A 57671-nucleotide genomic window follows, 5' to 3' on the forward strand; every position below is an offset into this window, starting at 1 on the left:
GCGGCCCGTGGTGGCACGGGCCGAGGCCCGCCGCATACCCGGTCTCAGGGGCGCGGTCGGCGGCCCGCTGGACGTGGCCGAGGTACTCGCCCACCGCGACCGGCTCTCCGCCCACTGGAAGGACGACGACCAGGTCGACTGGCTGGACTCCGTCGCGGTCGACCTGGTGCGCGGCCACGGCCGGCTGGACGGCCCCCGGCAGGTGGTGGTGGACACGCCGGACGGCGGGACGGTCCGCCTGTCCGCGCGGCACGCCGTCGTCGTCGCCACCGGGACGACGACCCGGCTCCCGGATCTGCCGGGGCTCGCCGAGGTCCGGCCGTGGACCAACCGCGAGGCCACCAGTGCCCGCGAGGCCCCCGGCCGCCTGGTGGTGGTCGGGGGCGGGGTCGTCGGCGTCGAGATGGCCACCGCATGGCGGGCGCTCGGTTCCGAGGTCACCCTGCTGGTCCGGGGGAGCGGCGGACTCCTCCCGCGCATGGAGCCGTTCGCCGGGGAGATGGTGGCCGACTCCCTACGCGAGGCCGGTGTGGACGTACGGCTCGGCGCCTCCGTGACGGCCGTCGCCCGCGAGGGCGGCCCGGACGGCCCGGTACGCGTCACGCTGGCGGACGGCGGGTCGGTCGTCGCCGACGAGGTGCTGTTCGCGACCGGACGCGCCCCCCGTACCGCGGACCTCGGCCTGGAGACGGTCGGCCTGACCCCCGGCGGCTGGCTGACCGTGGACGACACCTTCCGGGTGACGGCCGTCGCCGAGGGCTGGCTGTACGCGGCGGGCGACGTCAACCACCGCGCCCTGATGACGCACCAGGGGAAGTACCAGGCCCGCATCGCGGGAGCGGTGATCGGAGCACGGGCCAAGGGCGAGCCCGTGGACGACCGCAAGTGGGGTGCGCACGTCGCCACGGCCGACACCGAGGCCGTGCCGCAGGTCGTCTTCACCGACCCCGAGGTCGCCTCCGTGGGCCTGACGACCCGTGAGGCGCAGGCCGCGGGGCGCCGCGTGGACGTCGTCGACTACGACATCGGGCGCCTCGCCGGTGCCGTGCAGTACGTCGAGGACTACCGGGGCAAGGCCCGCGTCCTGATCGACCCGGACCGCGGCACGGTCGTCGGCGTCACCTTCGCCGGCCCCGGGGTGCAGGAACTGCTCTACTCGGCGACCGTCGCCGTCACCGGTGAGATCCCGGTGGACCGGCTCTGGCACGCCGTCCCCGCCTTCCCGACGATCAGCGAGGTCTGGCTGCGCGTCCTGGAGACCTACCGGGACATGCGGAAGGCCTGACACCGCGGCACACGGCGAGGACCCGCCTCCCCTCGGGGGAGGCGGGTCCTCGTGACCGGGGGTCAGCGGTGGTGGCGGGCGACGGTGCGGAGCACCGCGCCGGCCATGGCCTGCTCACCGAGGGCGTTGGGGTGCGCCGGCGCCGCGGGGGTCGCGGGGGCGAGGGACTCGATCCAGCGCGTGCCCGTCGGCGCGCACATGTCGTGCCCGACCGTCGGGGTGTAGGTGTCGACGTAGGTCGCGCCCCCCTTGCGGGCCTGGGCGGCCAGCATGGCGTTGAGCGTCTTCTCCGTGTCGCGCAGGTAGGAGAAGTCACCGGCCGCGAAGGGCACCGAGGCGCTGGTGCAGGCCGATCCGTCGTCCGGGAACAGGTCCGGGTAGCCGACCACCACGACGCGCGCGTGGGGCGAGCGCCGGTGGATGTCGCGGATGACGGTGGCGACCTTGGGGGCGGTCTGCGCGACGCGCTCCGCGAGCTGGTCGTGGCCGCCGCCGGTGAAGTGGGCGCGGCAGGGGGCCCCGGCGGGGTCGGAGGCCGTCACACCGGCGCAGGTCGCGATGACGGCGCTGAAGCCGATGTCGTTGCCGCCGATGCTGAGCGTGACCAGGTCCGTGCCGCGGCCGAGGGCGTCGAGCTGCGCCGGGGCGCTGCCCTGCGGCGCGGTCATCTCCGCGGTCGTCGCCCCCGAGCAGCTGACGTCGGTGAGGCGGGCGTGCGTGCGCGCCGCCACGAGCGAGGGGTAGTTGTGGCTCGACCGCAGGCAGGCCGCGTCCACCTGGTCGGGGATCAGCGGGCCGGACGCGTAGGAGTCGCCGAGCGCGACGTGGTCCCGGCCCGGGTGACCGGCCTGCGAGGCGCCGGCGGTTCCGGCTCCGAGGCCCAGCAGCGTCACCATGCCCGTCAGGGCGGCAGCACCGAGTGCGGCCCGGCGACGGGTGCCGGGCCGGTTCAGTGTTCTCTTCATCTGTGTCCGTTCGTCGTGTTTCCGAGCCGTCCCGGGCCGCCGGGCGAGGCGGCCCCCGGCTGCGCGGAGGTCCCCGCGGCGGCGTACGCACCCCGGTCGCAAGGTAATTGCTGCGCCAAGCAAGTAGATCATCGTCCCGCGCCGGGGCGCAAATGCCGGGGCCCGGCGTGGCGCCCGGCGAGAGGGCCGGGAGCGGCGGGTCACCCCCGGCCGGGCGCCTCCGCGTTCTGCCACACCGTCAGGTCGACCGTGGCGTAGTAACTGCCGCCGTCCTCGGGGGAGTAGCCCCGGTCCGTGACGAGCGCGATGTGCCCGGAGGCGGTGACCACGCAGATCCGGCTGCCCCTGACCGCGTTCTCCCGTGAGATCTCGTGGGAGTACCGGGTCGCCGAGCGGCAGGTGGCGAGCGACCCCGCCTCGCCGCTGGTGAGCAGGACCAGGGTGTTGGCCTCGGGGGTGGCGAAGCCCCAGCTTCGCGTGATCGCGTCGGTGAAGTACCCGAAGTCCCCTTCGTAGTGGGCGCCGGACTTCACCCGGTACGGCTTCGGCGGCAGTTCGGAGAGGGGGATGGCGTAGCCGTCCGCCAGGGCGACGGCCTCGTACGAGCGCGAGGGCGGTTCGGCCGCCGGTGCGGCCTTCCCGTCCCCGCCCGGCACGGTGTGCGGCGAGGAGCCGCGGTCCGGTGATCCGGCCCCGCCCGGCTGGCCCGACCGGTCCGTGGTTCCGCCGTACAGGAGGAGCGCGGTGCACACCGCCGCCAGACCCGCGAGGACGGCCACGGTCACGGTCACGGTCACGGCCACGGCCACGGTCACGGCCACGGCAGGCCCGCGCGTCCGGGCCGGGGCGGGGGAGCGCGGTGGGGCGGGCAGGGTGGTGCGGCGGCCGATGCCCGCGACGACGGGCGGCGGGAGCCATCCCCCGGGGCCGCGCGCGTCCGTCACGTCCTTGGCCGACGGAGAGCGGCGAACGGCGAGGGCGGTCGCGGGCACGGGACGCCGCCCGGGTGAGGACCGTTCGACGTGCGGGGGACCCGGACCGCGCGCACCCTGGACGATGGGCGCAGGGGGACGTCGCCCCGGCCCGTTCCCGCGGCGCGGCATCCCGGAGCGACGGACCCGAGGAGCGCTGATGGCACGCACGGTCGACGCGGTCGTCGTCGGTTCCGGTGTGAACGGCCTGGTCGCCGCCACCGAGCTGGCCAAGGCCGGCTGGTCGGTGGCCCTGCTGGAACAGGGCGACCGGCTGGGCGGCTTCATCGCCACAGAGGAACGGACCCTCCCCGGCTACCTGCACGACACCTACGCCTCGTGGCACCCGCTGTTCGTGTCGGGAGGGGCCTACGCCGCCCTCGGCGAGGACCTGCACCGGCACGGCCTGGAGTACCGCAACGGCGACGGATTCGTCTTTGGCACCGTCACCGACGACGGGCGCGTGCTCCTCGCCCACCGCGACCCGGCCGTCACGGCGGAGGCCTTCGCGCACGCCGAGGACAGGGCCGCCTACCTGGCCATGCTCGGGCGGTTCCTCGACAACGCCGACGCCATCGGCGGCCTGCTGAGCGGCGAGCCCCGCTCGCCGCGGACACTGCGGCACATCGCGAGACTGCTGCGCCGCGAGCGGTTCACCGGCACCGAGGCCTGGCTGCGCTCCGCGCTCACCAGCGGACGCTCCTACTGCCGAGAGACGTTCCGTGGTGACGAGGCGGACGTGCTGTGGGTGCCCTGGCTGCTCCACACGGGCCTGTCCCCGGACCACGCGGGGGGCGGACTGCTGCTGCCGGTGATCGCCGCCTCCCTGCACGGCTTCGGCCTGCCCGTCGTGGCCGGTGGCGCCCGCAACTTCGTCCGCGCCTTCGAGACCCTCCTCGGCGAACTCCACGTGGACGTCCGCACCGGGCACCCGGTGGAGCGGCTGCTCGTCACCGACGGCAGGGTCACCGGAGTGGTCAGCGGCGGTGAGCCCCTCCACGCCCGCCACGCGGTCCTCGCCTCGGTCACACCGACCGCCCTGTACGGGGAACTCCTGCCGCCGGACGCCCCGGTGCCCGCCGCGGTCCGCGACCAGGCCAGGCGCTACCGCTACGGCCGCGCCGCGATGCAGCTCCACGTCGCCCTCTCCGCCCCGCCCGGCTGGAGCGACGACCGGCTGGCCGGCCTCCCGCTGTTCCACCTCAGCGACGGCTCGCCGAGCACCGGGATCGCCTGCGCGGAGGCCGAGGCGGGTCTGCTGCCGCGCCGGCCCACGGTGGTCGTCGGCCAGCAGCACGTCCTCGACCCCTCACGCGTGCCGGAGGGAGCCGCCTCCCTGTGGATCCAGCTCCAGGAACTGCCCTTCGCGCCGGCCGGCGACGCCGCCGGCGAACTCGGCACCGCGGGGGGCTGGACGAGGGAACTGACGGAGGGCTACGTCGAACGGGTCCTGGCCCGGGTGGCCCGCCACGCCCCCGACCTGCCCGGCAAGGTGCTCGACTGGGACGCCGTCACCCCGGCCGACCTGCTCGCCCACAACCCCAACGCGGTGGCCGGCGACCCCTACGGAGGCTCCGCCGAACTCGACCAGAGCCTGCTGTGGCGCCCGCTGCCCGGTGCCCCCCGGCACGCCACACCCCTCCCGGGGCTGTGGCACATCGGCGCCTCCACCCACCCCGGGCCCGGCCTCGGCGGCGGCTCGGGACACCTCGCCGCGCAGCAGCTCATCCGGCGTACCCGGCGCCGCGGCCGCCGCTGACCGGACCCGCACCGGGCACGCACAGCGGCACGCACCGTGCACCGCGCCGGGGGATTGTGCGCCGGGCGGCCACGTGGTCCCCTGGCTGCCGCAGGGGGACACGTACGTCAGGAGGGGGCGCGAGATGCGGGCCTGCGATCCCGTACCGCTCGGATGCACACCGCTGCGGGTCAGCAGGCTCGGGCTGGGACTGGCCTCACTGGGCGGGCTCTTCTCACCCGTGCCGGCCGCGCAGGCCGCGGCCGTCCTGGACCGGGCCTGGGAACTCGGCATCCGGCTCTACGACACCGCACCCGTCTACGGCTACGGGCGCTCCGAGACCCGCACCGGTGCGGCGCTCTCCGCCCGTTCCCGCGACGCCTTCGTGCTGTGCACCAAGGTCGGCCGGCTCATCGAACCGGGAGGCCCCGACACCCAGCCGATCTGGGCCGATCCACCACCGGGCGTCGGGCCGCGCCTGGACTACTCGTACGCCGGGGTGCTGCGCAGCGTCGAGGAGAGCCTGGCCCGGCTCGGCCTCGACCGGATCGACGTGCTCCATGTCCACGACCCCGACGAGGACTTCACGGCCGCCGTGGGCGACGCCTACCGGGCGCTGGCCGACCTGCGCGCGGCGGGCGCCGTCGGGGCGGTGTCCATCGGGGTCAACCACGCCCCCGTAGCCGTGGACTTCCTGCGCCGCGCGGCCGACCCCGGACCGGACTGCGTACTGCTCGCCGGCCGCTACAACCTGCTGGACCAGTCGGGCCTGGACGAGTTGCTGCCGCTGTGCGCCGAACGCGGGACCGCCGTCATGGCCGCCGGGGTGTACCAGTCGGGGCTGCTCGCGGACCCGAGGCCCGGCGCCCCCCACGGGTACACCACGGTGCCCGCGGGACTCGCCGGGCGGGTGGCGGCGTGGCGGGAGGTGTGCCGGGATTTCGGCGTGCCGCTGCTTGCCGCGGCCGTGCGCTTCCCGCTGGGGCACCCGTCGGTCGCGAGCGTGGTGGTCGGCGCGCGTTCGCCGGAGGAAGTCGCGCAGAACGTCGCGTACTTCGACCACCCGGTGCCGGGGGAGTTCTGGCACGCCGTCAAGGCCGCCGGGCTGCTTCCGGAGCACGTGCCCACCCCCTGACCGCCCCGCCGGCCGCCGCCCGTCCGGCTCTTCCGAGCCGGACGGGCGGCGAAGCGGCCGGTCAGGAGGCGGAGTCGTCGCCCTCGGCCGGCTCCTCGGGGACGAGCAGCACCGCGATGCGGCTGGCGTGGGCGACGGCGTCGCTGACGCGGGGGTTGAAGAAGGCCGCGACCGAGCCGCGGTGGTGCGGGCTGAGGACGAGGAGGTCCGCCGTGAACTGCTCCGCCGCGCCGGAGATGGCGGCGGCGACCTCCTGCGTGGTCACGTCACGGACGACCTCGCCGTCGGCCTCCTCCACTCCCATGCCGCGGAGCGTGGCGACGGCCTCGTCGACGACGGCGCCGGCGTCGGAGTCCTCCTCCAGGTTCATGACGGTGTCGAAGGCGACCGTCGAGGCGAGCACGTGGACGACGTGCACGGCGGCGCCGGTCAGCCGGGCCATGTCCCCGGCCGTGCGCAGGGCGGCCCGGCTGGAGGGGTTGGAGTCGACGGCGACCAGGATGCGCTGGTACATGGAAACCTTTTCTCTTCTTCCGGGGGCTGAACAGGGTTGGCGGACCCAGTAGAGGCCCGCTCCGGTGGGACTTCCCTGACCAGCGGTGTTGTACGGCGTGAATATTCCGTTCACAGTCTGCGCCGACCACGAGGGCCGTCCGAGGCCGGGGGGGGTGCCGCACCGGCCCGGGCGCTGCCGTACCCTGCGCCCCGTCAGCCCGGCAGCTTCGCGGCGAGCACACCGACCGGCGTGATGACGGGCGGCACGGCGAACAGTTCGTCGCCGAGCGCCTCGATGCGCTGCCGGACCTTGCCGCGCAGGTGCGTCTCGCGGTCCTCCTCGGTCTCGAACGCGTCGAAGATACGGAAGGCGGACGGCCCCAGGCGGAAGGCGAACCACGCCAGCGTCCCCGGTTCCGCGTCGACCAGCGCATTGGCGTCGACGAGGAAGTGGGCGACGTCGTCCTCCCTTCCCGGCCGGGCCTCGAACTCCACGAAGAATCCGTACGCGGGCATGACGGTGCTCCAGATCGCAGGAGGGGACGGCCGCGCGGGCGGCCTGGTGGGGGCGACGCTACCCGGCCCCGCCGGCGTGTTCCGCGAAGCCCGCACGGCATTTCGCGGCCTGTTCCGGGTGTCCCGGGCCTGCCGGACCGGGCTGTGGTCCGGCTACGCTCGAGCGGTGAAGAGCGAGCGTCACGACGCGTCCGGCCCCGGCCGGCGCCGGCCGGGTCAGGCGGCCGCCCTCACCGCGTTGCTGGTGGTGGCGGCGCTGGTGGTGATGGGCGTGCTCACGCTGCTGCTCCGGCCCTTCGGCCTGCTGCCCGACGTGAGCCTGCTGACAGTCGGGACGGCCCTGATCGCCGGCGGCGGTGTCGTCGGTTCCGGCAACGAGCGCCCCCGCCGCTGGGGGCCGGCCGCCGCGGCCTGCACCGGCGTCCTGGTGGCGACGGGAGCGCTCGGTCTCACGGTGGCCTTGCTGCTGGCCCCCTCCGCCGAGGACCTCGGTCTGCACCTCGGCATCGTCGTGGGATTCCCGCCCGCCGCAGCGGTGTTCACGTGGGTGGGCAACCGGAGCAACCCGCCCGCCCCTCCCGCCGCGACCGGGGCCGACGCCTGACGGAACCCGTTGCCGGACCGGCACGTCACATCGGCGGGTCCGAGGGGACCCGTCGCACGGGGAGGCGTCATGAGACCGTTCGTGCTGATGGGCGTCGTCTGCCTGTTCCTGGGCACCGTCGGATGCGGTGGCCGGACGGTGGCGGGGAGGGACGACGGCGGTGCGGCCGCCGCGCGCATGCGCGAGGTCGCCGAGGCGTGGAAGGGCTCGGCGGCGGCCCGGTCGTGGCGGGAGGGCTTCTTCCCGCTGGAGGACGTGGTCCGGCTGCCGGACGGCGCGTTCCGTACCGACGCCGACAAGCAGGCGTACCTGACGCGGAACTTCGAGCATCGCGGGCCGCTGCCGCGCGGCGCGCGGGAGGGGCGCATCCGCTGGGCGGACGGGACGTCGACTCCCGTCACGGCGATGACCGCACGGGAGGCCTACGACCGGTTCGACGAGGGGCCGGCGGGCCGCGAGGACCCGCTGACCGTCACCAAGGCCACCTTCGGGGAGATGACCCTGCTCACCAGCCGCGGTGCGGCGCGCGTCCCCGCCTGGCACTTCACGCTCGACGGCTACGACAGCCCGCTGGTGCGCGCCGCGATCGGTCCCGCGACGCTGCCGCGGGCGCCGATCGCCACCCTCTCCGAGGCCACCGATCCCGGGATGCCCCTGCACGGGCTGCGCGAGGTCGCGGGGGACGGCCGGAGCGTCACCGTCGAGGTGGGGCACGGCGCCTGCGACGACGGTCCCGCCGTGGAGGTGCTGGAGACCCGTGACAGCGTGGTGCTGCACGGCGCGATCCGCGGCGCCGAGGACGGCCTGTGCACCAAGCAACTGGTCATCGAGCCGGTCACGGTCCGCCTCGACCGGCCGCTCGGCGGGCGGATCCTGCTCGACGCCTTCACCGGAGCGCCCGTGGCGCTCGTCGGCGCCGGGCGGTAGGCGCCCCGCTCCGGGCCCGCGCACCCCGTACGACGACGGCCGCCGCGCCCCGAAGGGCGCGGCGGCCGTGGCGTGTACTCCGGTGCCGTCAGGCGGCGCTCCTGCGCCGTACGACGACGATGACCACGGCGCCCAGACCGAGGGCCAGCAGGCCGGCGCTGCCGAGGAGCAGTGCGCCGCCGGCGCCGGTGAAGGCGAGGCCGCCGTCGGAGTCACCGCCGGTGGACGAGCCGCCGCCGTCGGAGGTGCCGCCGGAGCCCGGCGCGTCGTCGTCCGACGCGCTGGGGCTCGGCGTGGCCGACGGGCCGCCGGAGGAGCCCTGCGAACCGTCGCCACCGCCGGTGGCGTTCAGGACGATCCACGCCGTGTTGTTGGAGTCCTCGGTCTCGGCCGGGTCGTTCCACCTGGGGAGGGAGACCTTGCCCTTGGCGTTCTTGACGACCTTGTCGATGCGCAGCTCGAACGGGAAGCTCAGCTTCGCGTCCTCCAGCAGCGGGGTCCCCACCCAGCACAGGTAACCCTTGACGCCCTCTTCGATGGTGGTCAGGTTGCAGCTCTCGGGAGCCTTGGTCACCTTCGCGCCCTCGGGGACGGCGACGGTGAAGCCGATCGGCTCACCACCGCTGCGCAGCGCGCTGATCCAGCCCGGTCCGTCGTTGCGGAAGCCGATCTCGGCCTTCACCGTGTCGCCGGCCCTGCCCTGGGCGGAGGCGCCGGTCAGCACCAGGTCGTAGGTGTTGCCGCTGGGCAGGTCGAGATCGGCGTACCGCGTGTAGTCACCCGCGGAGGCGCCGGGGAGTTCCTCGAGGGTCAGCGGCGCGCCGGTACCCGGCGTGTAGCCGTCGTTCTTCAGCAGTGCCTCGGCCTTCTTCGCGCCGACCGCGGAGAACCCGTAGCTGAAGCCGTCCCTGAGGGCGAACGCAGCCGTCTTCACCTTCAGCGGTTCGGTCAGGGTGTAGGCGGTGCCCGTCTTGTACGTGCCGGGGAAGGTGCAGATGGCGTCGGTGCCCTGGTACAGCAGCGACCCCTCGGTGGTGTGCTTGTAGGCGCAGTTGCCGTAGCTGTCGGGGAAGCTCAGCCCGCGCGAGCCGTGGAAGTGCAGCACGGTGCCGTCGGCCGCCATGCCTCCGACGTTGCGGAAGCCGACCGGCGCCTCGTAGGTGTCGCCCGCGGCGAAGCCCTTGGGCTCGGAGAGTTTGCGACCCAGCAGCTCGGGGCCGCCGACCAGCACGTCGATGGTGAGGGGCGCGAAGTCGACGCCCTCGCCCTCGCCGGTGACCTTGATCGTGCCGAAGTCCCCGGCCGCGCTGTCGGCGTCGATGTCGAGGCGGATGCCGCCGATGCGGTTGTAGGCCTCCCCGGCGTTGATTTCGTTGCGTTCGCAGACGGCGGTCAGGCCGGTCGGGTCGCACGGCAGCTTCACGGCGGCGACGCCCTCGAGGCCGGTGGCGTCGATCTTGATGGTGTACGGGCCCTGGTGGACGACGGGGACCACCCCGTCGTCGTCCGGCTCGTCGCTGCCGGGCGCGGCGAGGCGCAGGACGACCTGCGGCTGGCTCGGATCGTCGTCGTCGCCCTGGAGCGACAGGTCCACGTGGCTCTCGCCGGTGATCGTGACCGGCAGTGGGGCGCCGTCGTCGGCGAGGGCGGGTGCGGCGGAGCCGAACCCCGCGGCCAGGGCGACGGCCGCCACGAGACCGATCGCTGTCCGTGAGACGGATCTGCGGACGGGACGTCTCATCAATGTTTCCTTGTCGGGTGTCGAAGGCCGGATGTCGAAGTCTGAGGGGTGCGCCGCTTCGGGCTCACGCCCTTCAGACCTCCCGGGCACGCGCACCGTTGTGCACAGGAAGATCACAGAGCGATCACAGATGGGGCTGCCGTGACGTGAGGGATCCGGGTACATCGGCACCTGGGCCAAATAAGCCGGTCAAATGCATGTTTTACGGTTTCCGGGCGGCGGAATAGTTGCCTCGGCATACGGGGTTGCACTGCGCGTACACCGCACACGTGACCACCACCACGGTCCCGACCGCTGCCCGGAGGCCCCACCCCATGACATCCACGACGACCGACCTGCCCGCCCGGAGAGCCAGTGGGGCGGTCGTCCCGGTACTCGCCTTCGCGGGCATCGTTGTCGCGGTCATGCAGACCCTGCTCGTCCCGGTCATCAAGGACCTGCCGCAGCTGCTGGACACCGCCCCGAGCAACGCGACCTGGGTGCTGACCTCCACCCTGCTCTCGGGGGCCGTCGCCACGCCGATCATGGGCCGCCTCGGCGACCTCTACGGCAAGCGCCGGATGCTGATCGGCAGCCTCTCGGTCATGGTCGTCGGCGCTCTGATCAGCGCCGTCACCAGCCAGCTGCTCACCATGATCGTGGGCCGTACGCTGCAGGGCTTCGCCATGGGCGCCATCCCGCTCGGCATCGGGCTGATGCGCGACATGCTGCCGCGCGAGCGGCTCGGCTCGGCCATGGCCCTGATGAGCTCCTCCATCGGCGTCGGCGGCGGCCTCGCGCTGCCCGGCGCGGCGCTGATCGCGCAGCACGCGAACTGGCACGCGCTCTTCTACGCCGCGGCCGCCCTCGGCGTGCTCGCCATCGTCCTCGCGCTGACCGTCGTGCCGGAGTCCCCGATGCGCGCCAAGGGCTCGTTCGACCTGCCCGGCGCGCTCGGCCTGTCGACCGGCCTGGTCCTGTTCCTGCTGCCGATCACCAAGGGCAGCGACTGGGGCTGGACGTCCGGCACCACCCTCGGTCTCTTCGGCGCCTCCGCCGTCGTCCTGCTGCTGTGGGGCCTGATGGAACTGCGGGTGAAGGCCCCGCTGGTCGACCTGCGCACCACCGCCCGCCGCGAGGTGCTGCTCACCAACCTGGCCTCGATCATGGTCGGCGTCAGCTTCTACGTCGTCTCGCTCGTCCTGCCGCAGCTGCTCCAGCTGCCCGCGGCCACCGGCTACGGCCTCGGTCAGTCCATGCTGGTCGCCGGTCTGGCCGTGGCCCCCCTGGGCCTGACGATGATGTTCACCGCGCCGGTCTACGCCCGGCTGTCCGCCCGCTACGGCCCGAAGACCACGCTGATCATCGGCCTGCTGGTGATCGGCGCCGGCTACGGCGGCGGCCTCGGCCTGATGGACGCCGTCTGGCAGACGGTCCTCACCTCGGTGATCCTCGGCGCCGGCATCGGCCTTGCCTACTCCTCGCTGCCCGCGCTCATCATCGGCGCGGTGCCGGCCTCCGAGACGGGCGCGGCCAACGGCCTGAACACCCTCATGCGGTCCGTGGGCACCTCGGTGTCCAGCGCCGTGATCGGCATGGTGCTGGCCAACAGCGCCCAGCACGTGAACGGCGTCGCCCTGCCGACCATGCACGGCTTCCGCCTCTCGTTCCTCATCGCCACCGGCGCCGTCCTCGTCGGCCTGCTCCTCGCCCTCGGCCTGCCCGGCCGGCGGACCGGTCTGCAGCTGCGGGCCGCCGGCGGCGAGGCGGCTGCGGGCCCGGCGCCCGCCGAGCAGGTCCTGCGCGGCTTCCGCGGCCGGGTGGTGGGCGCCGAGGGCGCTCCCGTCGCCCGCGCGAAGGTCACCCTGATCGACCGCCGCGGCCGGCAGGCCGGCGCGACGCTCACCGCCGAGGACGGCAGCTACGCGCTCGCCGTGCCGGCCGGGGGCCCGTACGTGGTGGCCGCCCTCGCGGCCGGGCACGGCCCCCTCGCCTCGGCCGCCACGCACACGGGCGACGAGCGTCTGGTCGACCTCGACCTCGCGCTGCCCGTGGAGACCGTCACGGCCTGACCGGCCCACCGGCCCACCGGCCGGGCCCCGGACCGCCGGCGCGCGGGCCGGGGCCCGGGGCCACCGGGGCCCTCGCGGTGCCGGCCCTCCCCGTCAGCCCGCCGTCAGCTCCTCCCGGTCAGCCGCGACCCGGCCGGCGTACGCCGGTACAGCACCGTCCGTCCCGCGCGGGAACGGGTCACGAGACCGGCCCGGTGCAGCACGCCCAGGTGGTACGAGACCGTGGCGGCGCTCAGGAAGTGGCGCGCCGCGAGCTGCGTGGTGGACGCCGGCCGTGCCAGCGCCCCGAGCAGCCCTGCACGGGTGGGGCCGAGCAGCCGGGCCAGCTCGGCGGACGGCGGCACCGGCGCGGCCGGACGGTCCCGTACCGGGTAGGCAACCATCGGCGGCCGCCGTCCGCCGGGCACCGGGTCGACGATCACCCCTGGCCCGGCCGCCACCAGCGACGGCACCACGATCACCAGCGGAACGGCGACCTCCACCGTGAAGCGGCTGTCGACGCGCAGCGTGCCGCCGGCCCAGCCGATGCCGGGGTGCAAGGAGTTGAACAGCCCCGCGGCGCCGTGCCGGGCCAGCAGCCCCGCGCACCGGTCGACCTCCGCGTCGAGGGCGGCCTTCGCGTCGGGCCAGTGCGGGGCGAAGGCCAGCTCCCAGTACCGGCCCAGCTCCTGCGCGACCTGCCGGGCGACGTGCCCGCCGCCGCGCGCCATGGCGCGCCGCACCCCGGGCGGCAGCTCCGCCCCGGCCAGCCCGTTGCGGGGACGGCCGTGGCGCAACGCCGCCAGCTCGCCGAGGACACGGTCGGGCGGCGTGGCCCGCACCCGGTCCAGCTCCTCCTCGACCGTGGGCGAGGGGCCGGACGGATGCGGGCTGAGGAAGTCCGGTACGTAGCCGCCCCCGTCGAGGGCCAGCTCCGACAGCAGCGGCAGCCGGGCCCGGCGCAGCACCCGGCGTGCGCGGGCCACCCACGGATCGGCCTCCGGGGCCGGGCGCACGCCCCACGGCAGCAGCGTCGCCGCGACCTCGTGCAGCGGCGAGACCGCGAAGTGGGACCGGGCCAACCCGGCGGCGTCCACGGTCAGTTCGATCATCCTGTACCCCGCCGCCCCTCACCCCTGGTGCTTTCGAACGTGCTCGAATCGTGGCACGGACCCTCGCCGTCGCGAGTCCCCTTGGCGCAGTCTGATGCCCGACGGACGGCAGGGGACACCGAGATCACCGGAAGGCGGGGGTGCGTGCGATGCGGGCGATGCGCGGGGCCGGAACGGCACGGGGGGCGCGGAGGTCCGGAGCACGGGCCGCGGTGGCACTGGCCGCCGCCGGCCTGCTGATGGTGTTGGGGACCTGCACGTCGTCGGCCCAGGGCCGGGGCGACGCGGGGCCGCCCGGGGGGAGCGGGGGGCTCTCCGGCGCCGCGGCCTGCCCCGGCCTGGAGGGCTTCAGCTGCGCCACGCTGACGGTGCCGCTGGACCACAGCGGCGAAGCGCGGGGCCGGCTGGGACTGAAGGTCGCCATGGCGGACAACGCGGACGCCCCCAAGGGCGTCCTGCTGTTCCTCACGGGTGGTCCCGGGCAGCCGGGCGTCCCCTTCGTGGAGCGGATGGCCGACGCCCTCGGACCGGTGCTCGAGGACTACCGGCTCGTCATGATCGACCAGCGCGGCACCGGCGGCAACGCCCTGCAATGCCCGGGACTGCAGGAGCAGATGGGGGCGTCCGACCTCACACCGCCCACCGCGGACGCGGTACGGGACTGCGCCGCGGCCGTGGGCTCCGACCGCCGCTTCTACAGCACCGGCGACACGGTCGCCGACCTCGAACTGCTCCGCCGCGCGCTGGGCGTGCGGAAGATGACCCTCGACGGGGTCTCGTACGGCACCTACACCGCCGAGCGGTACGCCCTCGCGCACCCGGGGCGCGTGGCCCGCATGGTGCTGGACTCCGTGGTGCCGCAGACCGGTTACGACCCGATGGACCTCGCCGCCATGCGGGCCGTGCCGCGGGTGCTGACGGCGGCGTGCGAGAGCATCGGCTGCACCACCGACCCCGCGGCCGACCTCGCCGAGGTCGTGGACACCTACGGCAACGGCGTCGACGTGCTGGACGCCCTGACCACCTGGGAGTTCGTCGACCCGGACTACGCGGAGATGATCGACGCCCTCCACCAGGCCGCCGAGGGGGACCCCGGGCTGCTGAACGGCCTCATCCAGGGCGTACGGCAGGGGAGCGCGGCGAGCGCGGAGGAACTCAGCCAGGGACTCCACGCCTCGACGCTGTGCCTGGACGGCCGCTATCCCTGGGGCCGTTCGGACGCCCCGGTCGCCGGCCGCCGGGCCGCGCTGGAGAAGGCGGGCGCGGAACTCGCCCCGGCCGACCACGGCCCGTTCGACGCCGCCACGGCGACCGGCCTCGGGTCGATGCTCAGCTGCCTCGACTGGCCCCGCACCCCGGCCCCGTCCCTGCCTGCCGCCCACCGCCGCCTCCCCGGCGTCCCGGTGCTGCTGCTCGGTGGCGACCGGGACCTGTCGACGCCCCTGGAATGGCTCCACGACCAGAAGGAGCTGACCCCGCGGGCCCAGGTGGTCGTGGTCCGCGGCGCCGCGCACTCCGTCCAGAGCCGCGCCGCGAGCGACGAGGGCCGCCGCGCCGTGCACCGCTTCCTCCTCGGGCGCTGACACCCGCCCGGGCCGCCCCGGCGCCGCATCCGGCAATCCGGATGCGGCGCCGGGGCGGTCGCGTTGCCCTGCGGCCCTTGGGCCGGTTGCCGCGGAGGGCGGTCAGCTGTGGGGGTGGTCCGGGGCGCCGGCGACCTGGCGGGGGCCGCGGGCGTCGTCCATCCAGCTCGGGCGGGTCCGGAGGAAGGAGAGGTCCTCGGCGGCCGGGTCGGCCGTGTCCCGGAGGCGTTCGCCCTCTTCGGGGGTCAGCCGGGAGTACCACGTCGTCAGGTCGTCCCCGCCACCGGACCAGTCGATGAACTCGTGGAAGCGGTGGAACCAGAAGGCGCGGCAGCCTGTGCAGTTCAGCAGCGACTCCTGGTCGTGGTGGGACTCGTACAGCGTCCGCACCCAGGCGAGTTCGGCCTCGGCGCAGCAGTCGATGAAGCTCGGGGTCGCCACGGCGCGTGATCCTATCCCCCCGGCGCGGGACACGTCCGGGCTGCCCGGTAGCCTCTCGGCGTTCGGGCGGCGGGCCCGTCATCCTCCACGACGGCGGTTTCCCGGTCATGGATGTGAGTGCGACGTTCCAGATGACGGGGCGGGAGTACCGCAGGGCGATCCGCAACTCCCCCGCCGTCCGCGGGGTCGCGGTCATCGGGGTTCTCATGGTCCTGGTGGGCGCGCTGACCCTGCTCTCGGACGAGCCGAAGACGTGGCTGATCTACTACGGGATCGGCTTGCCGCTCTTCCTTGAGGTCGTCGCCGTCCGGCTCGCGGTCCGCAGGATCGCCCGCCAGTTCTCCGAACCGTGGTCCGTCCGGCTGACGGAGGAGACCTACACGCTGCGCACCGCCGTCGCCCGGGCGGAGGTCGGCTGGGACGCCTACCGCGACGCGCGGGAGCATGCGGGTTTCTGGTACCTGCGCCAGGTGAACGGCGCCTCGGGGTTCTTCCCCAGGAGGGTCTTCGACGAGGACCAGCAGGCCGTCGTGGCCGCCTTCTTCGCGCGGCGGCTGCCTCCGGCGAAGCGGCCTTGGTACCGGCCCTTCTCCTGACCGGGGGCGGCCGAGGGCGGTCGAGGGCAGCCGGGGGCCGGCGGCTTCCGCCCGCCCCCGGCCGGCGGCTTCCGCCCGCCCCCGGCCGGCGATCAGGCGCGGGCGAGCAGTTCGAGGGTGTCGACGACGCGGTTGGAGAAGCCCCACTCGTTGTCGTACCAGGCCACGACCTTGATGTGGCGGCCGTCGACGCGGGTGAGGGCGGCGTCGAAGATCGACGAGGCCGGGTGGCCGGTGATGTCGCTGGAGACCAGCGGCTCGGTGGCGTAGTCGAGGATGCCCTTCAGCTTGCCCTCGGCGGCGGCGCGGTAGGCGTCCAGCACCTGCTCGCGGGTGACCTCGCGGGAGACCGTGGTGTTGAGCTCGACGATCGAGCCCACCGGCACGGGCACGCGGATCGAGTCGCCGGAGAGCTTGCCGTCGAGCTTGGGCAGCACCTTGCCGATGGCCTTGGCGGCCCCGGTGGTGGTGGGCACGATGTTCACGCCGGCGGCGCGGGCGCGGCGCATGTCGCGGTGCGGACCGTCCTGGAGGTTCTGCTCCTGGGTGTAGGCGTGCACCGTGGTCATGAAGCCGTGCTCGATGCCGGCCAGGTCGTCCAGCACGGAGGCGAGCGGGGCCAGGGCGTTCGTGGTGCACGAGGCGTTCGACACGATGACGTGCCGGGCCGGGTCGTACTCCTCGGTGTTGACGCCGTACGCGAGGGTGACGTCGGCGCCGTCGGACGGGGCGCTGACCAGCACCCGCTTGGCGCCGGCGGTCAGGTGCCCGCGGGCGGCGTCCGCCGAGGTGAAGCGGCCGGTGGACTCCAGCACGACGTCGACGCCCAGCTCGGCCCACGGCAGCTTGGCGGGCTCGCGCTCGGCGAGCACCGTGATCCGGCGGCCGTCGACGACCAGGTCGGAGCCGTCCACCTCGACGGTGCGGCCGAGCCGGCCGAGGGAGCTGTCGAACTTGAGCAGGTGCGCGAGGGATTCGGGGGCGGTGAGGTCGTTGACCGCGACCACTTCGAGGTCACTGCCCCGCTCGACGAGGGCGCGGAGGGTGTTGCGTCCGATGCGGCCGAATCCGTTGACGGCGATGCGGGTCATGAGGGGTTCCTTTCGTTGCCGTCTTCATGGTCGGCAGCGGGACGTCCCTCCGGTAGTGGCCTGAACGACAGCGTGCGCAAGCATCCCGCCATACCTTTCGCCACGCCCCGCAAGGATCTCGCCAGGGGAGCCACCGGGGCCGTCCGGGCCACCCGGCGCCGTCCGGGCCGTTCAGGCGGAGAAGGTGTTCCGGTACTCCGTGGGGGAGGTGCCGAGGATGCGGTGGAAGTGCAGCCGCAGGTTCGCCCCGGTGCCGAGGCCGACGCGGTCGGCGATCTGCTCCACGCCCAGGTCGGTGCGCTCCAGCAGTTCCCGGGCCAGGTCGACCCGGGCGCGCAGCACCCACTGCATCGGCGTGTAGCCGGTGTCCTCCGCGAACCGCCGGGAGAAGGTGCGCGCCGAGACCTTCGCGTTGCGCGCGAGCATGTCGAGCGTCAGCGGTTCGGCGAGGTGTGCCAGGGCCCATTCGCGGGTGCCCGCGAACAGGTCGCCGAGCGGCTCGGGCACGCTCCGGGGGACGTACTGCGCCTGGCCGCCGCTGCGGTAGGGCGCGGCCACCAGACGCCGCGCCACGCGGTTGGACAGTCCCACCCCGTGATCGCGCCGCACCAGGTGCAGGCACAGGTCGATGCCGGACGCCGCCCCGGCCGAGGTGAGCACGTCGCCCTCGTCCACGAACAGCACGTTCTCGTCCACCCGGACCAGCGGATGCCGCTCGGCGAGGGCCTTCGTGTAGTGCCAATGCGTGGTGGCGCGCTTGCCGTCGAGCAGCCCGGTCGCCGCCAGCGCGAACGCCCCGGTGGAGATGGCCGCGAGCCGGGTGCCGCGTTCGTGGGCGGCCGTCAGCGCGCCGACGACCGCCGCGGGCGGCTCGGTGCCGGCCGGCTCCCGGTAGCCGGGGATGAAGACGGTGTCGGCGTGCTCGACGGCCTCGAGGCCCTCCGCCACGTGGTACGACAGCCCGTCGCCGCCGGTCACCAGCCCGGGCGCGGCGCCGCAGACCCGCACCTCGTAGGGCATGCTCGGCCGGTTGGAGAACACCTGCGCCGGGATGCCGACGTCGAGCGGCTTGGCGCCCTCCAGTACGAGCACGACGACGTGGTGGTTCTTCGCGCGGCTCAACGGGTCTCCTCCGGCTCTCGCGCCCGGTGGCGTGGCTGACTGCTGTCGCAAGCATCCTGCCACCGCCGGTCCCGCGCCGCTCCGGCCGGCGGGCCACGGCGATCCGAACAACGATCTACGCGCGGAGAAATTTTAACATTCCATTGTCATGGACACTTCCCAGCGAGGTGGGTCGGGGGTTACCAAGTGGTAGTCAATTCCCCGCCCAGGGAGGTTCCGTGAGACGCACCACGTCGTTGTCGGCCCTGACCACCCTGATCGTCACCCTGGCCTTCGGCCTGTTGTGGTCCACCCCGGCGCACGCCGCCGGACCCGCCTACGTCGCGCTGGGGGACTCGTACTCCGCCGGCAACGGAGCGGGCAACTACGACAGTGCGAGCGGCAGTTGCCACCGGAGTCTCAGCGCGTACCCGTACCTCTGGAAGAACGCCCACGCCCCCTCCTCGTTCGCCGACACCTCCTGCTCGGGTGCGGTGACCACGGACGTGACCAACAACCAGCTCGGCCCGCTGAACGCCTCCACCGGTCTGGTGTCCCTCACCATCGGCGGCAACGACGCCGGATTCTCTGACGTCATGACGACCTGTGTGATCGGCTCCGACGCCGACTGCGTCAACCGGGTCACCCAGGCGGAGAACTACGCCCGCAACACCCTGCCCGCCCGCCTCGACGCCACCTACAACGCGATCCGGGCCAAGGCCCCCAACGCCAAGGTCGTCGTCCTCGGCTATCCGCGCGTCTACACCCTGAACGTCCTGTGCGTCGGCCTCTCCGACACCAAGCACCGCAAGATCGACGAGGCCGCGGACGTCCTCGACGGCGTCATCGCCGCCAGGGCCGCCGCCCACGGCTTCGTCTTCGGCGACGTGCGGGGCACCTTCAACGGCCACGAACTCTGCTCCGGCGACGACTGGTTGCACTCCCTGGTCGTCTCGCCGAGCTGGGAGTCCTACCACCCCACCGCCAGGGGCCACGCCAGCGGCTACTACCCCGTACTGAACGCCAACAGCTGACCCGTCCGCCTCCCCGTACCCGGGCCCGGCCCGTCCGGCCCCCTCCGGCGACCCCGTACGGCCGTGTGCGCCCGTACGGGGTCGCGTCATGCCCTCCGCGGCCGCCACCGGACGGTGGGTCAGTCAGAAAGTGGATGAGTGGCTGAACCACTCCTTGCGGTCCGGGCCCTCCCTTTGCCAGGCTTGGCGGGCCCGGTCCACCGCTCCACGACCGGGTGGTTCGCGCGCCTCCCCTCGTCCCCCTCGCCATGCCGTGCTGCCCGCGCACGGCGGCTGACGACCGAACAGGATGCGGAATGTCTCTGACGCGCCGAAGAATGCTGACGGCGAGCGCCGTGGGCGTGGTGACCGCCACCGTCGCCCCGGGCGGACTCGCCGGCCTCGCGGCCGCCGCCCCGCGGACCACCGCCGCAGGCGACGGTTCCGCACCGGGCCTGTCGACCCTGGACCGTACGCTGCTGCGCGGCCCGGACCTCGGGTCCGGTTACCGCGGGATCGTCGCGGGGCCCGGCGAGCCCCACCTCGTCCGCAAGGACCTGGCCAACGTCACCGCGCCCACGGTGACCCGCTCGCTGATCGCCTTCGCCCAGATGTCCGACCTGCACATCGTCGACGACCAGTCACCGCTGCGCGTCGAGTGCCTGGACCGGCTCGCCGACTACGGGCCCCCGCACTACAACTCCTATCCCACCGAGTCCGCCTACCGCGCCCACGAGTTCCTCTCCACCCAGACCACCGACGCGATGTGCCGCGCCGTCCGGCAGATCGGCCGCGGGCCGCGCACCGGGGCGCCGCTGGCCTTCACGGTCGTCACCGGGGACGCGGTCGACAACTGCCAGTACAACGAGACCCGCTGGTACATCGACCTGCTGGACGGCAACACGGTCACCCCCGACTCCGGCAGCCCGGCCCTCGACGAGAGCGTCAGCAGCGGGCGCTTCGGCACCGACGTCCACTACTGGCACCCGCAGGCCCGGCAGAGCCCGGCCGACAACAACGAGCTGGCCGGCTTCCCCCTGGTGACCGGCCTGCTCGCCGCCGCCCGCAGGCCCTTCACCGCGGGCGGGCTGCGCATGCCCTGGTACGCCGCCTACGGCAACCACGACGGCCTCGTGCAGGGCAACGTCGCGCCGGACGTCCTGCCGTTCGACCCGCTCAAGAGCATCGCCACCGGCTCCACGAAGATCACCCAGATCGAGGGTGTCCCCGACGTCTTCGACAACGGCCCCGCCTACTACATCGAGCTGCTGACGGACATCATCACCGGCGACTTCACCCTCGACACCGAGAAGGTCACCGCCGACCCGGCACGACGGCTGCTGGAGCGGCGGGAGTTCGTCGCCGAGCACTTCCGCACCACCGGCACCCCCGCGGGGCACGGCTTCACCTCCGGCAGCGACCGTGCCTACTACGCCGTGCCCTCCGGCCCCTCCGACCTCGTCCAGGTCCTCGTGCTCGACACCACCAACGCGAACGGCGGCGCGGACGGCGCCCTCGACGAGGCGCAGTGGGAGTGGCTGGACGCCCAACTGCGGACGAACAGCTCCCGCTACGAGACGGACCGCGCGAACGGCACGGGCCCCGGCACCGTCGTCACCCAGCCCGGGGTCAAGGACAAGCTGATCGTCGTCTGCTGCCACCACACCCTCGGCTCGATGGACAACACGGACGGCGACGCGCCCTACAGCGGCGCCGACCTGCGCGACAAACTGCTGCGCTTCCCGAACGTCGTGCTGATGGTGGACGGCCACACCCACACCAACAACATCACCGCGCACAAGCCCGCCTGGACCTCCGCGCTCAGCGCCGGCTTCTGGGAGGTGAACACCGCCTCGCACATCGACTGGCCCGTCCAGTCCCGGATCGTCGAGATCGCCGAGGGCGGCGGCTACCTGTCGATCTTCACCACCATGGTCGACGCGGACGCCCCGCTGTCGTACGGCGGGGACACCGGCACCCCCGCCGCGCTCGCCTCCTTGGCCCGCGAACTGGCCGCCAACGACATCCAGTCCGTCGCCCGCGGTATCGACCTGCGGCGCGGCGCACCGACCGCCCGCAACACCCAACTGCTGCTCCCGCTGCCCTTCGCGCTGCCCACCGGCGCCGGGACACCCGCACCCGACTGGCCCCTGCTGCAGCAGGGCCAGAGCGGCACCCGGGTCAGGGCCCTGCAGTACCTGCTGAACGCCCGCGGGGTGGGGCTCGCCGTGGACGGCGTCTTCGGCATCACGACGGCCGCCGGGGTGCGCTCCTTCCAGACCGCGCGCGGTCTGCCCTCCAACGGCGTCGTGGGCCCCGCGACCTGGCAGCCGATGGTCTTCACGACGCTGGCCCAGGGCGGCTCTGGCCCCGCGGTCTCCGCCGTGCAGTACCTGCTGAACACCCGCGGCGCGGGACTGACCGTCGACGGTGCCTTCGGCGCGGCGACGGACGCCGCCGTGCGCTCCTTCCAGTCCGCCCGCGGCCTGCCCGCGGACGGCACCGTCCGGTCCGCGACCTGGCTGAACCTGCTGGCGCCCTGACGGTACGGGGTGGTACCCCGGTGCTCCGGCGCCGGGGTGCCACCCGCCTCCGGCGGCGTGTCACCGCGAGGGCGGCGGTCGACGTGCTCACCGGCGGCGCGTGGCGCGATGGTCGTCGCACCTCGCGACGGCCTCGACGACCGACTCCGTCCCGGTGGGCCGGGCCGGCGGGGACGCACCGGGGAAGGGTGTCGTCGCGGGGGAGTAGGTTCATGGGGCGGGCACGGGCGAGCCGTGTCCACGTACACCTACCGCTCGGACGCACCACGTCGAGCCGAGGGGAGACAGCAGCGTGTCACCGCACCCTGTCGAGGGGCCGGCCCCGCACGACCTCCTGCCCGAACTCGCCTCGTACCGCCGGCCCACCACGCTGCTCCGGCCGAAGCAGGGATCCCCCGGCGTCCGGGAGAGTTCTCTCGGTGGTCCTGTCCTGTGGCCCGCTGACGAGCCGTGGCCGCATTGCGACCGACCGGGTCACCTCGCCGACTTCAGCGGCTTCCCGGTGGGCCGCATCCCCATGGTCCCGGTGCTGCAACTGTTCGCCCGCGACGTGGCGCAACTGCGCTTTCCCGACGGCAAGGACGTGCTCCAGATCCTGTGGTGCCCCCTGCTCCACCCCGACGACGAGGTCACGGCCCCCAGGCCGTCCCTCCACTGGCGTGCCGAAACCGACGTTCCGGCCACCGGAGTGCTGGACGACGTCCCCGCGCCCGGGGAGGGTGAGTACGACGACGAGTTCACCCCCCGCCCCTGTACGGTCTCACCGAGCGTGGACACGGACTACGCGAACATGGACCTTCCCCGGGACCTCCTCACGGGTCTGTCGGAACCCGTCCTGGACGCCGTCGAGGAACTTCTCGGCCGTTGTCATGAGACCAAGGTCGGCGGCTACCCCGCCTGGAACCAGGAGCCGGACTGGCCGGACTGCGCCCGCGGTCACCGGATGGAGCACCTCCTGAGCATCACGGCGGACGACGAACACGACATGATCATGGGCGACGCCGGCGGTGTGTACTTCTTCCTCTGCCGCCGGTGTCCCGAACTCCCCTACGCCCACCGCTACGACTGCTAGGGCGTGCATCGAAAGTGGATCTTGAGCTGCCGCTACGAGGCGACCGTCCTTGTCGCGGCCGTCAACGAGTGGCTGTGAGCAGCGCAGTTGATACGACGCCGGCAAGGCGTCCGCAAGCGTGGAACTGCGGTCACGTACCGGCGATGTCGATGAGGATCCGCGCCAGTTCGCGTGGCTGGGAGAACATCGGCCAGTGGCCGGTGTCCATCTCCATCAGCCGCCAGCGCCCGCTGGTCAGCAGCTCGGCCACATCGTCGCTCGGCTCGGGGTCACCGAGCGTGCACTTGATGTACGTCGCCGGGAGGTCGCCGAGCGGCGTTTCCAGCACAGCGGCTTCGGTCAGCGTGTCACCCGGGTGTGGCGTCGAACCGCCCACGATCCGTGCGATCTGGTCATCGGTGAGACCGTGGCCCTCGAAGTGAGCCGGGGGCGCGACCGGCCAGAATCCGCCGTTCTCGGCGATCGTTGTCCTCATCGTCGCCCCGCCGTCCGGCCAGGCGGAGACGAACGGTTCACCATCGGCCGGAACACTGGAGTCGAGGAAGACCACTTGCGCCAGCCGGTCGCCGATCCGCCCGGCGGCCTGACCGCTCGGAATACCCGAGTAGCTGTGACCTACCAGGACGACGTCGTGCAGGTCCTGGCGTTCGACCTCATCGACGATGTCTTGGACGTGGGTCTGCTGCCCGGCCGGCGCGCCCTGCTTCTCGGCGAGGCCGGACAACGTCAGCGGGTGGACGCCATGGCCGGCCGCACGCAGGTACGGCACCACATCGTCCCACGCCCACGATCCGAGTCGCGCACCTGCGATGAGCACAAAGTTCGCCATGGCCGCACCGTAGTGGAGCGGCCCGACGACCGCTCCGGAAATTCTTTCGACACACGCCCTGGTGCCGGCGGAGCCGCGGGCGGGCGCGGAGTCCACTCCGCGCCCGCCCCTGTCGCCGTCGGTGGATCAGGCGAGCAGTTCCACCTCCGCCAGGGTCGACTCGGCGTCCAGGACCAGGCGGTACTGGGTGTAGCCGTCCGGCTTCGGCACCGAGAAGGCCCGGGTCTGGCGGTCCCAGGTGAAGGACTCACCGGAGCGCCTGTCGAGGGTCTTCCAGTGCGTGCCGTCCGAGGAACCCTGGAGCGTCCAGCCGGTGGGGGCCTTGGCGCGGTCCGCGGACGAGGTCAGCGTGTACTGGACGGCCCTGGTGCGTCCGTCGACCGGGAGGTCGACGGTGGTGACCGCCGCGTCCGTCGACGAGGTGTTGTCGAACAGCGCGCCGTCGCCCTTGACGGCGTCCGCGCGGGGCGCCGGCACCTCGTCGTCCTGGGTGATCGACTCCGGCGCGGCGTTCCTGCCGGTGCCCCACGACGAGGGCTTCGGGCCCATGTCGAACTCCAGGACCCCGCCCTTGGCGAGCAGCGAGTGCGGCAGCGAGGTGGACGTCCAGGAGCGGCCGTTGACCTTGAGCCCCTGCACGTACACGTTGCGCGTGCTGTTCTTCGGCGCCTTGACGACCAGGTCCTTCCCGTTCTCCAGGTGGACGGTCGCCTTGGTGAACAGCGGGGAGCCGATGGCGTACTCGCCGCTTCCCATCACCAGCGGGTAGAAGCCGAGCGAGGAGAAGAGGAACCAGGCCGACTGCTCGCCGTTGTCCTCGTCGCCGTGGTAGCCCTGCCCGATGTCGCTGCCGGTGTAGAGGCGGGAGAGCACCTCGCGGACGTTCTTCTGCGTCTCCCAGGGGCGGCCGGCCGCGTCGTACATGTACGTCACGTGGTGGGCCACCTGGTTGGAGTGGCCGTACATGCCCATGCGCACGTCCCGGGCCTCCGTCATCTCGTGGATGACGCCCCCGTAGGAGCCCACGAACTCCGGCGAGGCGGTCTCGGGGGTGGCGAAGTACTCGTCGAGCTTCTTCGCCAGGCCGTCACGGCCGCCGTACAGGTTGGCCAGGCCGCGGCTGTCCTGCGGGGCGGTGAAGGCGTAGCCCCAGCCGTTCGTCTCGGTGTAGTCGTAACCCCACACCCGCGGGTCGTACTTCGCGGAGTCCACCCGCCAGTCCCCCTCGGCGTCACGCCCCTGGAAGAAACCGGCCTGCGGGTCGAAGAGGTTGACGTACTCCTGGGCGCGGTTGAGGAAGTACGCGGACTCCTCCTTGTAGCGCTTCTTGCCGGTCTTCTCGTAGAGGGCCTTGCCCATCTCGGCGATGCCGTAGTCGTTGAGGTACCCCTCCAGCGCCCACGACAGGCCCTCGTGGGTGTCGGTGCTGGTGTACCCGAGGAAGGGCGAGGTGGTTATGCCCTTGCGGCCCACGCCCGACTGCGGCGGGACGACCGTCGCGTTCTTCACGGCCGCGTCGTACGCCGCCTCGGCGTCGAAGTCCACACCCTTGACGTAGGCGTCGGCGAAGGCCACGTCCGAGGAGGTGCCCGTCATCAGGTCGGCGTAGCCGGGCGAGGACCAGCGCGAGGTCCAGCCGCCGTCCTTGTACTGCTGCACGAACCCGTCGACCATCTCACCGGCCTGGCCGGGCGTCAGGAAGGAGTACGCCGGCCACGTCGTCCGGTAGGTGTCCCAGAAGCCGTTGTTGACGTAGACCTTGCCGTCCACGATCTTCGCGCCGGTCTGCGTCGGGGTGTCCGGGCCGGGCATCGCGGAGAACGGGGACGCGTACTGGAACTTCGAACCGACCTTCTCGAAGCCCGAGTTCGGGTACAGGTACAGCCGGTAGAGGCTGGAGTAGAGCGTGGTCAGCTGGTCTGGCGTGGCGCCCTCGACCTCGACGCGGCCCAGGATCCTGTCCCACTGCTTCTGCGCGTGCGACTTCACCGTCTCGAAGGAGGTGCCCTGCGGGACCTCCTGGCGCAGGTTGTCCTTCGCCTGGTCGATGCTGATCAGCGAGGTGGCGAGGCGCAGCGAGACGGTGCGGTCCTCGCCCGCGTCGAAGCGCAGGTAGCCCTTCACGCCGCTCGACGTGCCCTCCGTGACGGGGGCGTCGAACTCGCCGTACAGGAACAGCCGGGTGGCGCCGGTGGACAGCCCGGACTTCACGTCGGAGTAGCCGGTGAAGGTGCCGGTCTCCTTGTCGAGCGTCAGGCCCGCCTGCTCGGTGACGTTGTCGAAGAGGACGCTCGCGTCGTCACCGGGGTAGGTGAAGCGCAGCACGGCCGCGTGGTCGGTGGGCGCCATCTCCGTCTTGAGGCCGTTCTCGAACGTCACGCCGTAGTAGTAGGGGCGGGCCGTCTCGTTCTCGTGCCGGAAGGGCAGTGCCCGCGCGCCGCGCGCCGTGTCCGGGGTGCCGGAGGCGGCGGACGGCATCACCTGAAAGGTCTGCCGGTCGCCCATCCACGGGCTGGGCTCGTGGCTGGCGCTGAACGCCTGGATGGTCGGCAGGTTGTCGGAGTTGTTCGCCTTGGCGTAGTCGTACAGCCAGTTGAGGGTGCCCGCGTTGGTCACCGGCGTCCAGAAGTTGAAGCCGTGCGGGACGGCCGTCGCCGGGAAGTTGTTGCCGCGCGAGAAGCTGCCGCTGGAGTTGGTGCCGCGGGTCGTCAGCGCGTAGTCCGACTTGTGCGCCTTCGGCTTCTGCGGCGGCAGCTGCTTCAGTGACACGTCGTCCAGCCAGCCGCGGAACTTCGCCGGGCCCTTGGGGGAGTCGTACGCGACCACGATCCGGTCGACGGTCTTGCCGGCCGCGACCGAACCGATCCGAGAGACGACGTCGTTCCACTGGTTGACGTAGAGCACCTTGGCCGCGCCCTGCCCCTGCGGGGTGAGCGCGAAGCCGTGCTGGTCGGTGGCGCCCAGGCGGCTGAGGTAGGTGCCGTCGGTGAAGACCAGGTCGACCGAGACGTTGGTGGCGTCGTAGTCGCGGTCGCCGTCCGCCATCGACGGGTAGATCCGGTACGACAGCGCGGTGTCCCGGCGGACGGGCAGGTCGACGTCGAAGACCTTGTTGTACGAGTAGGCCCGGCCGTCACCGGTGTGCCGGCCCGCGTAGCGCAGCGCGCGCGTACCGGTGAAGCCCGCGCCCGACTTCGCCGTCGGCGAGCCGCTCGGGCCGCGGTCGACGAGCGAGAGCATGTCCTGCGGGACGGGGTCGCCGGTGCTGCCCGTCGACAGCTGCAGGTCGGCGAGCTGGGTGATGCCCGAGGCGCCGTTGTTCCGGGTGATGTCGATCCGGAAGTGCTGGTACTCGGCGGGCTCCGCGAGGTCGTACGACTTCGTCTGGAACCGCTCCGGGAAGGACTCACCGGAGCGCGTGTCCAGGGTCTTCCAGTCCTTGCCGTCGGTGGAGCCCTGCAGGCTCCAGTCCTTGGGGTCGCGTTCGGCCGCGTCGTTCGCGGACGTCAGCGCGTAGGTGACCACCTTGGCGGGGCCGTCGAGGTCGAACTCCACCCAGCCGGTGGGCTGGAAGACCAGCCACTTGGTGCCGGGCTCGGCGTCGACGAGGTTCTCCTTCACCTCGCCCGAGTCGGTGTACTCGCCGTTCGCGCGGAGGTCGGTGACGTGGTCGTTGAGGTTTCCGGGTATGCCGGTGCTGTAGCCACCGTCCACGCCCGAGGCCCGCTTGGACCCGTCCGCGGCGGTGTCCACGGTGTTGCGCCAGTCGGGTTCGGGCTCGCCCGACTCGAACGACGACGCGAAGGTGTCGACGTGCGGCTTGTGTTCGGGAACGGCGACCGCCGCTTGCTGCGTGGCCGCGGCCAGAGCGAAGGCGGTCGCCAAGACGACCGCCGACGAGCTCCATCTGTGCCGGGCAGCTCTCTGCTGCATATGCGCGAGCACCCCTTCTGCGCCTGGACAACGTTGTCAAGTTCGCTGTGCAAGGGCCAGTAGGGGGTCAAGGCACCGGTGGTGTCAAGGGTGTTGGTGTGACTTTCGGACCGACGGGGCCCCCTGGCCGGGGGCCGGCCTGGGGTACGGCCGGGCCGCCCCGGCGGCGACGGCTTCGGGCGCGTCCGGGACGGAACGGACTCCGGCCCGGGTCTCCGGTCCCGGGATCCGAGCCCGACCAACCTGCCGGTCCGGGGCGGTGCTTCGAGGGCGTGCGGGGGGCGTGCCGGGGCCCGCGGCGCGCCGGCGGGAGAGCGGGCTCCCGAGGGGGGCCGTGCGCCGGCGACGCTGTCCGCGGACCGGGCGGATCCGGAGTCCGGCGGGTGTGCCCGGAGCTGGTGGGCGCGGTCGGTTACGTCAGGCCGTGTCGCGGTGGAGGGTGTTGCCGGTCCGGCGGCGGGCGAGTGGCATGACGGGCCGTCAGCGGTGAGGTGGGCCGTGCTGGAGGTGCTGCCGCAGGTGCAACTCGGCGTCCGCGAACTGTCCGTGGTGCGGGATGGCCTGAGAACTCCTAACAAAGTGACCGCTCGAGCCGAGCGCAGATGCGGGTGCCTATGAGCTTGTAACACGATCACGGCCAGCTGAGGGCTGCGTCCTACCCCAGATGGGTCCTGTAGTCGCGTTTCGTCGCGTCGCTTGGCACGCCGGGCGCGTCGGGTCCGGACATCCATCCCTCGGGGCAGAGCAGTACGGATTCGATGAATGTCGCTGGTGGCAGGTAGTTGTGGCTGCTCACGTAGTGGACTATGAGTGTTGGCGCCGCGAAGACCTCATCGGGGGCACCGGGAACGCGGATCTCACCGTCCCCCAGGTAGACCAGGCCGCCGTTGTGCTCAACGGTCAGCGGACCCGTCTGTGTCCGGTCGCTGGGGCATAGCTCGCAGACGTGGAAGCCCCGCATCGTGTTCACATCCTGCCAGCGAAGGATGTCGAAGAGCCTGGCGAGGAAGTCCTCGGGGCCGGGCCCCGTGGTGTACCTGTGTCCACCGCTCAGCCAACCCACATTGATTCGGCGGTAGGAGGGCACGAAGGAAGCGAAATAGGGCCCATCGGCTACGACGTCCTCGGCAAAGTAGCTGTAGGGGCTCAGATCCCGGAAGAAGGTCACGATGTTGTCTAGCACGCCCTGCCGGGAAGCGTCATGGCTGTTGAGGCAACCTCAGGAGTCGTCCCAGCAGATGAGGGCGCAGGCGAGTCTGTGGAGGCGCCATGGTCCGGAGTCGGGCGGGTGTGCCCGGAGGTGGTGGGCGTGGTCGGCTCGGCCTGCTCCTGTCGCTGCGGCAGGCTGTTCCGCAGCGGAGGGCGTTGCCGTCGCGGCGAAGGAAGTCCTGGTGGCTGGTTCGTGCGCGGCGATCGGCACCGCCTGGTAGCCTGCGATCTTCGCCGGTCAGCCGGACGGAGTCCCCGGCAGGTGCCGATGTCCTGTTCCCAGTCGCTCCCGACCGCCCTCGACGCCCTCGACCGCGCCTTCGCCTCCGAGGAGCCCTTCCCGGTCACGGGGTGCCTGTACTGCTACGGGGAAGAGGACCTCGCGCTGCTCTCCGGGCCACTGCACCGCATATCGGAAGACCTGGTGTCCTCGGTCGCCGCGGAGACGCCCGACCACTGGGACGACTTCCCGCGCCTCTACCGCCGACTCGTCCCGCGCATCATCCGCCCGGTCGTCACCGGCCTGTCCGGCATCGACGAGGAACTCGTCGCCTCCCGCCTGGTGCAGGCGGGCTGGACCACCTGGGACGCACCCCTGACCCGAGCCCTCCGCGATGTCTGGCACGCCTGGTGGCAGACCACCTTGCGCACCCACCCCGGCTCCGTGCCCGTCCGGACGGCCCTCGCCGTCGTCACCGTCGCGACCGGCGGCCTGTCCCCCTGGTTGGACACATGGACCGGCATCCGCACCGCGTCTGCCGACGCCCGACTGGCGGACCTCGTCGACGGTGTGCTGTTCGAGTCCGAGTTCAGCGACCTGAGCATGGGTTTCTACGGCGAGTACCACGCCACCGCGGAGCTGGTGGACTGGCTCCTCACCGATGTGCGCGACCGTGTCGCCGACGTACGTCCCGACGCCCTGTACCGCGTCGAGGCCTTCCGGACCGGCGCCCCGCACGCCGGATGAGCGTGGGCACGCGCCGTGCGACGGCCGGGGCCCGGACCGGACCGGGCCCCGGTGGGCGTACGTCAGACCAGGTCGGGGCGCTGCCAGTCCTCGTCCAGCACGTGGTGCGCCAGGAAGTTCAGCACCGTGGCGTACCACAGGCGGACGTTGTTGGGCTTGAGGATCCAGTGGCCCTCGTCGGGGAAGTACAGGAACTTCGCCGGGACCCCGAACCGCGCCAGGTCGTTCCAGAGCGCCAGGCCCTCGCCGATCGGCACCCGGTAGTCCTTGTCGCCGTGGATCACCAGCATCGGCGTGGTGATCCGGGCGGCCCGCAGGTGCGGGGACTCCTGTTCGTACCGCTCGGTGGTGGCCAGCGGGTCGCCCTGCCGCCGCATCCAGTAGGCCGGGAAGTCGGTGACCTGCGCGAAGCTGTACATGTTCCACAGGCTCGCGTGCGTGACGATCGCCTTGAACCGGTCGGTGCGGGTGGCGATCCAGTTGGCCATGTAGCCGCCGTACGAACCGCCCATCATCGCGGTGCGCGAGCCGTCCAGGTCGTCCCGCAGCAACGCCGCGTCGGTCAGGGCCATCACGTCGTCGTACGGCGCGCCGCCCCAGTGCGCCCAGCCGCGCTCGTGCATCCGCTGGCCGTATCCGGTGGACAGCGCCGGGTCCGGCAGCAGCACGGCGTAGCCCGCGGCGGCCGCGACCCACGGGCTCCAGCGCCAGTGCCAGGCGTTCCAGCTGGTCTGCGGGCCGCCGTGCACCCACAGCAGCAGCGGCGCCGGGGTGCCGGCGCCCGCGCCGTCCGGCAGCACCAGCCAGGCCCGCAGGGCCGTGCCGTCCGCGGCGGTGGTGTGCACCTCGGTGAGGCTGCCCGGCAGCGCCGTGTCCTGTCCGGGGCAGGGCAGCGGGACGGGCCGCTGCCCTGCCGTCGCTGCGTCCAGGCGCACCGGGAGCGGCGGGCTGTCCACGGCGGAGCGCAACGCGTACACCGTGCCGCCGTCCGGGCTCACCACCACGTCCGAGTACGTACCGGACGCGGTCAGCGCGACCAGTTCGCCGCTGCCGGCCGAGAGCCGGAAGACCGGTCCGTGGCCGGCCTCGTCGGCGGTGAAGTACACCACCGGGGAGCCGTCCTGACCGGGCACCGGGGAGACGACCGGCGAGCCCGGCCACTGGTCGAAGCCGGGCAGCAGGTCGCGTCCGGCGTCCCGGTCGTCCGTGGCGCTCGCCAGCCACAACGTGACGTCACCGGGGGCGTCCCAGGTGACCCGCCGCCGGCGGGCGCACACCACGTCCCGGCCGTCCGGGGTGAACGCCGGGGCGCCGAACTCCGCGTCGGGGTCCTCCAGCATCCGCAGCGGCTTGCCCGTCTCGGCGTCCGCGACGACGACCACACCGCGGAGCTCGTCGGGGAGGGTGCCGACGGCCGTCGCGTACGCGACCAGCGAGCCGTCGGGGGAGAGCGCGACACCCTCGGCGAACGCGGCGCGGCGCGCGCCGCAGTCCACGGCGGCGGGCTCCTGCGCGGTGGCGTCCGCGACGGTGAACACGTGCGGGACGCCGGGGCCGAGGTCGTGGTCCCAGTACCGCACCGGTACCGACTCGTGCAGGATCGCCGTCACCTTGGCCTTGCGGCGTGCCTCGCGCAGCCGCTCGTCCTGCTCCGCGTCCGCCGCGCCCGGCAGGAGGGAGGCGCCGAAGGCGATCCGGGAGGAGCCGGCGGCCGTCGTGTACTCGTCGATCCCGCCGGCCCTGGCCAGCAGTTGCCCCGCCTCGCCGCCGTCCGCCGGCAGGCTCCACAGCGCCGCCTCCTGCCGGTCCTCCTCGCCCTCGCCGGGGTCGGCGACCGGACGCGAGGACAGGAAGAGCAGCGTGCCGTCGGGCAGGAACCGGGGCGCGGACTCGCCGCGCCCGGAGCGGGTGAGGCGACGGGCCGGACGCTCCCCGGCCGGGTCCAGCTCCCACAGGGCTCCGATGAACCGGGTGCGGTCGGCGGACAGCTCCTGGACCGCCGTCACCAGACGGGTCCCGTCCGGCGACAGCGCGAGCGATGAGACGCGGGGCAGCGCGAGGAACGCCGCCAGGTCGTGGAATGCAGTGGGTTCGGGCATGAGGATCATCCTGAATCCCCGGGGCGGCCCCGCACCAGTGCCCCCGGCGGCAAATCACGGTCAAAGACGCAGGCAGCGGCCGCCCGGCCCGCCCGCGCACCGCGCACCGGCCGTCGCTCTCCCGCGAGACGGCCCGTACGGCCCTACAACCCTCCGCGAACACCAGGTGTCTTGTGGGTGACGGAACACCGGACGCCCGCGGCCGGACACCATCCGGGCGCGGGTGACCGACGCGGCCGGGAGGGGCGGCGAGGGCACCCCAGGAGACCAAGGAGGTTCTTCTGTGCGTCACATCAAGAGCGCGGCCTTCACGGCCGCGGCACTCCTCACCCTCGGCGGCGGCGCCCTGCTCACCGCGCCCGCCGCTGAGGCCGACGTGCCGTTCCCGTCGATCGGGTGGCAGCAGCGCAACTGCGACTTCGACGGCAACGGCCACGACGACGTGCTGATCGGCGCCCCGGGCGCCACCGTGTCCGGAGCCAAGGGCGCCGGCTACGTCACCGTGCAGTACAGCGGCTCGGGCGGCCTCAGCACCACCAGGAGATCCGTCCTCAGCCAGAGCACCGCGGGCGTCGCGGGCGCCGCCGAGGCAGGGGACGGCTTCGGACGGGCCGTGGCCACCGGCGACCTCGACAACGACGGCTACGACGACGCGATCGTCGGCATCCCCGGCGAGGACCTCGGCACGCTCTCCGACGCCGGCGGCGCGGTCGTCTTCTTCGGCTCCCCGACCGGACTGCACGGCAGCGACAGCGCGTGGCTGGAGGACCCCGACCAGCCGCGGGCCGGTGCGAACTTCGGGCGTGCCCTCGAAGCCGCCCGGTACTTCGCCCCGGACCCGTCGGACCCCGACGCCAACCTGCGCGACAGCATCGCCGTCCTGGAGAACGACTCCCTGCTGTTCTTCACCGTCGAGCCGGGAGCGGCCGCCGCACCGCGAGCGCAGCGTGCGGGCCGGGGGGTGCGCGCCCTGGAGCGCACGGCGCAGGACACCGGCGTCGCCCTGCGCAGCCTCAGCCACGGCAACTACAACGAGGACTCCTGGGCCGACCTGGCGATCTCCGGGGTGACCACCGGCGGTGATCAGCCCGGGGCCGGCGTCACCCAGGTGCTGCACGGCGCCCCGGCCGTCGAGGACCTCGGCGACGGCGGCACCTTCGAGGGCGGCCCCGCGGTCGTCTCCAGCGACTTCAACCAGGACGGCCAGGACGACCTGGCCATAGGCGACACGGGGACCGGTTCCGCGCTCGGCGGATCCGTCTCCGTCTACCTCGGCAGGGGCGACCTCTCCGGCCTCGCCCCGACCCCGGCGCAGACCTGGACCCAGGACTCCGCGGGCGTCCCGGGCGTCGCCGAGGCGGGCGACCGCTGGGGGGCCGAACTGTCGTCCGGCGACACCAACGGCGACGGCCACCCCGACCTGGCCATCGGCGCACCCGGCGAGGACATCGGCTCGGTCGCCGACGCCGGTGCGGTCTGGACCCTGCGCGGCGCACGCGGCGGGCTCACCGCGACGGGAGCGCGCAGCTTCGACCAGAACACCGCCGGCATCCCGGGCGCCGCGGAGGCCTCCGACCGCTGGGGCGGCCAGATCCGGCTGATCGACGCCGACAAGGACGGCCGCTTCGGCCTGCTGGCGGCGGCACCGGGCGAGAACACGAACGACGGCTTCGTGTGGGTCGTCCCCGCGTCCTCGACCGGCCTGGTGGCCAAGGGGACGTGGACGTACGACGGCGCGGCCCTCGGCGCGCCGACGGCCGACGCGCAGTTCGGCGCGGCGATCGACGAGTAGGCGGAACGCTGCCGCACGGCGTGTGGCGCGGCACCCCGGGGCTCCCGGATGCCGCGCCACACGCTCGTGCCCTCGGGGACGATGCGCCCATGCTCCGGGCGCGGCCGTGTCGTCGTGAAGTGAACTTCCCACCGAATGCGATCACTTCGGCGGTCGGGCGGCGTGACGGAAGCCGGGCCCGCGCAGCGGCTAGCATCACCCCATGCCGAGACCCGAGGAGAGCGGGCGCGCCGAGGGGGCGGACCCCGGTCCGTTGCGCGTCACCGTGGTGGACCGTCACAGTGCGGAGGGGCGACCGCCGTACCCCTGGCAACCGCCGGACGGACGGCCGCTGGCGCGGCGGGACGACCTGCGCATCCAGGGGGCGACGGGCGAGGTCCGCTGCGTGGACGCCTCGGGGCGGACGCGCTGGACGCACGCCTTCGACGGACGCCCCAACGCCGCCCACATCTCCGGCGGCAGGGTGCTGGTCACCACGGACTCCCTCGACTACACGCCCTGGGGGTTCCTCGGACCGGCCCTGCTGCTCGACCTGGCGGACGGCACCCTGGTCGCCGAACTCCGCGGGGAGCGCGGCGCCGCGCTCGGCGGCGGACGCTTCCTGCTGGGCCTGGAGGGCTACGACTTCTACGACACCTGGCAGCACGACCGCGACGGCGCCACCACGGACTCCTGGCGCAGTTACGGCCACTACGTCATCGGCACCGGCATACGCGTCGTCGAGGCCGACCGGCGGTATCCCACCGAGAGCCGCGTCGTGCGGCTGCTGCCCGGCGGCGAGATCGAGCGCGGCCCGCGGCTGACCGATCCGCTGACGCCGCGGCCGGTCGTGCTGGAGGACGGCACGATTCTGGTGCTCGACGCCGGGCTGCTCCGCGCCGTCGACCGCCGGCTCGCCGGCTCCGTCCTCGCCGAACTGCTGCCGATCCCCGACAGGGCGTCCGGGTACATCAACTCCCTGCGCCGCGACGGCGACCGCCTCACCGCGATCATCGCCGAGCCCCAGCCCGGACACCCCACCACGTACGTCGTCCACACCTGGACCCTCGCCCTCCACCGGCGGGACGCGCCGCCCGCGAGGCCCGCGTGACCGATGCCGCGCAGCCGCTCGAACTCCTCCGCTTCGACGACGGGGCGCAGGGCGTCAGCGTCCGCATCCCGCACGACGATCCGCCCCTGGTCATCGAACCACCAGGGCGCGACCCCCGATCGGGGCCACGGAGAACTCGGCTGCGACCGACGGCGTCCGCCACTAGACTCCTCGTCCCGGACGCCGATTCGGCGCCTGCCGGCAGCCGGCACTCGACGGACCGAGGACGCGTGGCGCAATGAGCAGCCGACTCTTCGCAATCTCCTTCGACGCGCACCAGCCCGAGCGCCTGGCGCGTTTCTGGTCCGGCGTCCTGCGCCTGGAGCCGGCCGGCGACTCCTCCGACGGGCTCGCGCTGCTGTCCGGGAACGACGCCGGCTACCGCCTGGGCTTCCGGCCCTCCCGCGCGCGGAAGGTCGCCCAGAACCGGTTGCACTTCGATCTGACCAGTTCCTCACTGGAGGACCAACGGGCAACCGTGGCCAGGGCGCTCGACCTGGGCGCGCGGCATGTCGACGTCGGGCAGGGGCCGGACGCGTCGCACGTGGTGCTCGCCGACCCCGAGGGCAACGAGTTCTGTGTCTCCGAGCCGGACAGCCGGTTCCTCGCCGGGTGCGGCTTCATCGGGGCGGTCGCCTGCGACGGCGCGCGCGCCGTGGGCTGTTTCTGGAGCGAGGCACTGGCCTGGCCGCTGGTCTGGGACCAGGACGAGGAGACCGCCGTCCAGTCGCCGAACGGCGGTACGAAGATCACGTGGGGCGGCCCGCCGTTGATGCCGGACGCGGGCAAGGACCTGCACTTCGACCTCGTCCCGGACGGCGATCTGCGGGCGGAGGTCGAGCGACTGCTCTCCCTGGGGGCGAGCCGTCTCGACGCGGCCCCCGCCGGGGACGGCGCGGTGCGGCTGGCCGACCCGGGCGGCAACGAGTTCCGAGTGCTCACGCGCCGGTGACGCCGGACCGGCCGGGGGCCGCACCCAGGAGGCCGCGTCAGAGGCCGAGTTCCTTCCGCGTGTCGTCCCAGAGGCGTTCGGCCGACGCCTCGTCGATCGCCCACGCCGCGACGCCGGTCCCGCCCACGGTGGGCTCGGGCTGGAGCTCGGCGGGACGGCAGTCCTCGAAGTAGCGGCCGGTCACGCCCTCGACCAGCGGTGAGGCGGCGAGGAGCACCTGGGTGGCCGCACCCTGCTGCGGCGTCTTCCAGCCCGGCGGGACGTCGAGCCGCTCGCCCGCCTCGTTCGTGGCGCCCACGAACCGCAGTTGCTCGTCGCTGAGGTGGCGCTGCAGGTTGGTCATGATGCCGCCCGGGTGCAGCGCGTTGGCGGTGATGCCGTCGGCCGCCCAATGCCGGGCCAGGGCGACGGTGAAGAGGATCGTGGCCGACTTCGACTGGCCGTACGCAGTCCAGGCCTCGTAGGGGCGGCGGGCGAAGTGGATGTCGTCGAAGTCGACCGGGGCCATCAGGTGGGCCGACGAACTGACCATGACGACCCGGGCTCCACCGGCGGCGCGCAGTGCTCCGTGCAGGCCGAGGGTCAGCGCGGCGTGGCCGATGAGGTTCACGGCGTACTGGGTCTCCCGGCCCTGCGGGGTGAGGGTGAGTTCCGGCATCGCCATGACGCCCGCGTTGTTGACGAGGATGTGCAGCGGCCCGTTCCACTCCTCTGTGAAGGCGCGGACGCTGTCGAGATCGGCGAGGTCGACACGGGCGACGCCGACGTCGCCCCGACCGGTCTCCCGGCGGATGCGGTCGGCGGCGGGCCCGGCCGCGTGCGGGTCACGTACGGCGAGGGTCACCTGCGCACCGGCCCCGGCGAGGGCGAGTGCCGTTTCCAGCCCGATGCCCGAGGCGCCGCCGGTGACGACGGCACGCTTGCCGGAGAGGTCGACGCCGCGCACGACGTCCGCGGCGGTGGAGTGCGCCCCGAAGGGGATGTCGGTGACGAAGGACATGAGTTCCTGCTTCCTGCTTCCGGCGCACGGGTGCGGGCACGCCGGGTGACGGTGTCGGCCGGATCTATAACCAACCGGATGGTTTAAATGTAGGCCGAGAGTTCCGGGGACGCAACCATCCGGTTGGTTTTTTGTCCGGGCCGTGGCCGGCCCACTGCCGACCGGCTCGCACGGGCCCCTCCGGCGCCTTCCCGCGCCCGCACCCGCGGCCCCCGTACCGCGCCGGCACCCCGTCCGACCTGGATCTCCTAGGCTGTCCCCATGGCTTACGACTCTGCCGCGACCCGGGCGCGCCTCATCGAGGCCGCATACGGCGAATTCGTCGCGCACGGGCTCGCCGGTGCCCGCGTCGACCGGATCGCCAAGGCGGCGCCGGCCAACAAGCAGGCCATCTACGCCTACTTCGGGTCCAAGGACGAGCTCTTCGACGCGGTGCTCGAAGCCCGGCTACGCGTACTGGCCGACGTGGTGCCGTTCACCCCCGACGACCTGGCCGCGTACGCGGGGGCGCTGTTCGACGCCTTCACCGACGACCCGGACCTCATCAAGCTGACCCAGTGGAAGGCCCTCGAGCGCCCCGAGGCGTCGGCCATGGAACGGGACAACCACCTCGCCAAGGCGCAGGCGGTCGCCGACGCCCACGGCGTCGGTCTCGAAGCGGGCATGGACGCGCTGATGGTCGCGCTGGCCGCCGCGCAGGCGTGGGTCACCACGCCTGCGGGCATCCGCGATCCGGAGGACGGTGACGAGACGGCCCGGCGCGGCCGGCACCGCGAGGCGGTCGTGGCGGCCGTCGGCGCGATGACCGCGTGCCTCCTGCCGCCCGCCGTGGGCTGACCGGCCCGCCGCCCCTCACCCTCGGCCGGTCACAGCTGCGCCTCGCAGGCCTCCAGCCTGGCGAGCAGGCTCGCCAGGGCCTCGTTCCACCGCACGGTGCCCCGCTGTTCCTGGAGGAGGACGCGCAGCGCCCGGACCTCCTCGGCGGCGAAGGACTCGTGACCGGGGTTGTACTCGAACTGCAGGAACGCGACCTGCAACTCGAAGTACCGGGAGGGGTCCGCCTCGTGGAGCCACCGGGTCAGCGCCAGTGCAGCGGCGCCCTCCGCCCGGGCGCACCTGAGGCCGACCGACGGCTCCACGACGAACTCGACCGTGGTGACGCCGTCGGGCGTGATGAGGCACATCCGCGCCGGGTCCGCCCCGTTGCGGACCATGCCGAAGGCGTCCTCGCGCCTCCGGTCCTGCGGCGTGTCGTCCATCTCTTCCCTCGCCTCTTCCTATCCGGTGGGACGGGCGGGGCCTCGCGCCGGTGTGCGGTGCGGGCCCTCGCACACATCAACAACCGGGAACGCCCGGGCATACCCGATGTGACGGAAGAGATCGCGGGAATTCCCGGGCTCAGGCGCCGGGGAGCCGTCCGGTGAGTCCGGTGACCTGCCGGCGCACCACCTCCCGGCCCACGGGGTGGAGCGCGGCGAGGTCCGTCCCCTCCAGCGCGCGCAGCGCCGCCGCGGTGTCGCCGGCGAACGGGGCGCTCCCGCCGAGCACTTCGTAGCCGTCGCGGACCGCGACGCGCAGGCGGCGTCCGCCGCCTTCGGCGTGCACCGCGGACGCGACGACCAGCGGCGGGGGACCGCCGGCCTCGCCGGGCTGTTTGTCGTAGGCGCTGACCAGCGGTTCCCGCCAGCGGATGCCGAGCAGGAGGTGCTGCTTGGCCACGGCCTCGGACAGATCGGTCTCGTGGGTCCGGTCGGGTTCCAGGGTGATCGCGCGGGAGTCCAGGACGAGCGCGGCGGGCAGCAGGCAGCGCAGGGTGCTGCCGACGAGGTTGCCGCCGACGGTCGCCGTCCGGCGTACCGCGCCGGTGCCCACACCGGCGGCCGCCCGCCGCAGCACTTCCGGAACCCGGTCGTCGATGCGGTTCAGCACCACCGCCGCGCCCAGCGCCTCGCGTTCGACCAGGTTGGCCTCCGGCAGGTCGCGCAGCGACATGGCCCGTTCGGGGAACCCGTCGCGCTGCCAGGTGGCCCAGACGAGCGTCGCGCCGCCGACGGGCACCGCCCCCTGGGCCATGAACTCCTGTGCTTCGGACACGGACGTGGGCAGATGCAGCAGCACGGCAGTCGACCCGCCTTCCGGGAGTCGGCGACCGGACGGCGAGCGTGCCGGTCGCATGATCGCTTGCGCTTGGCATTCTCCCCGTACGGCCGGGAGCGCGTACAGGGCTCAGCAGTTCCCTTCGTGCGCCCTCCGTGCGCGAACTGCCCCCGGCGCGCGGGCCGGAGACGGCGCGGCCGGCGCTCACCGCGCCGGAGGTCAGGCGTCCTGGTGGCGTGCCTCGTGCCGCCAGAAGCCGGAGAAGGTGATGCGGTCCTTGGGGAGGCCGGCGCGGTGCAGGTGCCGGCGGCCCTTGGTGGCGAGGCTCTGCTCGCCGACGACGAAGGCGTAGCCGGTGGCGTCCGGCGCGGCGTGCCCGCGCAGTTCGGCGAGCGCGACGGAGCCGGGGACGGCGTGCGGGTCCTCGCGCACGACCCAGGTGACGGCCATCCCCTCGGGGGCGTCGAGGTCGCGCCGGTCGTCGGGGGTGGGGACCTCCTGGATGAGCCGGCCCACGGTGTCGCGGGGGAGGGACCGCAGGATGCCCGTGGCGGCGGGCATCCCGCTCTCGTCGGCGACGACGAGGACCTCGGAGGCGTCCTCCGGGCAGTCGAACATGACGCCCTGGTCGAGGAGTGCCAGCGCGTCGCCGGGCCGGGCGCCGCAGGCCCATATCGCCGCGCGGCCCTCGAGTTCGCCGTCCGGGCCGCGGTGCACGACGAACTCGATGTCCATTTCGGCCGTTCCGGGGCGGAACGCGGCGACGGTGTAGTTCGAGTAGTGCGGACGCTCGGCCGGCGGGATGGCGAGGTAGGGCTGCCACCATCTGGCCCCGGAGAACTCCGGGAGCCGCAGGGCGTCCTGGTGGGGGAGCTGCATGAAGAGGCGGAACCAGTGGTCGTAGCCCCTCCACGGGAAGTCGGCGAGGTCCGTGCCCGTGACGGTCACGCGGTGCAGGGAGGGGGTGACCCGCTCGGTCCTGACGACCTCGGCGCGGAACATCCTGGGGTTCTGCGGCATGAGCCGCGCGGTCTTCGCCATGTAGGAAGGTTAGCCTAAGTTTACCGAAGTGAAAGGGGGGTGGTCCGGGCAATGGTTAGGTTAGGCTAACCTTCGTTCGTGAGTTCTTCGGAAGAGACCGCCATGGCCCCCGGCCTGCGCGGACACCGGCTGGCGGCGTACGGCGTGACCGTGTCGTACGACGGGGTCGACGTCGTGCACGACGCGGCGATCATCCTCCGGCCCGGCGAGGTGACCGCCCTCGTGGGCCCCAACGGCAGCGGCAAGTCGACGCTCCTGCGCACCGTGGCGCGCCTGCAGCGCGCACGCCGCGCCACCCTGACGATCGACGCGCACGACGGCACCACCGCCGACGGGCTCGCCCTGACGGCACGTGAGTTCTCCCGCCGGGTGGCCCTGCTGACCCAGGGCCGCCCCACGCCGGGCGGCCTGACGGTGCGCGACGTCGTGGAGTTCGGCCGCTACCCCTACCGGGGCCGCTGGGGCCGGCCCGACCCGGAAGGACCGGCCGCGGTGGACCGCGCGCTGGCGATGACCGGTGTCACCGACCTCGCCGGCCGAGGCGCCGAGCACCTCTCCGGCGGGCAACTGCAGCGCGTCTGGCTCGCGAGCTGCCTCGCCCAGGAGACCGGGGTGCTCCTCCTCGACGAGCCCACGACCTACCTCGACCTGCGCTACCAGGTCGAACTGCTGGACCTGCTCCGGGAGCTGGCCGACGGCCACGGCATCGCCGTCGGCGTCGTCCTGCACGACCTGGACCAGGCGGCCGCGGTGGCCGACCGGATCGCCCTGCTGCGGGCGGGCCGGATCGTCGCCGACGGCCGGCCCGAGGACGTGCTGACACCGCAACGCCTCACCGACGCCTACGGGATACGGGTCGACGTCGACACCGACCCCCGGACCGGCCTGCTGCGCACCCGCGCCGTCGGCCGCCACCACGCACGCAACGAAAGGCCCGTCACCACCCCATGAGACGCTCCATCCTCACCGCCGCCGCGTCCACCGCCGCGGCACTCGCCCTCGCCGGCTGCGGCACGACCGAGCCGGCCGCGGCCCCCGCCGCCAAGGACACCAAGGGCATCACGCTCACCGACGCGGGCGGGGCGAAGGTCACCCTCGACGGGCCGGCGAAGAAGGTCGTCGGCACGGAGTGGAACGTCGTCGAGTCCCTCGTGACCCTCGGGGTCGACCCGGTCGGCGTCGCCGACGTCAAGGGCTACGGCACCTGGGACACGGCCGTCCCGCTGAAGAACCAGCCGAAGGACATCGGGACCCGCGGCGAGCCCAGCATGGACACCATCGCCTCGCTCTCCCCGGACCTCATCGTCGCCACCACCGACCTGCCGGACGCCGCCGTCAAGCAGCTGAAGAAGATCGCCCCGGTCCTTGAGGTCCGTTCCGCCGACGCCGCCGACCCGGTCGGGCAGATGAAGGAGAACCTCGACCTCATCGCCGAGGCGACCGGCACCACCACCCGGGCCGACGAGGCGAAGAAGGCCTTCGACGCCAAGGTCGCCGAGGGCCGCGAAACCCTGGCCGACGCGGGACTCGCCGGCACGCGGATCGCGTTCGCCGACGGCTACGTCGCCTCCAACCAGGTCTCCATCCGCCCCTACACCGGCGGTTCCCTCATCGGCGGCGTCAACACGGCGCTGGGCCTGCGGAACGCGTGGACGATCGCCGGCGACAAGGACTACGGCCTGGCCGCCACCGACGTCGAGGGCCTCACCGGCCTCGGCGACGTGCGCTTCGCCTACATCGGCAGCGACAGCGAGGGCAGCGACGTCTTCGCCGACGACCTCGCGAAGAACTCCGTGTGGAAGTCCCTGCCGTTCGTCGAGAAGGACGACGTGCACCGGCTGCCCGACGGCATCTGGATGTTCGGCGGCCCGCGGTCGATGGAGGCGTACGTCGACGCCGTCGTCGGCGCCCTGACGAAGTAGCGCGCCGTGGCCGTCACCGCAACGACCCCCGCCACCCGTCCGCACGCGACCGGCTCCCGGACGGGAGCGGCCGCGGTGACGGCCGCGCTCGTGCTCCTGGTCGGTGCCCTCGCGGTCGTCGACGTCACCCAGGGCACCGCCGCCGTAGGCCCCGCCGAGGTCTGGAAGGCCCTCACCGGCCGTGCCGCCCCCGGCGACGCGTCCGTCGTGATCGCCTCCCGGCTGCCCCGCATGACCGCGGGCCTGCTGGTCGGCGCCGCCCTCGGGACCGCCGGGGCGGCCCTGCAGGCCGTCAGCCGCAACGTGCTCGCCGCGCCCGACACGCTCGCCGTGAACGCCGGTTCGTACCTGGCCCTGGGCGTCCTCATGGTCACCGGGACCTCCCTGCCGCTGCTGGCCTCGTCCGGCGTGGCCTTCGCCGGCGGACTCGCGGCCGCCGCCGTCGTGCTGTCGCTGTCGGGGCTGGGCGCCGGCACCGTACGCCTCGTCCTGGCCGGCAGCGCCCTCACCCTCGGCCTGACCTCCGTCACCGAGGGGCTGATCCTGCTCTTCCCGCAGCAGACCAACGGCCTCTACCAGTGGAGCCAGGGCAGCATCAGCCAGAACGGCTTCGACGGCGTGCTTCAAATGGCCCCCGTCGCCGTGGCCGGCGCCGCCGGACTGCTGCTCGTGGCCCGCCGCGTCGACGCCCTCGCGCTCGGCGACGACGCCGCCCGCGGCCTCGGCGTTCCCGTCCGCGGCACCAGGATCACCGTCGTGGTGTTCGCGTCGCTGCTGTCCGCCGCGGCGGTGACCCTCGCCGGGCCCATCGGCTTCGTCGGCCTGTGCGCGCCGGCTCTCGTACGGCCGCTGGCCCGGCGCTTCCGGCCGCTGCTGCGCACCCGCACCGGACTGCCCGTCACGGGCCTGACGGGCGCGGGCCTGGTGCTCGGCGCGGACGTCCTGCTGCGCGCCGTGGTCCCCGCGCAGACCGCCGTCGCGGTGCCCACCGGCGTCGTCACGAGCCTGGTCGGCGCGGTGTTCCTGGTCGTGATGGCGCTGCGGACCCAGGACTCCGGGGGAGCGGGCGCGCCGGACCGGATGCGCATCCCGGGCCGGGTCGCCTTCCTGGTGACCGTGGCGGCCCTGGTCGCCGTGCTGGTGGGGCTGACGGTCGCCGGAGTGCTGCTGGGCGACACGAAGCTGCTCCTTGGCGACGTCGTCAACTGGGCGCAGGGCAGGTCCGGTCAGGCCGTCACCTTCGTCCTCGACACTCGCGTGCCGCGGGTGCTCGCGGCGCTCCTGGCGGGGGCCGCGCTCGCCCTGTCCGGCACCCTGGTGCAGGCCGTCACCCGCAACCCGCTCGCGGAGCCCGGCATCCTCGGCGTCTCCGGCGGCGCCGCGCTCGGCGCGGTGCTGTTCGTCACGACGGTCCCGGTCGCCGGGGCGTGGGGTGTCGCGGGGGCCGCGTTCGCCGGCGCCGCGGTGACCTCCGTGCTCGTGTTCGGCCTCGCGGCGCGGGGCGGCTTCCGGCAGACCCGGCTGGTCCTCGTCGGCGTCGGTGTGTCCGCGGCGGCGACGGCCCTGATCAGCCTGCTGATCGTGCTCACCGATCCGTTCAACGCGACGAAGGCGCTCACCTGGCTGTCCGGCTCCACCTACGGACGGACCGTGCCCGACGCCCTGCCCGTGGCGGCCGCCCTCGTGCTGGGCCTCGCCGTCGCGGTCGCGCGGCGCACCGAACTCGACCTGCTGTCGGTCGACGACGACACCCCGGCCCTGCTCGGACTGCGCCGCGGCCCCGCCCGATTCGGCTTCCTCGTGACGAGCGTGCTGCTCACCGCCACCGCCGTGGCCGCCGCCGGCACCATCGGCTTCGTCGGGCTGGTCGCCCCGCACGCCGCCCGCGCCCTCGTGGGCCGCCGGCACGTGCGCGTCGTACCGGTGGCGGTGCTCCTGGGCGCCTCGCTGGTCTGCGCGGCCGACATCCTTGGGCGGACCGTCATTGCCCCGGCCCAGCTCGGCGCGGGCCTGATGACGGCGGTCATCGGCACGCCGTACTTCCTGTACCTGCTGCTGCGTACGCGACGCTAGCGGCGAGGGGAGCGAGCAGTGGGTGGTTGGTGGCGCGCTGCTGGTGGTCTTTCGGCTGTCGCGCCGTCTCGCGCCCTTCGGGCGCAAAGATGCCGGCTGCGGAGGGGAGGGTGGGGGGCCTGCCTTGTTCGCAGTGTGCGGGTGTCTGGGTGGCGGGGGTTCAGGCGCCGGAGCGGGGCTGGTTGTTCGTCCGGCTCGGGTCTCGTTGCCGTCCGCGGGTACAGATGGCCGGTGACCACGCCTACTGTCGGTGCTGGGCGCGCCCGCCGTAACCGGCGTCTGCGGGTGCTTCCCCGATCCGAGACCGGGCCCTGTTTCGACGTGTATGACGCTGAAAGCGAGCCCGATCTCCGTCAGCGCAGAGATCGGGCTCTGTTTCGACGTCCATATCGTCGAAACAGAGCCCGATGTCGTTCCGATCGCTCGGCAGCACCTGGGATCACCCGCAGTCGCGGGTTACGGCGGGCGCGCCACCCACCGGCAGTAGGCGTGGAAGCGGCCATCCATACCCGCGGACGGCAACGAGACCTCCGCCACCGGAACGGCAACCCGCTCCGGCGCCTGAACCCCAGCCCCGCACCCACCCGCACACTGCGAACAGAGCAGGCCCCCCCAACCCTCCCCTCCGCAGCCCGCCGCTGTGCGCCCGAAGGGCGCGAGACGAACCCGCACCCACCCATTCGGCCCGAGCCGTTCTCGGGTCCGGCGTCGGCCTGGTGCCGGAGGCGGCGCCGGGGACCAGGGGCCGCCGGTCCTCCGGCGGCCCTCAAGCGGGTTTCAGGGGCGGGCCGCGGCCACCGCGGCCGGCTCGTCCTGACGGGCGGCGAGCGAGGCGACGATCTCGCCGGCCCGGATCGCGGTCGTGGACAGCAGGGTGGAGGTCAGCCCGTGCGTGTGCTCGGTGCCGCCCTGCACGTAGATGCCCGCCCGCACCTCGGGGGCGACCTCGACGCGGTGGTCGCGGCCGACGCGGAGGGCGTCGCCGTCGTCGCGCAGGCAGATCTTGGCGGACTCCCCGAGGAGGGTGCCGACGTCCTGCGAGCGGTAGCCGGTGGCGTGCACCAGGACGTCCGCCTCCAGGACGTGCCGTTCGCCGGTCGGCAGGAACTCCACCGTCACGTCGAGGCCGTCGTCCGCGGCGCTCACGTCCCGGATGCGGGAGACGTTGAGGAAGCGCAGCCGTTCCCGGCCCTGCACCTTCTCGCGGTAGGAGGTGGCGTACAGGGCCTCGATGAGGTCCATGTCGACGACCGAGTAGTTGGTGCTGCGGTGGTAGTCGAAGAGGGACTGCTTCACCTCGGACGGGGAGGCGAAGTAGAGGTCCACCGCCTCCGGGTCGAAGATCCGGTTGGCGAAGGGGCTGTCGTCGGCAGGCGTGTACCCGTACTTGGCGAACACCGCGCAGATCTCCGCGTCGGGGAAGGTGCGGTGCAGGAAGTCCACGGCCTCGGCGGCGCTCTGGCCGGCACCGAGGACGACGGCACGGCGCACCGGGGTGCCCGTCGCGGTGAGCTCCGCGACCCTGGGCAGCAGCTGGCTGTTGTGCCACACGCGGTCCGACAGCTCGGTGCCGGGCGGCAGGTGCGGCTCGAGGCCGACGGCCACGCTGATGTTGCGGGCCCGGTGGGTCACCGTCCGCGTCGGGTCCTCGGGGTGCCGGCACGTCACGTCGAGGTGGTCGACCTCGCCGTCGGCGCCGCGGACCGGTGTGACCGACAGCACTTCGGAGGAGTAGTCGACGAGGTCGGCGACCCGGGCGGCGGCCCACTCGAAGTAGTCGTGGAACTCCACGCGGAGCGGGAAGAGGGTCTTCTGGTTCAGGAAGTCGACCAGCCGCCCCTGCTCGCGCAGGTAGCACAGGAAGCTGAAGTCGCTGGTCGGGTTGCGCATGGTGACCAGGTCCTTCAGGAACGAGACCTGCATCGTCGCGTCGTCGATCAGCATGCCGCGGTGCCAGCCGAAGCGGGGCTGCCGCTCCAGGAAGCGGGCGTCGATCCGCCGGGAGGCGGGGACTTGTGCGTTGTGCTCCTCGATGGCTATCGCGAGAGCCAGATTTGACGGTCCGAAACCGATCCCGAGGATGTCGTGGATGGTGTCCGGCTCATTGAGCGGTGCTGTCACCGTTGCATCGCCTCCCTATGCGCGCCACATACTAGATAAGGTAAGCCTAACCTTGCAATAATCACTGAAGGAGAGGCAGCCCATGCGGGTCGTCATGTTCGGTTACCAGACCTGGGGACACCGGACGCTGCAGGCGCTGCTGGAGTCGGATCACGAGGTCGTCCTCGTCGTGACCCACCCCAGGAGCGAGCACGTCTACGAGAAGATCTGGGACGACTCGGTGGCTGAACTCGCCGAGAAGCACGGCGTCCCCGTGCTGCTGCGCAACCGTCCGGACGACGCCGAACTGCTCGAGGCGATCAAGGCCGCGGCGCCCGACATCATCGTCGCCAACAACTGGCGCACCTGGCTGCCGCCGGAGATCTTCGATCTCCCGCCGCACGGCACCCTCAACGTGCACGACTCCCTGCTCCCCGCCTACGCGGGCTTCTCCCCGATCATCTGGGCGCTCATCAACGGCGAGCAACGGGTCGGCGTCACCGCACACCGCATGGACGGCGAACTGGACGCGGGCGACATCCTGCTGCAGCGCTCGGAGCCCGTCGGTCCGCAGGACACCGCCACCGACCTCTTCCACCGCACCTGCGACCTCATCGCGCCCCTCGTGCGCGAGTCGCTGGACCTGATCGCCTCAGGCCGCGCCGAGTGGACGCCCCAGGACCGCTCCCGCGCCAGCTTCTTCCACAAGCGGTCCCTCGAGGACAGCCGCATCGACTGGAACTGGCCCGCCGAGGACCTGGAGCGGCTGGTGCGGGCGCAGTCCGACCCGTACCCCAACGCCTTCACCTACCACCGCGGGGAGCGCATCAGGATCGTCGCCGCCGCCGTCTCGCGGGCCCGGTACGGTGGCACGCCCGGCCGGATCTTCATCCGCGAGGGCGACGGCGTCGTCATCGTCGCCGGCGCGGACGCGCGCGGCGGCCACCGCAAGGGCCTGCTGGTGCGCACGATCCGCACCGACGACGGCACCGAATACGCGGCCACGGACTGGTTCCGCACCATGGGCGGCTACCTGACGACCCGTCCGTGACGACGGCACTGGCCGGCCCCGGGCCGCTGCCCGCCCTGCGCGCGCTCGGGGGCCGCACCGTCGTCGTGAAGGTGGGCGGCAACGCCATGGGCGACGGCTCGCTGCTGCGCACCTTCGCGCAGGACGTCGTCCGCATCCGGGAGGCCGGGGTGCGGGTCGTGGTGGTGCACGGCGGCGGCCCGCAGATCAGCGCCCAGCTCGACCTGGTGGGCATCGAGGCCCGCTTCGTCGGCGGGCTGCGGGTCACCACGCCCGAGGTGCTGGACGTGGCGCGGATGGTGCTGGCCGGCAAGGTCCAGCGGGACCTCGTCGGACTCCTCAACGAGCACGGCCCGTACGCCGTGGGGCTCACCGGCGAGGACGCCCACACGCTGACCGCGGTGCGCCGCTACGCCCACGTCGACGGCGAGATCGTCGACATCGGCCTCGTCGGCGAGGTGACGGAGGTCAACACGGCGGCCGTGGACGTGCTCCTGGACCACGGCCACATCCCCGTCGTCTCCTCGCTCGGCCGCGGCACGGACGGCCAGATCTACAACGTCAACGCGGACGCGGCGGCCGGGGCACTGGCGGCGGCGCTCGACGCCGAGGCGCTGGTCGTGCTCACCGACGTGCCAGGGCTGTACGCCGACTGGCCGCGCCGCGAGCGGGTCCTGGACCGGCTCACCGCCACCGAACTGGAGGCGATGCTCCCGGTCCTCGGGGGCGGCATGGTGCCGAAGATGGAGAGTTGCCTGCGGGCCGTGCGGGCGGGCGTCCGCACGGCCCGCGTGCTGGACGGCCGCGCCCCGCACGCCCTGCTGGGCGCGCTGACCGCGGGGCCGGGGGGCGCCGGCACGACCGTCACCCCGGGCTAGCCGAGTGGCCCGCGGGGTCGCCGCGCCGTGCCGCCGCCGGGTCGTACGGCGGCGGCCGGTCGCCCGGACCCCGCGATCCAGTCGCCCTCGTCCCCCGGCTCGGGGAGGATGCGGCCCCCTCGGCGGCGAACCGGGCGGGACTGTCCTTGATGATCACGAGGATGCGTGACTCCGGGACGCCGCTCACCCTGCTGCCGGGGGCCGAGATCTCCGTGGCCAGCCGCGTCTTCTCCGCGTCCGCGTGGCCGGCGGTAGGCCGCCGTCGCGGGCACCGCAGGTCGATGACGCCCCGTCGGGCCGGTGCCGTGCCCATGTGGGCTCACAGGCGCGGGCATCGAGGAGCCGGCCCCCGGCGCCCATGCGACTGCCGTGGTCGAAGAGGCCGCGCAGACGTCGTGCGCCCTGTCTGTGACCGCGTGGACTGCCTGGCGGGCGCCGAGGTCCCGGAGGGCGGGGAAGCCCGTGGGTGCGCGTCGGCGCCGCGTTCGCCGGGCAGGCGCATGCGGGCCGCTTCGCGTCAACGGTCCATGGGAACCGTGGCGTTGCGGGGCGGGGGCCTTCGGACAGACCGTCGGCCTCCGCGGCTGTCCGCCCCGAACGTGCCGAGGCGACGGCCGGGGTCGACGAGGCCGCGCGGGCGCCGCGCGCCCTGTCCGCAGCCCCGTGCACTGCCCGGCGGGTGCCGGGGTGCTGCCCGAGGACGGCTGGTCCCGTGTCCGCGTTCCGCGTTCGCCGGGCGGGCAGATGCCGGGCGCTTCGCGCGGGTCGAGGCCGTCCGGCAGGCCGCCCCGAACGTACCGAGGCGGCAGCCGGGGTCGACGATGCCGCCTATGTGCCGTGGCGCCCCGTGGCGGGTCACTCGGCGGCGACGGGGACCGCTTCGTGGTGGCGGCCCATGGGGATCACCAGGGGGGTGCCGCTGACCGGGTCGGTGGTGACCTGGCAGCGGAGGTCGAAGACGTCCTGGACGGTCTCGGCGGTGATCACCTCGGCGGGCGGGCCCTCGGCGGCGATCCGTCCCGACTTCATCGCGATGACGTGGTCGGCGTAGCGGCAGGCCTGGTTGAGGTCGTGCAGGACCATCACCACCGTGCGCTGCTCGCGGCGGTTGAGGTCGGTGACGAGGTCCAGCACGTCGATCTGGTGGGCCAGGTCGAGGTAGGTGGTCGGCTCGTCCAGCAGCAGGACGGGGGTGCCCTGGGCGACGGCCATGGCGATCCAGGCCCGCTGGCGCTGGCCGCCGGAGAGCTCGTCCACGGCGCGGTCGGCGAGCTCGGTCAGGCCGGTCGCCGCCAGTGCTTCGTGGACGGCCAGCTCGTCGGCCTTGGACCACTGCCGCCACCACGTCTGGTGCGGCGAACGGCCGCGGCTGACCAGGTCGATCACGGTCAGTCCCTCCGGGGCCACCGGCGTCTGCGGCAGGATGCCCAGCCGCTGGGCCAGCTCCCGGGTCGGCACCGACCGCAGGGCGCGGCCGTCGAGTTCGACGGTGCCCTGGCGGGGCGCGAGCAGCCGGGCCAGGGCCCGCAGGAGGGTGGACTTGCCGCAGGCGTTGGCGCCGACGATGGCGGTGATGCGGCCGGTGGGTATGACGAGGTCGAGGTCCTCGACGACCAGCCGGTCGTCGTACGCCAGGTGCAGCCCGCGCGCCCGGAGGTCCGGGCCCGCGGCGGCGGTGGGGGCGGGGGCGGGGTCGGTGGTCGCCATGGGTTCAGCCTCCTGAGCCCGCGCGGTTGGCGCGGATGAGCAGCCAGAGCAGTACCGGCGCGCCGATGACGCCGGTGACGATCCCGACCGGCAGTTCCGTGCCGGGGATCGCTTCACGCGCGATGAGGTCGGACCCCAGGACGACCGCTGCGCCGGTCAGTCCGGAGGCGGTCAGCGGCGGCCACGCCGTGCCGGCCATGCGCTGGGCGATCTGCGGGGCGGCCAGCGCCACGAAGGCGACCGGGCCGGCCGCGGCCGTGCCGAAGGCGATCAGCCCGACCCCGATGAGCAGCAGCGCCAGCCGTACGGGCTGCACGGCGGTGCCGAGGCCCGCCGCCACGTCGTCGCCGAGCTGCAGGGTCCGCAGCCGGCGGCCCATGCCGAGGGCGAGCGGCACCAGCACGGCCGTGGCGACGGCGAGCTGGGTGACCTGGTCCCAGGTACGGCCGTTGAGGTTGCCCACCAGCCAGCCCAGGGCGGCCTGCGCCTCGAAGCGCTCGCCGCGCGCGACCAGGTAGTCCGTGGCGCTGGTGCACATCCAGGACACGCCGATGCCGACCAGGATGATGCGGTAGCCGGTGGCGCCGCCCTTCCAGGCCAGCGCGTAGACGAGCAGCGCCGTGACCAGCGCGCCCAGCAGGCCGAGCCCCTGGGTGCCGAGGCCGCCGTCCCAGCCGAGGACGATGCCCGCGACCACGGCGGTTCCCGCGCCCTCGGTCAGCCCGATCATGTCGGGGCTGGCCAGCGGGTTGCGGGTCATCGTCTGGTACAGCGCGCCGGAGATGCCGAAGGCGATGCCGACGAGGAGTCCCACGAGGGCGCGCGGCAGCCGCAACTCCCGTACGACCAGCACCGTTCCGGGGTCGCCGGTGCCCGTGAGGGCCTTGACCACGTCGGTGAACCCGATGGGGTAGTCGCCGAGGGTCAGGCCCCAGCAGAACAGCAGGAACACCGCGGCCAGGAGGGCGGCGCAGAGCACCACCAGCCGTGGCCGGAGCACTCCGGAGACCGGCGGGGCCGCCAGCCGGAAGGTCCGGCGGCCGCGGAGGGGGGCGAGGGCGGTCATGCTCAGACCTCCGCGAGCTTGCGCCGGCGGACCAGCGCGATGAAGAACGGGCCGCCGATGAAGGCGACGAGCACGCCGGCCTGCACCTCGGTGGGCCGGGCGACGACCCGCCCGAGGATGTCCGCCGTGAGCAGCAGGCAGGGTGCGAGCACCGCCGACAGCGGCAGCAGCCAGCGGTGGTCGGGGCCGATGCCCGCGTACTGCGCGAGCATCCGGGCGACGTGCGGCACCACGAGGCCGAGGAAGACCACCGGGCCGATGACGGCTACGGACGCGCCGGTCAGCAGCATCACCGCGACGACCCCCTGCAGGCGGACGAGGCCCAGCCGGCGTCCGAGCGAGGCGGCCACGTCGTCGCCCAGGGCCAGGCTGTTGAGCGCGGGCGCGGTGGCGAGCGCGAGCACCGCCCCGACCGCCAGGAAGGGCAGGATGCTGCTGACGACGGCGGCGTCCTGGTCGGCGAGGGTGCCCGCGGACCAGAAGCGGTAGCGGTCCAGCGCGTCGGGATCGGTGAGGACGATCGCGTTGGTCAGCGAGAAGAGCAGGAAGGTGACGGCGACTCCGGCCAGCGCCAGCTTCACCGGTGTCGCGCCCGAGCGGCCCGTCCGGCCGAGCAGGAAGACCAGCACGCTGGTGCCGAGCGCACCGGCGAAGGCGAACCAGATCGTGCCGTGGAGCGAGCCGAGCCCGAACACCGCGATGGCGACGACGATCCCGAAGGACGCGCCCGCGCTGACGCCGAGGATGCCGGGGTCGGCGAGCGGGTTGCGGGTGAGGGCCTGCATGAGCGCACCGGACAGCCCCAGGGCGGCGCCCGCGGTGACACCGAGGACGGTGCGCGGTACGCGGACCGTCCAGACGATGTTGTCGACGAGCCGACTCGAAGGGTGGCCGAAAAGCGCCCGGACGACCCGGTCCGGGGGGATGTCGACGGCGCCCAGCCCGATCGAGAGCACGCACAGCACCGCGAGGGCGGTGGCGAGCAACACGACGAGCAGGGCTGGGCGCAGGCTTCTGCGCGCGGTCACCGGCCTGGCTCCACGGCCACCATCCTTAGGTTAGGCACACCTTAACCCTACCGCCGTGAGCTGTGCTGTCGTGCCCGGCGGGGAGGGCTATCAAGTTAGGTAATGCTTACCTTAATATGGCCAGCGGTCACGGCTCGTCCGAGTCGGTTCCGCACGTCTTGGGAGGCACGGGCACCTGTGTCGGGTAACGAAGAACTGGTCATGACGGCAAAGGACTTCTGGCGCGAACGGCTGATCCCGCTCGCACAGGAGACCGCCCTCCCCATCGACCTCCCGTACCCGCAGCGTCCCGCGGGACCGCCCGCGGTGCGCTCCCGCGCCCTGCCCGGCACGGCCGCGGAGGAGGACCGCCACCTCGCGGCGTACGTCGCCCTGCTCCACCACTACGGCGGCGGCGCCACCGACCTCGTCCTCGCCCACGACGGGCTGCCGCTGCGCGTCGCCCTCATAGCGGACACCACCTTCGCCGAACTCACCGCGCGGGTCTCCGAGGCCGCGGAGCGGGCCCGCGCCCACCGCGTCCCCGCCGGCGACCTCGCCGCCGAGGTGGGCGCCACCGCGACCCGCGGCGGCGGACTGCTCTGCAACACCGGCTTCGCCCCCGGCGACTGGGCCGGCGGCCCCCTCGACCTCGCACTGCGGGTGACGACCGGCGAGGTCCACGCCGCGTACCGCCCCGACCTCTTCGAGGCCGCGACCGTCGACCGGATCCTCGGCCACTACGCCACCCTGCTCGCCGACGCCACCGCGCACCCGGACCGCGCCGTCGGCGACCTCGCGCTGCTGGACGGGCCGGAACGGCACCGCCTCCTCCACGAGTGGAACGACACCGGCCACGACGTGCCGCTCGCCACCTGGCCCGCGATGTTCGCCGAGCAGGTCCGCGCCCGGCCCGACGAGACCGCCCTGGTCTTCGAGGACGTCCGCCTCACCTACGCCGAACTCGACGCCCGCGCCAACCGCCTGGCCCACGCCCTGGCCGCCCGGGGCGCCGGCCCCGAGACGGTGGTGGCGCTGGCCGTGCCGCGCTCGGCCGAACTCGTCGTCGCCGAGGTGGCGGTGCTCAAGTCCGGCGCCGCCTACCTGCCGGTCGACACCGACTACCCCGCCGACCGCGTCGCCTACATGCTCACCGACGCGGCCCCCGTCTGCCTCCTCACCACCGCCGAGGTCGCCGCCGAGTTGCCCGGCGAGGTCCCCACACTGGTCGTCGACGCCCCGGACACCGTCGCCGAACTCGCCGGGCTGCCCGAAAGCGCCCCCGACCTCGACGGCCGGCTGACGGTCGCGAACGCCGCCTACGTCATCTACACCTCCGGCTCCACCGGCCGGCCCAAGGGCGTCGTCCTCTCCCACGCCGGCGTCGCCAAGCTCGTCGCCACCCAGAGCGAACGCTTCGGCATCGGCCCGCACAGCCGGGTGCTGCAGTTCGCCTCCCCGAGCTTCGACGTCGCCTTCTGGGACCTGTGCCTCGGCCTGCTCTCCGGCGGCCGGCTCGTCGTCGTCCCCTCCGAACGACGCGTCCCGGGGCCGCCGCTCGCCGACTACGCGAACGCCCACGGCATCACCTTCATGATCCTGCCGCCCGCCCTGCTCGCCGCCATGCCCGACGACGTGCACCTGCCCGCCGAGGCGACGCTGCTCGCCGGGACCGAGCGCGTCTCGCCCGAACTCGTCGGCCGCTACGCGCGCGGCCGCATGATGTTCAACGCCTACGGCCCGACCGAGGCGACCACCAACTCCACGCTCGGCCGGTGCGACCCCGACACCCCGGCCGGCACCATCGTGCCCATCGGCGTGCCCGACCCCGGCACCCGCGCCTACGTGCTCGACGCCCGGCTGCGGCCCGTCCCGGCGGGTGTCGCGGGAGAGCTCTACCTCGGCGGCGCCGGACTCGCCCGCGGCTACCTCGGACGGCCCGACCTGACAGCCGAGCGCTTCGTCGCCGACCCCTTCGGCGAGCCGGGGGAGCGGCTGTACCGCACCGGCGACCTCGTGCGCTGGAAGGCGGACGGGCGGCTGGAGTTCCTCGGCCGTGTCGACAGCCAGGTCAAGATCCGCGGCTTCCGCATCGAGCCCGGTGAGATCGAGTCCGTGCTGCGCGCCCACCCCGCAGTCGCCCAGGCCGCGGTCGTCGTCCGCGAGGACCGGCCCGGCGACCGGCGGCTGGCCGCCTACGTCGTGCCCTCGCTCGACGGCGAGGCCGAGGTCGCCGAGTGGAAGGACCTGCACGAACTCCTCTACTCCGCCGCGGGCTCCGAGGGCTTCCGGGAGAACTTCGCCGGCTGGAACAGCATGTACGACGGGCTGCCCATCCCCCTCGCCGACATGCGCGAGTGGCGGGCGGCCACCGTCGAGCGCATCGCGGCCCTCGCACCGCGCCGCGTCCTGGAGATCGGCGTCGGCAGCGGCCTGCTGCTGTCCCGGCTGGCCCCCGGCTGCGAGGCGTACTGGGGCACCGACGTCTCCGAGGAGGCCGTCGCCGCGCTGCGCGCCCAGATCCGCGACGTGCCCGAACTCGCCGGCCGCGTCGAGCTGTCGGCCCGCCCCGCGCACGACACCACCGGACTGCCCGAGGGCCACTTCGACGTCGTCGTCATCAACTCCGTCGCCCAGTACTTCCCCGGCGCGGACTACCTCGAGGACGTGCTGCGCAAGGCCGCCGCGCTGCTGGCGCCCGGCGGCGCCCTCTTCGTCGGCGACGTCCGCAACCTGCGGCTGCTGCGCACCCTGCGCGCGGCCGTGGAGAGCGACCGCAGCGCCGCCGCCGGGGCCGCCGACAAGGAGGCGCTGCGCGCCGCGGTCGACCGCTCGGTGGCCTGGGAGGGCGAACTCCTCGTCGACCCGGACTGGTTCGCGGGCCTCGACGGCTTCGCCGCGCAGGTGCGCGTCAAGCGCGGCACCCACCACAACGAGCTGACCCGCTACCGCTACGACGTCGTGCTGCGCCCCGCGGCGGACGCCACCCCCGGCGGGGGCGACGAGATCGCGTGGGCCGCGCTCGGCGGCCTGCCCGCCCTCGACGCCCGGCTCGCCGCGCGCCCGGAGCGGCTGCGCGTCACCGCCGTGCCCAACGCCCGCCTCACCGAGGACCTCGACGCCCTCGCGGTCCTCGACGACAGCAGCCGCCCCGGCGCCGACGGCGCCGGCAGCGTCGATCCCGAGTCGCTGCACGAACTCGCCGCGCGGCACGGCCTGTCCGCCGTCCTGACCTGGACCGGCGACGCGGACGACGGCAGCCTCGACGCCGTCTTCGTCCCCGAGGGCGCCGACCCCGGCGAGCTGTACCGGCCCGCCGGCGGCCGCCCGCTCGCCAACCGGCCCGCCCCCTTCCGCGACGTCACCGCGCTGATGCGGACGCTGCGCGCGCACGCCGCCGAGTTCCTGCCCGAGTACATGGTCCCCGCGGCCCTCGTGCCCCTGGACCGGCTGCCGGTGACGCCCAGCGGCAAGCTCGACGGCGCCGCCCTGCCCGTCCCCGACTACGCCGCCCTCAGCTCGGGCCGCGCCCCGCGCGACGCCCGCGAGGAACTGTTGTGCGCCCTGTACGCGCAGGCCCTCGGCGTGCGGAACGTCACGATCGACGACGACTTCTTCGCCCTCGGCGGCGACAGCATCGTCGCGATCCAGCTGCTCGTGCTCGCCCGCCGCGCCGGCCTGCGCCTCACCCCGCGCGACGTCTTCCGGCACCGCACCGTCGCCGCGCTCGCCGAGGTCGCCCAGGAGGGCGGTCCGGACGACGCCCCGGCGGGCGGGCAGGACGCGCCGCTGGTGTCCCTGACGGACGCCGAACTCGACGCCCTGCGCGGCGGGATGACGGCCGGCGTCGACGAGGTGCTGCCGCTCGGCCCGCTCCAGGAGGGCTTCTTCTTCCACGCCCTCGTCGACGGCGCCGACCACGACGCCTACGTCGTCCAGCAGGCCGTCGAGCTGTCCGGTCCCGTCGACGGCGCCGCCCTGCGCCGCGCCATGGAGCGGCTCCTGGAGCGGCACGCCCCGCTGCGCGCCTGCTTCCGCCAGCTCCCCGACGGCCGGCCCGTCCAGGTCGTCACCCGTGGGGCCGCGCTGCCCTGGCGCGAGGTCGACGTGTCCGCGCAGGAGGAGGGCGTACGCCGCGGCCTCGCGGACGCCGTCGCCGCGGACGAGCGGTCCCGCCCCTTCGACCTCGGCCGGCCGCCGCTGCTGCGGTGTGCGCTCGTCCGCCTCGGCGCGGACCGCAGCCGCCTGCTGCTGACGTTCCACCACATCGTCGCGGACGGCTGGTCGCTGCCCGTCCTGCACCGCGAGCTGATGGCGCTGTACGCGGACGACCCGGCGCCCCTGCCCGAGGTGCCCGCGTACGCCGGCTACCTGCGCGGTGTCGCCGCCGCCGACCGGGACGCCGCCCGCGCCGCCTGGCGTACCGCGCTCGCCGGGCTCGAGGGCCCGACGCGCCTGGTGGACACCCCCGCGGACAGCGGCCCGGTGGAGCCCGCGCAGATCCGCCTGGAACTCTCCGAGCGCGTCACCGCCCGGCTCGCCGCCCGCGCCCGCGAACTCGGCGTCACCCTCGGCACCGTCGTCCAGGGCGCCTGGGGCCTGCTGCTGGGCCGGCTCACCGGACAGCAGGACGTCGTCTTCGGCACCACCGTCTCCGGTCGCGACGTCGCCGTCGACGGCATCGACTCCATGGTCGGCCTCTTCATCAACACCCTGCCGACCCGGCTCGTCTGGGACCCGGCCGGCGGGCTCGGCACGATGCTGCGCCGGCTGCAGGACGAGCAGAGCGCCCTGCTGGACCACCAGCACCTCGGCCTCGCGGAGATCCAGCGCACCGCCGGGCACGCGGGCGGCGGCGAACTCTTCGACACCCTCGTCGTGTTCGAGAACTACCCCGCCGAGACCGGCCTCGCCGACCCCTCGGGCACCGTGCGCGTCACCGGCCACGCCTTCCACGACACCGTGCACTATCCGCTCGCCCTCATCGTGAAGCCCGGCCGCCGCATGGACCTGCGGCTCAAGCACCACGCGCGCAGGATCGACGCCGGCGCCGTCCGCGCCCTCGGCGGCCGGCTCACGCTGCTGCTGGAGGCGATCGCCGACGACCCCGGCCGCCCGGTCGCCTCCGTCGGCCTGCTCACCCCGCGCGAGCACGAGACCGCCCACCTCGAGGGCGCCGTCCGCGACGTCCCCGCCACCACACTGCCCGCCGCCATCGCCGCGCGGACCGCCCGTACGCCCGGCGCCACCGCCGTCGTGTACGGCGACACCACCCTCACGTACGCCGAACTCGACGCGCGCGCCGAGACGCTGGCCGTGCGGCTGCGGGCCCGCGGCGCGGGACCCGGGCGCTTCGTCGCCGTCGCCGTCCCGCGCTCGGCGGAGCTGATGGTCGCGCTGCTCGGTGTCCTCAAGTCCGGCGCGGCCTACCTGCCCGTCGACCTGGACTACCCGGCGGAACGCGTCGCCTACATGCTCGCCGACTCCGGCGCGACGACCGTCGTCACCACGGCGGCCGACGTCCCGCGGCTGCCCGAGGTGGCGGGCCTGACGCCGCTGCTGATCGACGCCGTCGAGGAGGCCGCGGAACCCGTCGCGCCCGAGCAGGCCCGGCCCGACGACCCGGCGTACCTGATCTACACCTCCGGCTCCACCGGCCGCCCCAAGGGCGTCGTCGTCACCCACCGCGCCGTCGTCAACCGCCTCGCCTGGACGCAGGGGGAGTACGGGCTGACGGCCGGCGACCGCGTGCTGCAGAAGACCCCGTCCAGTTTCGACGTCAGCGTGTGGGAGTTCTTCTGGCCGCTGTGCGAGGGCGCCGCCGTCGTCCTCGCCCGCCCCGACGGGCACCGCGACCCGGCCTACCTCGCCGGGCTCGTCCGCGAACAGCGCGTCACCACCATGCACTTCGTGCCCTCCA

At 73.6% G+C, this 57671-nt stretch carries 43 protein-coding genes (2 of these 43 cut by a window edge); 22 read left to right on the top strand and 21 right to left on the bottom strand.

Features of this window, described 5'->3' with window-relative positions:
• A protein-coding gene (locus ACZ7MY_RS10970) for a dihydrolipoyl dehydrogenase family protein (RefSeq protein ID WP_499601044.1) crosses the window boundary here: on the top strand, positions 1-1285 show its 3' portion. The gene continues 200 nt to the left of window position 1, outside the view; only the last 1285 of its 1485 coding nucleotides appear in the window; its start codon lies beyond the left edge, outside the window; its stop codon occupies positions 1283-1285.
• A 62-nt stretch (positions 1286-1347) separates the two neighbouring features.
• Here the strand turns inward: ACZ7MY_RS10970 and ACZ7MY_RS10975 are convergent, their stop codons facing one another.
• Both ACZ7MY_RS10975 and ACZ7MY_RS10980 read right to left on the bottom strand, forming a co-directional pair.
• Complete coding sequence (locus ACZ7MY_RS10975) at positions 1348-2250, bottom strand: SGNH/GDSL hydrolase family protein (protein WP_499601045.1); 903 nt, start codon at positions 2248-2250, stop codon at positions 1348-1350.
• 200 nt (positions 2251-2450) lie between these two features.
• Positions 2451-3242, bottom strand: coding sequence for a hypothetical protein (locus tag ACZ7MY_RS10980; RefSeq protein ID WP_499601046.1), 792 nt, complete (start codon positions 3240-3242; stop codon positions 2451-2453).
• Positions 3243-3381: 139 nt separating this feature from the next.
• Between ACZ7MY_RS10980 and ACZ7MY_RS10985 the strand changes: the two genes are divergently transcribed.
• On the top strand, positions 3382-4980 hold the full coding sequence (locus ACZ7MY_RS10985; RefSeq protein ID WP_499601047.1) for a phytoene desaturase family protein: 1599 nt from the start codon (positions 3382-3384) through the stop codon (positions 4978-4980).
• A 124-nt stretch (positions 4981-5104) separates the two neighbouring features.
• Positions 5105-6094: an aldo/keto reductase gene (locus tag ACZ7MY_RS10990; RefSeq protein ID WP_499601048.1), complete on the top strand. Its 990-nt coding sequence runs from the start codon at positions 5105-5107 to the stop codon at positions 6092-6094.
• 61 nt (positions 6095-6155) lie between these two features.
• On the opposite strand, the gene ACZ7MY_RS10995 is transcribed toward ACZ7MY_RS10990, so the two are convergent.
• Both ACZ7MY_RS10995 and ACZ7MY_RS11000 read right to left on the bottom strand, forming a co-directional pair.
• Complete coding sequence (locus ACZ7MY_RS10995) at positions 6156-6608, bottom strand: universal stress protein (protein ID WP_499601049.1); 453 nt, start codon at positions 6606-6608, stop codon at positions 6156-6158.
• Between the two features lie 194 nt (positions 6609-6802).
• Complete coding sequence (locus tag ACZ7MY_RS11000) at positions 6803-7105, bottom strand: putative quinol monooxygenase (protein WP_499601050.1); 303 nt, start codon at positions 7103-7105, stop codon at positions 6803-6805.
• 166 nt (positions 7106-7271) lie between these two features.
• Here ACZ7MY_RS11000 and ACZ7MY_RS11005 point away from each other — a divergent pair, with 166 nt between their 5' ends.
• A complete protein-coding gene (locus ACZ7MY_RS11005; protein WP_499601051.1) occupies positions 7272-7709 on the top strand; it encodes a hypothetical protein in 438 nt (145 codons plus the stop codon).
• A 69-nt stretch (positions 7710-7778) separates the two neighbouring features.
• A complete protein-coding gene (locus ACZ7MY_RS11010; RefSeq protein WP_499601052.1) occupies positions 7779-8636 on the top strand; it encodes a hypothetical protein in 858 nt (285 codons plus the stop codon).
• Between the two features lie 88 nt (positions 8637-8724).
• Here ACZ7MY_RS11010 and ACZ7MY_RS11015 read toward each other — a convergent pair whose 3' ends face one another.
• Entirely contained in the window at positions 8725-10377 is a 1653-nt protein-coding gene (locus tag ACZ7MY_RS11015) for a hypothetical protein (protein ID WP_499601053.1), read from the bottom strand.
• Between the two features lie 314 nt (positions 10378-10691).
• Between ACZ7MY_RS11015 and ACZ7MY_RS11020 the strand changes: the two genes are divergently transcribed.
• Positions 10692-12428, top strand: a complete 1737-nt coding sequence (locus tag ACZ7MY_RS11020; protein WP_499601054.1) for an MFS transporter — start codon at positions 10692-10694, stop codon at positions 12426-12428.
• A 104-nt stretch (positions 12429-12532) separates the two neighbouring features.
• Here the strand turns inward: ACZ7MY_RS11020 and ACZ7MY_RS11025 are convergent, their stop codons facing one another.
• Entirely contained in the window at positions 12533-13519 is a 987-nt protein-coding gene (locus tag ACZ7MY_RS11025) for an ArsR/SmtB family transcription factor (RefSeq protein ID WP_499601055.1), read from the bottom strand.
• Positions 13520-13731: 212 nt separating this feature from the next.
• On the opposite strand from ACZ7MY_RS11025, the gene ACZ7MY_RS11030 reads away from it, so the two are divergent.
• Positions 13732-15102 carry an alpha/beta fold hydrolase gene (locus ACZ7MY_RS11030; RefSeq protein WP_499601056.1) on the top strand — a complete coding sequence of 457 codons (1371 nt, stop codon included), beginning with the start codon at positions 13732-13734 and terminating at the stop codon, positions 15100-15102.
• A 102-nt stretch (positions 15103-15204) separates the two neighbouring features.
• Here ACZ7MY_RS11030 and ACZ7MY_RS11035 read toward each other — a convergent pair whose 3' ends face one another.
• Entirely contained in the window at positions 15205-15543 is a 339-nt protein-coding gene (locus ACZ7MY_RS11035) for a hypothetical protein (protein WP_499601057.1), read from the bottom strand.
• 107 nt (positions 15544-15650) lie between these two features.
• Between ACZ7MY_RS11035 and ACZ7MY_RS11040 the strand changes: the two genes are divergently transcribed.
• Positions 15651-16139, top strand: a complete 489-nt coding sequence (locus ACZ7MY_RS11040) for a YcxB family protein (protein ID WP_499601058.1) — start codon at positions 15651-15653, stop codon at positions 16137-16139.
• A gap of 92 nt (positions 16140-16231) precedes the next feature.
• On the opposite strand, the gene gap is transcribed toward ACZ7MY_RS11040, so the two are convergent.
• Positions 16232-17230, bottom strand: coding sequence for a type I glyceraldehyde-3-phosphate dehydrogenase (gene gap / locus ACZ7MY_RS11045; protein ID WP_499601059.1), 999 nt, complete (start codon positions 17228-17230; stop codon positions 16232-16234).
• 171 nt (positions 17231-17401) lie between these two features.
• Complete coding sequence (locus ACZ7MY_RS11050) at positions 17402-18352, bottom strand: GlxA family transcriptional regulator (protein ID WP_499601060.1); 951 nt, start codon at positions 18350-18352, stop codon at positions 17402-17404.
• Between the two features lie 218 nt (positions 18353-18570).
• Between ACZ7MY_RS11050 and ACZ7MY_RS11055 the strand changes: the two genes are divergently transcribed.
• The 3 genes from ACZ7MY_RS11055 to ACZ7MY_RS11065 all read left to right on the top strand — a co-directional run bounded on the left by ACZ7MY_RS11055 (position 18571) and on the right by ACZ7MY_RS11065 (position 22959).
• Positions 18571-19365, top strand: a complete 795-nt coding sequence (locus ACZ7MY_RS11055; RefSeq protein ID WP_499601061.1) for an SGNH/GDSL hydrolase family protein — start codon at positions 18571-18573, stop codon at positions 19363-19365.
• A 296-nt stretch (positions 19366-19661) separates the two neighbouring features.
• A complete protein-coding gene (locus ACZ7MY_RS11060; RefSeq protein ID WP_499601062.1) occupies positions 19662-21887 on the top strand; it encodes a TIGR03767 family metallophosphoesterase in 2226 nt (741 codons plus the stop codon).
• Positions 21888-22179: 292 nt separating this feature from the next.
• Positions 22180-22959, top strand: coding sequence for a DUF1963 domain-containing protein (locus ACZ7MY_RS11065; RefSeq protein WP_499601063.1), 780 nt, complete (start codon positions 22180-22182; stop codon positions 22957-22959).
• A 130-nt stretch (positions 22960-23089) separates the two neighbouring features.
• On the opposite strand, the gene ACZ7MY_RS11070 is transcribed toward ACZ7MY_RS11065, so the two are convergent.
• The 3 genes from ACZ7MY_RS11070 to ACZ7MY_RS11080 form a co-directional block, all read right to left on the bottom strand.
• The gene (locus ACZ7MY_RS11070) at positions 23090-23788 is read right to left on the bottom strand and encodes an alpha/beta fold hydrolase (protein ID WP_499601064.1); all 699 of its coding nucleotides are present in this window, start codon (positions 23786-23788) and stop codon (positions 23090-23092) included.
• Positions 23789-23914: 126 nt separating this feature from the next.
• Positions 23915-27721 carry a GH92 family glycosyl hydrolase gene (locus tag ACZ7MY_RS11075; protein WP_499601065.1) on the bottom strand — a complete coding sequence of 1269 codons (3807 nt, stop codon included), beginning with the start codon at positions 27719-27721 and terminating at the stop codon, positions 23915-23917.
• 655 nt (positions 27722-28376) lie between these two features.
• Positions 28377-28904, bottom strand: a complete 528-nt coding sequence (locus tag ACZ7MY_RS11080) for a DUF7919 family protein (RefSeq protein ID WP_499601066.1) — start codon at positions 28902-28904, stop codon at positions 28377-28379.
• Positions 28905-29198: 294 nt separating this feature from the next.
• On the opposite strand from ACZ7MY_RS11080, the gene ACZ7MY_RS11085 reads away from it, so the two are divergent.
• The gene (locus tag ACZ7MY_RS11085; protein WP_499601067.1) at positions 29199-29897 is read left to right on the top strand and encodes a hypothetical protein; all 699 of its coding nucleotides are present in this window, start codon (positions 29199-29201) and stop codon (positions 29895-29897) included.
• Between the two features lie 62 nt (positions 29898-29959).
• Here the strand turns inward: ACZ7MY_RS11085 and ACZ7MY_RS11090 are convergent, their stop codons facing one another.
• Positions 29960-31996, bottom strand: a complete 2037-nt coding sequence (locus ACZ7MY_RS11090) for a S9 family peptidase (protein WP_499601068.1) — start codon at positions 31994-31996, stop codon at positions 29960-29962.
• A 283-nt stretch (positions 31997-32279) separates the two neighbouring features.
• On the opposite strand from ACZ7MY_RS11090, the gene ACZ7MY_RS11095 reads away from it, so the two are divergent.
• The 3 genes from ACZ7MY_RS11095 to ACZ7MY_RS11105 all read left to right on the top strand — a co-directional run bounded on the left by ACZ7MY_RS11095 (position 32280) and on the right by ACZ7MY_RS11105 (position 35830).
• On the top strand, positions 32280-33788 hold the full coding sequence (locus ACZ7MY_RS11095) for an FG-GAP repeat protein (RefSeq protein WP_499601069.1): 1509 nt from the start codon (positions 32280-32282) through the stop codon (positions 33786-33788).
• 202 nt (positions 33789-33990) lie between these two features.
• Positions 33991-34878 (top strand): hypothetical protein, encoded by an 888-nt coding sequence (locus ACZ7MY_RS11100; protein ID WP_499601070.1) that lies wholly within the window; start codon positions 33991-33993, stop codon positions 34876-34878.
• A 238-nt stretch (positions 34879-35116) separates the two neighbouring features.
• Positions 35117-35830: a VOC family protein gene (locus ACZ7MY_RS11105; protein ID WP_499601071.1), complete on the top strand. Its 714-nt coding sequence runs from the start codon at positions 35117-35119 to the stop codon at positions 35828-35830.
• A 37-nt stretch (positions 35831-35867) separates the two neighbouring features.
• Here ACZ7MY_RS11105 and ACZ7MY_RS11110 read toward each other — a convergent pair whose 3' ends face one another.
• Positions 35868-36830: an SDR family NAD(P)-dependent oxidoreductase gene (locus ACZ7MY_RS11110; protein WP_499601073.1), complete on the bottom strand. Its 963-nt coding sequence runs from the start codon at positions 36828-36830 to the stop codon at positions 35868-35870.
• A 261-nt stretch (positions 36831-37091) separates the two neighbouring features.
• Between ACZ7MY_RS11110 and ACZ7MY_RS11115 the strand changes: the two genes are divergently transcribed.
• A complete protein-coding gene (locus ACZ7MY_RS11115) occupies positions 37092-37667 on the top strand; it encodes a TetR/AcrR family transcriptional regulator (protein WP_499601074.1) in 576 nt (191 codons plus the stop codon).
• A gap of 29 nt (positions 37668-37696) precedes the next feature.
• Here the strand turns inward: ACZ7MY_RS11115 and ACZ7MY_RS11120 are convergent, their stop codons facing one another.
• From ACZ7MY_RS11120 to ACZ7MY_RS11130, 3 genes are all read right to left on the bottom strand, one after another.
• Positions 37697-38089, bottom strand: coding sequence for a hypothetical protein (locus tag ACZ7MY_RS11120; protein ID WP_499601075.1), 393 nt, complete (start codon positions 38087-38089; stop codon positions 37697-37699).
• A 139-nt stretch (positions 38090-38228) separates the two neighbouring features.
• Positions 38229-38948, bottom strand: a complete 720-nt coding sequence (locus tag ACZ7MY_RS11125; protein WP_499601076.1) for an FAD binding domain-containing protein — start codon at positions 38946-38948, stop codon at positions 38229-38231.
• Between the two features lie 198 nt (positions 38949-39146).
• Positions 39147-39968 carry a siderophore-interacting protein gene (locus tag ACZ7MY_RS11130; RefSeq protein WP_499601077.1) on the bottom strand — a complete coding sequence of 274 codons (822 nt, stop codon included), beginning with the start codon at positions 39966-39968 and terminating at the stop codon, positions 39147-39149.
• Between the two features lie 102 nt (positions 39969-40070).
• On the opposite strand from ACZ7MY_RS11130, the gene ACZ7MY_RS11135 reads away from it, so the two are divergent.
• From ACZ7MY_RS11135 to ACZ7MY_RS11145, 3 genes are read left to right on the top strand one after another with little or no spacing between them, the layout of a single operon-like run.
• Positions 40071-40919 (top strand): ABC transporter ATP-binding protein, encoded by an 849-nt coding sequence (locus ACZ7MY_RS11135; protein ID WP_499601316.1) that lies wholly within the window; start codon positions 40071-40073, stop codon positions 40917-40919.
• On the top strand, positions 40916-41890 hold the full coding sequence (locus tag ACZ7MY_RS11140; RefSeq protein WP_499601078.1) for an iron-siderophore ABC transporter substrate-binding protein: 975 nt from the start codon (positions 40916-40918) through the stop codon (positions 41888-41890). The genes ACZ7MY_RS11135 and ACZ7MY_RS11140 overlap by 4 nt, the downstream gene beginning before the upstream one ends.
• Positions 41891-41896: 6 nt before the next feature.
• Positions 41897-43963 (top strand): iron ABC transporter permease, encoded by a 2067-nt coding sequence (locus tag ACZ7MY_RS11145; RefSeq protein WP_499601079.1) that lies wholly within the window; start codon positions 41897-41899, stop codon positions 43961-43963.
• Between the two features lie 777 nt (positions 43964-44740).
• Here the strand turns inward: ACZ7MY_RS11145 and ACZ7MY_RS11150 are convergent.
• Entirely contained in the window at positions 44741-46084 is a 1344-nt protein-coding gene (locus ACZ7MY_RS11150) for a lysine N(6)-hydroxylase/L-ornithine N(5)-oxygenase family protein (protein ID WP_499601080.1), read from the bottom strand.
• A gap of 82 nt (positions 46085-46166) precedes the next feature.
• Between ACZ7MY_RS11150 and ACZ7MY_RS11155 the strand changes: the two genes are divergently transcribed.
• Together ACZ7MY_RS11155 and argB are read left to right on the top strand one after the other, a co-directional pair.
• A complete protein-coding gene (locus ACZ7MY_RS11155) occupies positions 46167-47114 on the top strand; it encodes a methionyl-tRNA formyltransferase (RefSeq protein WP_499601081.1) in 948 nt (315 codons plus the stop codon).
• Positions 47111-47971: an acetylglutamate kinase gene (gene argB / locus ACZ7MY_RS11160; protein ID WP_499601082.1), complete on the top strand. Its 861-nt coding sequence runs from the start codon at positions 47111-47113 to the stop codon at positions 47969-47971. The genes ACZ7MY_RS11155 and argB overlap by 4 nt, the downstream gene beginning before the upstream one ends.
• Before the next feature lie 855 nt (positions 47972-48826).
• Here the strand turns inward: argB and ACZ7MY_RS11165 are convergent.
• Genes ACZ7MY_RS11165 through ACZ7MY_RS11175 form a run of 3 tightly spaced genes read right to left on the bottom strand, consistent with a single transcriptional unit; the run spans position 48827 to position 51772 of the window.
• Positions 48827-49678, bottom strand: coding sequence for an ABC transporter ATP-binding protein (locus tag ACZ7MY_RS11165; RefSeq protein WP_499601083.1), 852 nt, complete (start codon positions 49676-49678; stop codon positions 48827-48829).
• A 4-nt stretch (positions 49679-49682) separates the two neighbouring features.
• Positions 49683-50744, bottom strand: a complete 1062-nt coding sequence (locus tag ACZ7MY_RS11170; protein WP_499601084.1) for a FecCD family ABC transporter permease — start codon at positions 50742-50744, stop codon at positions 49683-49685.
• A gap of 2 nt (positions 50745-50746) precedes the next feature.
• A complete protein-coding gene (locus tag ACZ7MY_RS11175) occupies positions 50747-51772 on the bottom strand; it encodes a FecCD family ABC transporter permease (protein ID WP_499601085.1) in 1026 nt (341 codons plus the stop codon).
• A gap of 201 nt (positions 51773-51973) precedes the next feature.
• On the opposite strand from ACZ7MY_RS11175, the gene ACZ7MY_RS11180 reads away from it, so the two are divergent.
• Positions 51974-57671: the 5' end (the start) of a non-ribosomal peptide synthase/polyketide synthase gene (locus tag ACZ7MY_RS11180; protein WP_499601086.1), read on the top strand. 16157 nt of this gene lie beyond the right edge of the window; only the first 5698 of its 21855 coding nucleotides appear in the window; its start codon is at positions 51974-51976; its stop codon lies off the right edge, out of view.

This window comes from Streptomyces sp. NPDC111520, assembly GCF_055635295.1.

Coding starts and splice junctions, on each gene's coding strand:
- ACZ7MY_RS11020 (WP_499601054.1), top strand. CDS start 10,692: ATGACATCCACGACGACCGACCTGCCCGCCCGGAGAGCCAGTGGGGCG.
- ACZ7MY_RS11000 (WP_499601050.1), bottom strand. CDS start 7,105: ATGCCCGCGTACGGATTCTTCGTGGAGTTCGAGGCCCGGCCGGGAAGG.
- ACZ7MY_RS11110 (WP_499601073.1), bottom strand. CDS start 36,830: ATGTCCTTCGTCACCGACATCCCCTTCGGGGCGCACTCCACCGCCGCG.
- ACZ7MY_RS11100 (WP_499601070.1), top strand. CDS start 33,991: ATGCCGAGACCCGAGGAGAGCGGGCGCGCCGAGGGGGCGGACCCCGGT.
- ACZ7MY_RS11060 (WP_499601062.1), top strand. CDS start 19,662: ATGTCTCTGACGCGCCGAAGAATGCTGACGGCGAGCGCCGTGGGCGTG.
- ACZ7MY_RS11135 (WP_499601316.1), top strand. CDS start 40,071: ATGGCCCCCGGCCTGCGCGGACACCGGCTGGCGGCGTACGGCGTGACC.
- ACZ7MY_RS11130 (WP_499601077.1), bottom strand. CDS start 39,968: ATGGCGAAGACCGCGCGGCTCATGCCGCAGAACCCCAGGATGTTCCGC.
- ACZ7MY_RS11115 (WP_499601074.1), top strand. CDS start 37,092: ATGGCTTACGACTCTGCCGCGACCCGGGCGCGCCTCATCGAGGCCGCA.
- ACZ7MY_RS11075 (WP_499601065.1), bottom strand. CDS start 27,721: ATGCAGCAGAGAGCTGCCCGGCACAGATGGAGCTCGTCGGCGGTCGTC.
- ACZ7MY_RS10995 (WP_499601049.1), bottom strand. CDS start 6,608: ATGTACCAGCGCATCCTGGTCGCCGTCGACTCCAACCCCTCCAGCCGG.
- ACZ7MY_RS11140 (WP_499601078.1), top strand. CDS start 40,916: ATGAGACGCTCCATCCTCACCGCCGCCGCGTCCACCGCCGCGGCACTC.
- ACZ7MY_RS11170 (WP_499601084.1), bottom strand. CDS start 50,744: ATGACCGCCCTCGCCCCCCTCCGCGGCCGCCGGACCTTCCGGCTGGCG.
- ACZ7MY_RS11090 (WP_499601068.1), bottom strand. CDS start 31,996: ATGCCCGAACCCACTGCATTCCACGACCTGGCGGCGTTCCTCGCGCTG.
- ACZ7MY_RS11040 (WP_499601058.1), top strand. CDS start 15,651: ATGGATGTGAGTGCGACGTTCCAGATGACGGGGCGGGAGTACCGCAGG.
- ACZ7MY_RS11085 (WP_499601067.1), top strand. CDS start 29,199: ATGTCCTGTTCCCAGTCGCTCCCGACCGCCCTCGACGCCCTCGACCGC.
- ACZ7MY_RS11070 (WP_499601064.1), bottom strand. CDS start 23,788: ATGGCGAACTTTGTGCTCATCGCAGGTGCGCGACTCGGATCGTGGGCG.
- ACZ7MY_RS11120 (WP_499601075.1), bottom strand. CDS start 38,089: ATGGACGACACGCCGCAGGACCGGAGGCGCGAGGACGCCTTCGGCATG.
- ACZ7MY_RS11010 (WP_499601052.1), top strand. CDS start 7,779: ATGAGACCGTTCGTGCTGATGGGCGTCGTCTGCCTGTTCCTGGGCACC.
- ACZ7MY_RS10990 (WP_499601048.1), top strand. CDS start 5,105: ATGCGGGCCTGCGATCCCGTACCGCTCGGATGCACACCGCTGCGGGTC.
- ACZ7MY_RS10985 (WP_499601047.1), top strand. CDS start 3,382: ATGGCACGCACGGTCGACGCGGTCGTCGTCGGTTCCGGTGTGAACGGC.
- ACZ7MY_RS11155 (WP_499601081.1), top strand. CDS start 46,167: ATGCGGGTCGTCATGTTCGGTTACCAGACCTGGGGACACCGGACGCTG.
- ACZ7MY_RS11165 (WP_499601083.1), bottom strand. CDS start 49,678: ATGGCGACCACCGACCCCGCCCCCGCCCCCACCGCCGCCGCGGGCCCG.
- ACZ7MY_RS11025 (WP_499601055.1), bottom strand. CDS start 13,519: ATGATCGAACTGACCGTGGACGCCGCCGGGTTGGCCCGGTCCCACTTC.
- ACZ7MY_RS11105 (WP_499601071.1), top strand. CDS start 35,117: ATGAGCAGCCGACTCTTCGCAATCTCCTTCGACGCGCACCAGCCCGAG.
- ACZ7MY_RS10975 (WP_499601045.1), bottom strand. CDS start 2,250: ATGAAGAGAACACTGAACCGGCCCGGCACCCGTCGCCGGGCCGCACTC.
- gap (WP_499601059.1), bottom strand. CDS start 17,230: ATGACCCGCATCGCCGTCAACGGATTCGGCCGCATCGGACGCAACACC.
- ACZ7MY_RS11015 (WP_499601053.1), bottom strand. CDS start 10,377: ATGAGACGTCCCGTCCGCAGATCCGTCTCACGGACAGCGATCGGTCTC.